Genomic DNA, 41,491 nt, shown 5'->3' with positions numbered 1-41,491 from the left:
GCTATATGGATCCGGTAATGATGGTGAGAGTGGTTATGAAGGAGTGGTTTATAAGAATGTGATTGGTACCTATCTGCACGGACCACTGCTTCCGAAGAATCCAGAAGTCTGCGATTGGCTGCTCGCAAGAGCTCTGGAACGGAAATATGGAAGTGCTGATCTGTCACCATTAGATGACAGTCAGGAAAAAGAAGCAAATGCTTATGTATATGAGCGCTTTTTGGGTAAGTAGAAGCACCGACAAGCTTATGAATATATAACTGTGAAGGGTTGTTTAATGTTTCTGCTCACGTTGTTTTAAGAAACACAGATACTCGTAAGCATCTTCTTTCTCAGCAAGAGAAAGCGTGCGGTACACTTGAAAAATCTGCCTGTCAAGCATTCTTTCGGCTTCAGGCATGGAATGGAGCACAATTGGTTCATCGGTGCTGTCTAATAGATAATCAACGGATACCTGGAATGTTTCGGCAATGGCTGTCAGCTTTTCATAAGAAGGCTGACGGTTTCTTGTTTCATATCCGGCGATCGTGGCTCTTGCAACATTAATCTGTCTGCCAAGTTCTGCCTGTGTCATATTGTGTTCTGCGCGAAGAGTCTTAAGTTTCTGTGGGAGAGACATGCGATTACCTCCTGTGATAGTGAGTCTTGATCATCAAGTAAATAATTTTTACATATTTTACCAGTTACTATGAGAAGAAAGTTGAAATGTGTCGAATAGCAACCATGTTGCGCAACAAAGTTGCGAAACAGCACATTTTGAGGCGGTAGAAATATACTGTAAACAAAGTAATCGGAAACGCCGTTGACACAAGATACAAAAAAAATTATAATTTATATACAGATTCTGTCCGAATGTGGATAGACTATAAGGAAAAGATACCGAGAGGATGGATATATATATGTTTACACAAGAACAAGAAGTAAAAAGAAGCAAAGAATGGAAAGTTGTGATGGCAATTTCTTCTATATTGATTATTGTAATTGCAGTATTTTTCCTGTTTCGGATGTTTCACTCGAACCCATTAGAAGGAACCTGGGTGAATGAAGAGAACGATATGACACTGAAGATTAAAGGTGGTACTACTATGGTTATGGAAGTGCCGGGAGCATTGGATGGTAATGATATGGAACTTCAGTTGAAGTACACCATTGATCGCAGTGAGAAGATGATTACGATTGAAGTAGATGATGCGGAGATTCAGAAGGCTTTAGATAATTCAGACGGTACCCTCACAGAGGAAACTGTGAAGAATGAAGCAGATCAGATTACATCCAGTTATGATTACAGTGTAGAGCAGGATGAGATGACACTGACAGAGCGGGAATATGGTGATCAGTTGACATTTGTAAGAAAATAAAGAGAATGTACCCCTCTACAGGAGCAGGTGGAGAACCAATGCCAGTAGAGGGGTCTTTATGTAAGAGGTTGGCCAGATGAGTAAGATATTTTTTGATGTATTTCCAACATTAAAAGTAAATGATGAGATCAGAATGTTGTTTGAGAGCGTACAGGTGGAGAAGGTTTCAACCAACAGACAGCGAGATTTTATTAATGTATTTTTGTTTTCAGATCATCTGATCCAGAAAAGACATATTTATTCGATGGAAGGTATGATCAAAGATCAGTTATTTGCCAGAGTGCCTGTGAGAGTGACGATTTTTGAGCATTTTCAGCTGTCAGAACAGTATACGCCAGAGAATCTGATGCGAGAATACTATGACAGCCTGATGTTGGAAGCTGCGCAACGCAGCGTGGTGGAGAGCAATATGCTGAAGACGGCAGAGTATACGGTGAAAAATGATAAGACCATCTGTCTGAAGCTAAAGGATACGGTAATTGCCCATGGCAAACAGGAAAGTATCGTCTCATTGATACGTAATGTCTTTGAAGAGCGCTTTCATGTTCCGGTGGAGATTCAGGTAGAATATGAGGAAGTGAAGGATAGCAAGCTGAAGTTCAATGAATCCAGACTGCAGCAGGAAGTGAATGCCATTATGGAGCGGAATCATGCACTGCATGAGGAGAGAGCAGAGCAGGAAAAGGAAAAAGAAGAGAAGGCAGAGAAGAAAGAAAAAACGACGATCGACAAGCCAAAAGAGAAAGAAGCAAAACAGCAGAAGCAATTTGCAGGAACTGGTAATAACAGTAGTGGCGGCAATAGTCAAAAATGGCGTGGTGGCGGCAGAAGTGGTAGTTTTTCTTATCGTAAGTCGGATGATCCGAATATGATTTTTGGACGTGATTTTGATGATGCGGCGCTTGAACTCAGCACGGTCGTTGGAGAAATGGGTGAGATTACCATCCGTGGAAAGGTGATCAGTTTCGAAGCCAGGGAAATCCGTAATGAGAAGACGATACTGATCTTTGCAGTAACGGATTTTACAGATACCATTATGGTAAAGATGTTTGTGCGGAATGAACAGCTTCCAGATCTTCTGGGAGATATTAAGAAAGGCGCATTCCTGAAAATCAAAGGTGTGACGACTATTGATAAATACGACGGCGAGCTGACTATCGGTTCGGTAATGGGCATTCGTAAGATTCCGGATTTTACAACCAGCAGGGAAGATACCTATCCGGAGAAGCGGGTAGAACTGCACTGCCATACGAAGATGAGTGATATGGATGGTGTGTCGGATGTGACGGACATTGTAGATCGGGCGCACCGATGGGGACACAAAGCGATTGCAATCACGGATCATGGTGTGGTACAGGGATTTACAGACGCTAATCATTACATAGAACGTCTGGATAAAGACGATCCGTTTAAGATTATTTACGGTGTGGAAGCATATCTGGTAGATGATCTGAAAGAAGTGGCGATCAATGAAAAAGGACAGGCATTAGATGATGTGTTTGTGGTGTTTGACCTGGAGACCACTGGATTTAGTCCAATCGCAGATAAGATTATCGAGATTGGTGCGGTAAAAGTGCAAAATGGTAAGATTACAGAGAAGTTCAGTACATTTGTCAATCCTAAGATCCCAATTCCATTCCGGATCACACAGTTAACCAGCATTACCGATCAGATGGTTATGGATGCACCGGATATTGAGACTATATTACCGCAGTTTCTGGAATTTGTAGGAGACGCGGTGCTGGTAGCACACAACGCCAGCTTTGATGTAGGATTCATTGAACAGAATATGCGTTATCAGGACATGACACCGGATCTGACATCTGTGGATACGGTAGCGATGGCGCGTATCTTGATGCCGACATTGTCGAAGTTTAAGTTAAATATTGTGGCGAAAGCGTTGAATATTTCGTTGGAGAATCATCACCGCGCGGTGGATGATGCGGGAGCGACAGCAGAGATTTTTGTAAAGTTTATTGATATGCTGAAAGAACGAGAAATCTATGATTTGAAAGGACTAAATCATTTCGGAGAGCATAATGCAGATTCTATCCGTAAGTTACCGTCTTATCATGCGATCATTCTGGCAAGAAATGATATCGGACGGACGAATCTGTATACATTGGTGTCCAAGTCGCATCTGGAGTATTTCGGAAGGCAGCCCCGTATTCCGAAGAGTGAATTTTCAAAATATCGGGAAGGGCTGATTTTAGGAAGTGCCTGCGAGGCGGGTGAATTGTATCAGGCAATTCTGAATGACAAGTCTGAAGAACGGATTGCAAGGATTGTAGATTACTATGATTACCTGGAAGTACAGCCTCTGGGCAATAATAAATTTATGATTGGCAGTGACCGTATTACCAAGGTCAACAGTGAGGAAGATCTGCGGGAGATCAACCGTAAAATCATTAAGCTTGGTGAGAAATTTAATAAGCCGGTTGTTGCTACCTGTGATGTGCATTTTCTGGATCCGGAGGATGAGGTCTACCGTCGGATTATCATGACAGGTAAAGGATTATCAGATGCAGATGATCAGGCACCACTGTATCTGCATACGACGGAAGAGATGCTGGAAGAATTTGAATATCTTGGTTCGGATAAAGCACATGAGATTGTCATTGATAACCCTAATATGATTGCTGACTGGGTAGAGAAGATTGCACCGGTTCGTCCGGATAAGTGTCCGCCGGTTATCCCGGATTCGGACAGAATGCTGCGGGAGATCTGCTATAACCGAGCCCATGAGATGTACGGGGAAGATTTGCCGGAAGTGGTAACGGAACGATTGGAACGAGAGTTAAATTCGATTATTTCCAACGGATTCGCCGTAATGTATATCATTGCACAGAAACTGGTATGGAAGTCTAATGAAGACGGCTATCTGGTAGGATCGCGAGGATCGGTAGGATCTTCATTCGTAGCGACTATGGCAGGTATCACGGAGGTTAATCCGCTGAGTCCGCATTATTATTGTGATCACTGCCACTTTAGTGATTTCGCTTCCGAAGAAGTGAAGAAGTACGCCGGAGGATGCGGCATGGATATGCCGGACCGGAATTGTCCGGTGTGCGGTAAGAAGCTGGTGAAAGCCGGATTTGATATTCCGTTTGAGACATTTCTTGGATTTAAAGGTAATAAAGAGCCTGATATTGACTTGAACTTTTCCGGTGACTACCAGAGTAATGCACATAAGTATACAGAGGTTATTTTCGGCGATGGACAGACTTATCGTGCCGGAACGATCGGTACCCTGGCAGAGAAAACAGCTTATGGATTCGTAAAGAATTATTACGAAGAGCGAAATTCCAGAAAACGAGTATGCGAGATTGACCGTATCGTACAGGGGTGTACCGGAATCCGACGAAGTACCGGTCAGCATCCGGGAGGTATTATCGTCCTTCCGCTGGGTGAGGATATTAATTCTTTCACGCCGGTACAGCATCCAGCTAATGATATGACAACGGATATCGTAACCACTCATTTCGATTACCATTCCATTGACCATAACCTGCTGAAACTGGATATCCTTGGACACGATGATCCGACCATGATCAAGACTCTGGAAGAATATATCAGTTCTCCGGCAATGGATAATGAATATAATGAAACAGATAACCGTTTTAATGCAACAGATATTCCACTGGATGATCAGGGCGTAATGTCCTTGTTCCTGAGTACGGAGGCACTTGGTATTAAGCCGTCAGATATTGGAGGATGCCCGGTTGGATGTCTTGGTATTCCTGAGTTCGGTACAGATTTCGTTATTCAGATGGTAGTGGATACCAAGCCAAAGACGCTGTCTGACCTGATCCGTATTTCCGGTCTGTCACATGGTACGGATGTATGGCTGAACAATGCGCAGGAACTGATCCGAAGCGGAAAGGCGACGATTTCTACCGCAATCTGTACCCGTGATGATATTATGACATATCTGATTAATAAAGGAATGGACAGTGAGGAATCATTTACCATTATGGAGCGCGTCCGTAAGGGTACTGTTGCCAAGGGCAAATGCAAGGAGTGGCCACAGTTTAAAGAAGACATGATTGAACATGGCATTCCGGAATGGTACATCTGGTCCTGTGAAAAGATCAAGTACATGTTTCCGAAAGCGCATGCAGCGGCGTATGTTATGATGGCGTACCGTATTGCATATTGCAAGATCAATTATCCGCTGGCGTATTATGCGGCATACTTTGGTATCCGAGCAGATGCATTTTCCTATGAACTGATGTGTCAGGGTAAAGAACGGCTGAATTTCTATATGAGTGATTACCAGAAACGGTCCGATTCACTGTCGAAAAAGGAACAGGATACGCTGAAGGATATGAAGATCGTGCAGGAAATGTATGCACGTGGATTTGAATTTCTGCCGATTGACTTGTACAAATCAAAGGCATCACGTTTTGAGATTGTGGATGGCAAACTGCTTCCGCCTTTTTCAAGTATTGACGGTATGGGTGAGATTGCGGCAGAAGCGGTAGAGGCAGCAGCGGTAGACGGACCGTATCTGTCGAGGGATGATTTCCGTCAGCGGACGAAGGTCAGCAAAACGGTCATCGATCTGATGAATGATCTGGGAATTTTCGGTGATCTGCCGGAGAGTAATCAGTTGAGTCTGTTCGATTTATAATGGTAAATATAAGAGGTGTTTAAACATGGAGAAACAACGTTATAAAGGCATTCTGTATATTATATGCTCGGCATTTTGCTTTGCCCTGATGAACATGTTCGTCCGGGCAGCAGGCGACCTGCCGTCTATACAGAAAAGCTTTTTTCGTAATCTGGTCGCATTTGTATTTGCAATGATCATATTAAAGAAGAACGATATACCGTTCCGGTGTAAAAGAGAGAATCTGAAGTATCTCTTAATCCGGTCGATCTGTGGTACACTGGGAATCTTGTGTAATTATTATGCAGTCGATCATCTGGTGCTTTCGGATGCATCCATGCTGAATAAGATGTCGCCGTTTTTCGCAGTGATCTTCAGCTGCCTGGTACTAAAAGAAAAGGTAAATGTGCCGCAGGCGCTGTTCGTGATCGGAGCATTTTTAGGGAGCTTGCTGGTAATTAAGCCGACATTTTCCAATATGGATCTGTTCCCATCGGTGATCGGTCTGCTGGGAGGTCTGGGGGCCGGTATTGCCTATACTTACGTAAGAAAAGCAACATTGCATGGCGAGAAAGGACCGTTTATCGTGTGCTTCTTCTCAGCATTTTCCTGTCTGGTGACCTTGCCGTTTCTAATCTTTGATTACCACTATATGAGTCTGACACAGATCGGGACTCTGCTGGCAGCAGGACTTGCGGCAGCAGGTGGTCAGTTTACCATTACGGCAGCATACAGCTGTGCTCCGGCAAAAGAAATCTCAGTTTACGATTATTCGCAGATCATATTCGCAGCAGGACTCGGATTCTTTGTATTCGGTCAGATTCCGGATCTGTTAAGCTGGATTGGCTACGCAGTCATCTGTGCAATGGCAGTAGGTATGTTTTTTTACAATAACCGCAGAATAGCGGCATAAATAATAGCAGGGTTGAGGCGCAAATAATTGTTGATCAGAGAAGTGGATTCAGTTGACGTGTCGTATATGTTGTGATAAGATAAATGCACTTCAAATACGATACGAAAAGAGAACGGTTTATGGGTGACATTATGGGTGTACTTTTTCTGGTTATCCTTGCGGTGATAAGTTATACAGATATTAGAAGACGGCAGATTCCGAACTGGTGCTGCGGGTGTATCGCAGCACTGGCAGTCATTTCGGATGCCGTCTTTTTTAGTGCGGAGATATTTGACTTCGAGATATGTCAGAAGCTGGCTTTTTCAGAAATATTTGCAATGAGTCTGACGGAACGGATGCTGGGAGCTTTGTGTGTTAGTGTGCCAATGCTTGGAATTACGGTGCTTGCGCCAGGCAGTTTTGGAGGGGGAGATGTGAAGTTTATGTGTGCAGCCGGGGCACTGCTTGGATGGAGGCATATCCTGTGGTCGGCGGCAGCGGGGATTTTTTCAGCAGGAGTGTACGTACTGTATCTTCTGATAATAAAAAACACAGGACGGAAAGCGGAATTTCCGCTCGGACCGTTCCTGTGTCTCGGTATTGCTGTCAATATTTTGACTGAAATCTACTGACAGGCAGTCATCTTGTCCAAAATCTGGAGAAACTGGCTGATCTGTCCCTGTATTTTTTTCTTTTCTATGGCAGATTTATTCTGCTCCAGATAGTTATCGTACATGGCACAGAGCATGCCATAGGCGAATTCCCGGTTCTGTGTCCACTGAAAGAGCATCCAGTTCATGGCGTGTGAGTGCCAGTATTGCTTCGGAATTCCACTGGATTCCAGAACTTCGATATGAGATCTGGCTTTTTTGGCAAGTTCGGCAAATTCTGCAAGCCGTTCCGGTTCCGTCTCCTTGCGTCCTGCAAGCTTGCGTATATCGAGCTTGTGCGCTGACTTTGGATAGAGCACTTCTGCACCCATGACAGTCAGTTCGTTTAACTTATTAGCTGCTTCCCAGAATGGCGCAAAGTTCGGCGATAATGGTCCGGATTGGCGTGAACGGTTGCTTTCGCCAGGCGTTCGTCTGCGGATCGGATTACGGATACGGCGATCGTATACACGGCGTTTGTCCGGATTACTCAGTATCCTGTAAGCATACAGAATATTCTGAATGTAAGTTGTTGTATCGAACTTGCTGTCTATATTGGCGTCAGGGTGCAACTTCTTCACCAGGAAATTCTTTGCGTTGGTGATTTCTTCATCCGTTGCATCCATGGGAACGCCCAAAAGATCATAATATGTACATTCTTTCATGTATGAAACTCCCTCTGATTGTTATTTATACCCATCTAATATCATACGTCAGATTCCGACCGAAATCAATACCGGAAACCGTTGCCTGATAGGAAAAGATAGAGGTATAATATATAACAATGTCAGGATCGAATTGTGAGAGTGCATAGCACGGAGCAATCTGCAAGTATTATAGATAATACAGTGGAAGGATAAATATGGTGAGGATATGAAGTATTCACAGATTACAGAATGGTGTCATGAGATTATTCGTACACAGGCGAAACGGGAAGGATTATATATTGATGCTACTATGGGAAAGGGCGCAGATACGGCATTTTTGTGTGAACTTGCAGGAGAACAGGGGCATGTGATTGCGTTTGACATTCAGGAAGTTGCATTGGATTATACAAAGAAAAGACTGGAAAATGAGAACCTCATCGGTCGTGCAGAACTGATCCTTGATGGGCATGAGCATATGGCGCGATATGCCGGCGAAAAGACGGTTGATCTGATCTGCTTTAACTTTGGTTATCTTCCAGGAGGAAATCATGAGATTGCTACCAGAGCGGAGACCAGTGTGCAGGCGGTGGAAGCGGGACTGAGTCTCCTGAAGTCAGGCGGAATGATGTGTTTGTGCATTTACAGTGGTGGAGACACTGGATTTGAAGAGAAAAATCGGTTGATGGAATATCTGAAAAATCTTCCGGCAAAAACATATACAGTGATTGTGAATCAGTATTTCAACAGAGTAAATCAGCCTCCGATTCCGGTCTTTGTGTGGAAATCGTAAAAACACTCGTTTCGCAAATTAATGCTTTAACTTATAAAAGTGTTGTGATATACTAAATTAAGTATTATCCGTAATATTACGGAATAGAAAGGATGAATGAGATGGCAGAATCTAAAAAAGTGATCATGCTTGGTAATGAAGCAATCGCCAGAGGTGCTTATGAGGCTGGAGTCAAAGTGTCAGCAGCATATCCTGGTACACCAAGTACTGAGATTAGCGAATATTTGGTACAATATAAAGAAGACTTATATTGTGAGTGGTCTCCGAATGAGAAAGTAGCTACTGAAGTAGCAGTAGGAGCATCTATTGCAGGAACAAGAGCTATGTCCTGTATGAAACATGTGGGATTTAATGTAGCTGCAGACCCTGCATACAGCGTGTCTTATATGGGAGTAAATGGAGGCTTGGTTATTATCGTGGCAGATGATCCGGGACTTTACAGTTCGCAGAATGAGCAGGATACCCGGATGGTTGCCCGCGCAGCACAGCTTCCGGTAATCGAACCTTCTGACAGTTCAGAAGCAAAAGAATATATTAAGATGGCATTTGAACTGAGTGAGCAGTTTGACAGACCAATCGTATATCGTACGACTACAAGACTGGCACATTCTCAGGGACTGGTTACCCTGGAGGATCGTAAGGTGCCGGAAGATAAACCATATGTAAAGGATATCCGCAAGACGGTTATGATGCCGGGTAATGCAAAACTTCGCCATATAGAGATTGAGAAGCGTAATAAAGAACTGGCTGAGGCAGCTAACACACTGCCGATCAACCGTGTAGAGATGAATGATACGAAGATTGGAGTTATCACCAGTGGTATTCCGTATCAATATGTAAAGGAAGCACTTCCGAATGCATCTGTCTGTAAGCTGGGTCTCGTGAACCCGCTTCCGAGAAAGATGATCGAAGATTTTGCTTCAAAAGTTGATAAGCTTTATATTGTCGAAGAATTGGATCCGGTTATTGAGGAGCAGGTGAAGTCATGGGGCATTGAGTGCGTCGGTAAAGATATCTTTACTGTACAGGGCGAATACAGTGCAAATATGATCCGAGAGAGAATTCTTGGAGAAACGTTGGAGATCGATCAGCCGGCAGCAGTACCGGGAAGACCTCCGATCCTCTGTCCTGGATGCCCGCACAGAAGTGTATATTACACATTAAAGAAGCTGAAGATGCATGCAGCAGGTGATATTGGCTGCTACACACTGGGCGCGGTTGCACCGCTTAGCGTAGTAGATACGACCATGTGTATGGGTTCCAGTATTTCAACTTTGCATGGTATGGAAAAGGCAAAAGGCAAGGAATATATTAAGAATTGGGTAGCTGTGATCGGCGATTCTACATTCTTACATACTGGTGTGAATTCTTTGATGAATATGGTCTATAATCAGGCAACCGGAACGGTTATGATCCTTGACAATTCAACGACAGGTATGACCGGGCATCAGGATCATGCAGCTACAGGTAAGACTCTGATGGGAGATCCGACTTACGCAATTGATATTCCGGGACTCTGTCGTGCAATGGGCATTAAGAATGTCGTTGAGGTAAATGCATTTGACATTGAAACACTGGAGAAGACCATCAGGGAAGAAGTAGCAAAGGACGAAGTATCTGTGATTATCACGAAGTCACCATGTGTGCTTCTCAGTAAGGAAAAGAAACCGTTATATACTGCTCACTCTGACAAATGTAAGAAATGCGGTATGTGCATGAAACCGGGATGCCCGGCAATGACAAAGAATGCAGATGGTACTGTTTATATCGATGATACAATGTGTACAGGATGCGGACTCTGTGAGAAATTGTGTAAATTTAATGCGATAGAACTGGTAAAGGCAGGTGAAGAATAATGGCAACAAAGAATATTATGATCGTAGGTGTAGGCGGTCAGGGAACTCTGCTTACCAGCCGTATTCTCGGAGGACTTGCCATTGCATCCGGATATGATGTGAAACTTTCTGAGGTACATGGCATGGCGCAGAGAGGTGGAAGTGTAGTTACATTTGTACGCTATGGAGAAAAGGTAGCTGAGCCGATCGTAGAGGAAGGACAGGCAGATGTGATTATCGCATTTGAGAGACTGGAAGCCAAACGCTACGCACATTTTCTTAAAAAAGATGGTGTGCTGATCATCAATGACTGGCGTATCGATCCGATGCCGGTAGTGATCGGGGCTGCTGAATATCCGGAGAATATTATTGACGATCTGAAAAAAGATCACAAGGTCTACACAGTCAATGCGACAGAAGAAGCTAAGAAACTGGAGAATTCACGCGTATTTAACCTGGTTGTACTGGGAATTGCAGCACAGCATATGGACTTTACAAAAGAACAGTGGTATCAGGTAATTGAGAATACTGTTCCTCCGAAGACAATTGACATTAATAAAAAAGCATTTGATGTGGGATATAATTTATAGATGTCAGCATCATTGATAGGCAAAGGAGAGAAAAGATGGCAAAGGTATTATTAGAAGACTGGAAAGAACAGTACAGAGATGAACGGATTGAGCGTATGAGCCGGGATGAGATGTCCGCACTCCAGAGTGAACGACTGGTAAAACAGGTAAAGAATGTATATGAGCATGTATCATTTTACAAGAAGAAAATGGATGATCTGGGAGTGGAGCCTGGAGATATCAAGGGTATTGAAGATATTACGAAACTTCCTTTTACAACCAAAGAAGATCTGAGAAATAATTATCCATTTGGACTGTTGGCCGTTCCGAAGGAGAAGATCACCCGTGTACAAGGAACTTCCGGTACAACCGGTAAGCTGACACTTGCTTCTTATACAAACAAGGACGTAGAAGTATGGGGAGAATGTGTGGCAAGAGGACTTACCATGGCAGGACTTACAGCAGAAGACAGATTGCATATCTGCTATGGGTATGGACTTTTTACAGGAGGTCTCGGTCTGGACTTTGGAGCACGTGCTCTCGGAGCAATGGCAATTCCGATGTCTTCCGGTAATACCAAGCGACAGCTGATGTGTATGGAAGACTTTGGCGCAACTGCATTTGCATGTACACCGTCTTATGCGATGTATCTGGCAGAGGCTGCCCAGGAAATGGGAGTCATTGACCGTCTGCAGGTGAAGACAAGTATTAATGGCGCAGAGCCATGGACAGATGAGATGCGTAAGCAGATCGAAGACATCTTTAATATTAATACCTTTGATATCTATGGATTATGTGAGATTACAGGTCCCGGAGTGGCTATGGATTGTATTCATCACAAGGGACTGCATGTATACGAAGATCATTTCTATCCGGAAGTACTGAATCCGGCAGACCATACACCATGTGCAGATGGGGAGACAGGAGAACTGGTATTTACCACGTTGTCAAAAGAAGGTATGCCATTACTTCGTTACAGAACTAAAGATCTGACAAGTATCGATCACAGCACCTGCGAATGTGGAAGAACGCTTCCAAGAATCCAGAAGTTCACCGGACGTACCGATGATATGAAGGTTATCCGTGGAGTCAATGTATTCCCGACACAGGTTGAGACAGCGTTGTTGTCTATGGGTGGACAGGTTGCACCTCACTACATGTTGATCGTAGACCGTGAGAATAATCTGGATGTTCTGACTGTTATGGTAGAGGTTACAGAAGAGTACTTCTCTGATGAGATCCGTAAGATGGAAGCTCTGAGAGAAAGAGTCGGAGCTGTGCTGAAACAGGCACTTGGAGTAGCAGTAAAAGTGAAACTGGTTGAGCCTAAGACAATCGAGAGAAGCGAAGGTAAGGCAAAACGTGTCATTGATAACAGAAATCTGTAATAGGAGGAAATGAGATTATGAGTATAAGTTATACAGTACAGCAGTTGTCTGTATTTTTGGAAAACAGAGCAGGACGTCTGGACGATGTGCTGAAAGTATTATCCGAAGGTGGAGTTAATATTGTAGCACTGAGTCTTGCAGATACTGCTGATTATGGTATGCTGCGTATGATTGTGTCCGATCCTCACAAGGGACGTGTGGTACTAAAAGAAGCAGGAATTACTGCAATGCTGACAGATGTGATTGCATTTCGTGTTGCACATGCCACAGGATCATTGTCCAAGGCAATGCATCAGTTGGTAGAAGGTGAGATCAATATTGAGTATATGTATGCGTTTGCTAATGGTATTGATGCGGCAGCAGTACTTAAGAGTGATGAGCCAGGCAGAGTAGTAGATATTCTAACAGGATGCGGATTCACTGTATATAGCGCAGACGAGGCATATAGCGCAAACGTATAAGCTAAGGAAGAGTTTGATATCATGGATTGTGATGGTCTACTGGATTTATCGGTTCTACTTAGATAGATGAAAACAAAAAAAAGAGGTGTCGCAGAATCATCTGAAAAATGATTAAGCGATGCCTCTTTTGCGCATTCGCATGTATGCTTTTACATATTAATTTAATCTTTACCTAAAAAGTCAATAAATTTATATAAATAAAAGGTACATTACCGATCTGAATGCGGTGCTGATTAACATTTAACAACGTTAACAGCCTGTGGTCCTTTAGCGCCATCTGTTACATCAAATTCAACAGCCTGACCTTCTTCTAATGATTTAAATCCATCCATAGCGATGCCTGAATAGTGTACAAACACATCGTTGCCGGATTCATCAGAAATGAAGCCGTAGCCTTTCTGATTATTAAACCACTTTACTGTACCCTTGCTCATTGCAATACCTCCATAATCCATAATATGATTTGAAAAACACCTATAGATATATTAAAAACAATCTATAGAAGATTCCAATTAACATTATCATGTATTACTAAAAAAGTCAACGAAAACACGTTGGAAAATGTGACAAATTAACAAGGTGATACAATAAGGAAATATTGTTTTGCTTGACGCATTTTGCAACAGCGTGTAAAGTAAAGAGAGACACGAAAAAGGACGGTAGAATATGATTACATTGACTGGGAAAAAGGTAGCCGAAGGTATTGCAGTCGGAAGGCTTACCTTTTATAAAAGGGGAAAAAAAGAGATTCGCCGGATCTATGTAGAGGATGCAAAGAAGGAAGTTCTTCGATTTAAAAAAGCATGTGAGAAGGCAGTTCAGGAAATTAAAGAATTATACGCGGAAATGACCAGAGAGATTGGCGAGGCGAATGCGGCAATGTTTGAGATGCAGCTGATGGTTCTGGAAGATGTGGAGTATATTGACAGTGTCAATAATATTATTATGAACCAGAAGTTTAATGCAGAGTATGCAGTAAAAGAAGCAACGAACCGCTTCATCGAAAAATATGCACCGCGTGAGGCAAGTTATGTCAGAGGACATGAAGCAGATGTGCATGATGTGGCGACACGTATTTTGCGTATTCTGTCACGTGTCCGCAGGGAGAAACTTCTGACAGATGATACTTTTATCATGGCGTCCAGGGATCTGTATCCGAGTGAAGCAGCACAGCTTGATCGTAACAAAGTACTTGGTATTGTGACTATGTATGGTACGATTAATTCTCATACAGCTATGCTTGCGCGGACGAAGGAGATTCCGTCAGTTATCGGTATCGGTGAGGCATTAAAAAAAGAATACGAGGGTAAGATGGTCATTATTGATGGGTTTGAAGGCAAGGTATATATTGAGCCGGATCAGACTACAATGACTAAAATGCAGGAAAAGCAGAAGATGAATCAGCGTAAGGCTGAGACATTGGAGCGCCTAAAAGGCAAGGAGAATGTAACACAGAGCGGACAGAAGATTGATGTCAGCGCTAATATTACCAGCAAAGAAGATATTGAGAATGTGATTCGTAACGATGCCAATGGTGTTGGAATGTTTCGAAGCGAATTTATTTACATGGAATCCGGAAGTAGATTTCCGACGGAGGATCAGCAGTTCCAAATCTATAAGCTTGCTGCAGAATCTATGGGAACCAAACGTGTAGTAATCCGCACGGCAGATATCGGCGGTGAAAAGGCAGTAGACTGTATGGAGATTCTGGGAGAGAATAATCCGGTAATGGGGTATCGTGGTATCCGGGTGTCATTAGACAAGGAAGAGATGTTTAAGACACAGCTTCGAGCAATCCTTCGAGCATCGGTCTATGGCAATCTGGCAATTATGTTTCCGATGATCAGTTCAATTGAAGAAGCGATTGCTGCAAAGAATGTGCTTGAAAAGGTAAAGCGTGAACTTTACGAAGAGAAGATTGCTTATGATGAGAATATCCAGGTGGGTGTAATGATTGAGACACCTGCAGCAGTTATGATCAGTGGAGAACTGGCAAGAGAGATGGATTTCTTCAGTCTGGGGACGAATGATCTGACACAGTATACACTGGCAATGGATCGTACTAATCGGAGAATTGCAGGATATTATAATCCAAAGCATCCGGCCCTGATTAAGATGATTCGTATCGTGGCGAATAATGTACATCTGGAAGGCAAGCGGATTAGTATCTGTGGTGATTTGGCAGCAGATTTGTCCATGACAGAGCAGTTTATTAATATGGGTATTGATGAATTGTCAGTAGCACCCTCTCAGATCCTTGCACTTCGTAAACATATCCGTGAATTGAAATAGTACTTATAAATGGCAATAAGGATAACTAATAAACAGGTTCATTTACTTTATGGACCTGTTTTGTTATGCTAAATATATCTTATTTTTTGAACATGAGTGAGAGAAAAAGGAGGAGACACATGTTAGAAAAATTTTTCAAACTAAGTGAGAACGGTACGGATGTCAGAACTGAGATCGTTGCCGGTATTACAACATTCATGACAATGGCGTATATCCTTGCTGTCAATCCAAATGTCCTGTCGGCTACAGGTATGGATCACGGTGCTGTATTTACTGCGACTGCACTGGCATCTCTGATCGGTACACTGTTGATGGCACTGCTTGCAAATTATCCGTTTGCACTGGCTCCTGGTATGGGACTGAATGCATATTTTGCATACACAGTTGTACTGGGAATGGGCTATACATGGCAAGTAGCTCTGACAGCTGTATTCGTAGAGGGTATTGTGTTTATTGTCTTATCCCTTACCAATGTGCGTGAGCAGATTTTTAATGCGATTCCAATGAATCTGAAGTCAGCCGTAAGTGTGGGTATTGGTTTGTTTATTGCATTTATCGGACTTCAGAATGCACACATTGTAATCGGTGGAGCAACTTTGGTAGAGCTGTTTTCACTGGATGGGTATAACTCATCAACAGGTCTGGAGGCAACTGCCTCTGATGTTGGTATCACGGTACTTCTTGCAATTATCGGTGTTGTGATCACTGGTATTCTGGTAATCAAGAATGTAAAGGGTAATATCCTGTGGGGTATCTTGATCACATGGCTGCTTGGCATTATCTGCCAGTTTACAGGTCTATATGTACCGAACCCGGATGTTAGCTGTTACAGCTTACTGCCAGATTTCAGCAACGGACTTTCTATCCCAAGTCTTGCACCAATTTTTGGCAAACTCCAGTTTGACGGTATATTTACATTAGACTTTGCAGTGGTTGTCTTTGCATTCCTGTTTGTAGATATGTTTGATACGATTGGAACGCTTATTGGGGTATCTTCTAAAGCTAATATGCTGGATGAAGAAGGTAAGCTTCCACAGATCAAGGGAGCACTCCTTGCAGATGCAATCGCAACAACTGCAGGAGCTGTACTTGGTACATCTACAACTACAACATTTGTGGAGAGTGCTTCTGGTGTAACAGAAGGTGGTAGAACAGGACTTACTGCAGTTACAACAGCAATCCTTTTCGGACTGTCACTGTTCCTGTCACCAATTTTCCTTGCAATTCCATCATTTGCAACAGCACCGGCTCTGATCATCGTAGGATTCTACATGCTGACCAATGTTGTTAATATTGATTTTAATGATATTGCAGAAGCAATTCCTTGCTATATCTGTATTCTGGCAATGCCGTTCTTCTACAGCATTTCAGAAGGTATCTCTATGGGAGTTATCTCATATGTAGCATTGAATCTGATTACCGGAAAGGTAAAAGATAAAAAGATCAGCGGTCTGATGTATGTACTGGCTGTACTGTTTATTCTGAAATATATCTTCCTGTAAGAAGTAAAGAAAGCGAAGATAATTATAAGAGCATCCTGAATCGTGTTTGTGCGATAAAGGATGCTCTTTAATTTTTAGTATTACGGAGGGGGAGCCCGCGTAGGATCAGAAGTTTGATAACCGTTTTAGCGATAGATGGTATTTTCCGTAATCAGGATAGACACGGATTGATCATGTTCTTCACAGCTGACTTCGTCAAGCAGTAGCTGTTCTCTACAGAGTGCCGCAGATGGAGCAGTAAGCTTAGCAAGTGTCCGGTCGTAATACCCGCCACCATGTCCAAGCCGTCGCCTTTTGCGGTCGCATGAGAGGCATGGAACGATAGCGAAGTCAATGTCTGCCAGATTTACCGGCGGACAGTGTTTGGCTGGTTCTGGAATGTTATAGAGTCCGGGAATCAGATCGTTAAATGATGTGATTTCGTAAGGTTCCATGATGCCTTTGTCAATGCAGCGCGGAACAGCAGTGCGTTTGCCGTCAGCCCATGCTTGTTTAAGTAGTCTGCGTGTGTCCACTTCTTTTTTGACACTGACATAACAGAAAATCATGGATGCATTCTGGTATTCTGGAAGAGTAATGATGGATTGGAAAATGAGCTGATCGGAGGAGTAACAATAAGTGGGTGATGATTGTTGGAGGCGACTGCGTATCTCATTGCGCTGCGTTTTTTTATCGGTAATACAGTTATTCATATTCATTTCCATTTCCTGCCTTTCTGCTAATAGTATCTGGAGAAATATAAAAAATGTCAAGAGAATTTGCCAGTTGAGGGGTGTAAGTTGACAGATTCTTCCAGATAGAGTACAGTTCAAAGTGGAACAAATAATACAGATGAGGTGACAGACTATGTTAAAAGTAGACAACCTTACATTTGAAGTAAATGAAGAGGGTAGAAAACGCTGTCTGGTGGATCATATCAGTTTTCAAGTAGAAGACGGAGAGATGCTTGTTATAACTGGACCTAATGGCGGCGGCAAGTCAACGCTGGCTAAAGTGCTGGCAGGAATTGAAAAGGAAGATAGCGGAGAGATTTTTCTGGATCAGGAGAATATAACAGAGTATGATATTGATCATCGTGCAAATGCAGGAATTGGTTATGCATTCCAGCAGCCGCCGAGATTTAAGGGTATGACTGTGAAGCGTATGCTGTCTCTTGCGGCAGGGAAGGAACTGACAGAAGAAGAAAGCTGCAGACTTCTGTCTTCTGTAGGCCTATGCTCGGCAGACTACATGAACCGTCAGATGGATGGTACATTGTCCGGTGGAGAAATGAAACGCCTGGAGATTGCAACTGTGCTTGCTAAGGAACATAAGGTCAGCATTTTTGATGAACCGGAAGCAGGAATTGATTTGTGGAGTTTTTCGATGTTGATCAAACGTTTTGAAGAGATCCATCAGGAAAAGAAAGAATGTCTGATTCTGATTTCGCACCAGGAGAGAATTATTCGAATGGCAGATAAGATTATGGTGATTGAAGATGGAAAAGTAAAGCAGTACGGTAAGAGCGAAGATGTTCTTCCAAGCCTGTTTCAGCAGGAAAAATGTCAGAAATGCGTAACAGGTATGGAAGGAGGTGTCTGCTAATGGTACAGTTAGATGCAACGACACAGGAAGTATTGAATCGGATCAGTGAAGAATTTGCACAGAAAGGTGCTTATAATCTCCGACAGAATGGAGTCGCATTGTGTCATGGAGACAGTGAGCATATCAAGATCCGTAAGAAAGAGGACAAACCGGGGATTGATATTCTGATCGATGGAGATACCAAAGGAGAAAGGGTATTTATTCCTGTTGTGGTCAGTGTATCGGGAATGACAGACCTGGTCTACAATGATTTCTATGTGGCAGATGGTGCAGATGTAACGATTGTGGCGGGCTGTGGTATTCATAACAGTGGCTGCAATGAAAGCCGTCATGATGGCATTCATACCTTTCATGTTGGAGAAAATGCAAACGTAAAATATGAGGAGAAGCATTATGGAGAAGGTAATGGTACTGGAAGTCGTGTGCTGAATCCTGTGACAAATATTGAGGTTGGCCGGAATTCGGTGTTTACTATGGACACTGCACAGATTAAAGGTGTGGACTCTACTGTGCGTGAGACGAATGTTGAACTGGCGGAGGGTGCAAAACTCTATGTATTGGAGAAGCTGATGACAGACGGAGAACAGAAGGCAGAATCTAATATTGAGGTATGTCTGGAGGGTAGCGGCTCATCAGCACAGATTGTATCACGCTCCGTCTGTAAGGGGCATTCTTTACAGACATTCCATCCAAAAGCTGTGGGAAGAAATAAATGCCATGCACATATTCAGTGTGATTCCATCATTATGGATCAGGCGCATGTAGGATCTATTCCTGAGATTCAGGCAGAGCATGTGGATGCGGCAATCATACATGAGGCTGCGATTGGCAGAATTAATGATGAACAGCTTTTGAAGCTTCGTACATTAGGAATGACAGAAGCGGAAGCGGAAAATGTAATTATCGAGAATTTCCTGAGTTAGGTATATGCAGAAAAGCTTTGTCTTAAAAGGGCAGAGCTTTTGTGTTATATAAGGGTTCGTCATGCAGAAAAGCACAAATGATAAGAATCAGCATATGGTAAACGAGAAGTTTATTTTATGGGAGGTTCTTATGAAAAAGAAATTGCTTTCTTTGTTGTTGGCATCAGTGATGGTGGTCGGCATGGTATGTGCCTGTGGTTCTGATAAATCTTCGGAGACCAGTCAGACAGTAAAAGATACAAAAGAAACAGAAGAGAAGAAACTAGTGTCTGTAACGTTGAATGAGGTGGCACATTCTATCTTTTATGCTCCGATGTATGTGGCGATTGAAGAAGGATATTTTGAGGATGAAGGCATTGAGCTGACGCTGGTTACCGGTTTTGGAGCGCGCCTCCCAGACAGAGACGCACTACAAAAAATCAACAAACTTGATCGTAGAGTCTTCATTCAGGTGGATCTGCTTGATCGTGGATCGCCAGAAGGCTCTGCGGTTCTCAGGAGACAGAGAAACATATAATGTCTTAAAATCAGACTGCAGCAGATCTTCCAGGAATGACAGGTCACGTTTGACTTCCGGTTTGATCCTGCTCAGATCCTTTAATTCCTGTTCGATCCGGTCATATTCGGAAGAGTAGTAATCCCATTCAACCCTGCCTTTTTGGAACAGCAGATTCAGACGTTCCAGTTCTGCATTCAGCTTTTCCGGCGTTTTCGTCTGCGCTATTTTCTTTTTCTCTTCCTCTATTTTCTTCACACGTATCTGGTATTTCCTATATTCCGTATCCAGATTATCCAGCAGATATTGTTCAATCAGATTCTGGCTCAGTCTGTGTCTGTATGTACAGATTCGATCATTATGCGCTCGGCTGCAACGATAATAGCAGTAATCGCGTTTTTCTCTGGTCTTTCTATTGATGATGGACTTGCATCCGGTTCCACAGAGAAGCTGACCGCATACCGGACAGCGGATCAGGCTGGTGAACAGATAGATCCGGCCGGATTTGGCACGTTTGATATTTTTATGGGCGATCTTCTGAAGTTCATTCCATTGTTCTTCTGTAAGGTATGGTGGACAGTACGGAAAGCCACGATATGTACCTTTGTAGAATTCACTGGACAGAAGAGTACGCATGATAGCCCAGCTGAAGTTAGGATCATAATTATCCTGAATATATCGGAGTGTTGCACATTTGTTTTGATGCTTGAAGAAGTATTTGTAAAAGGCGTTTACTGTTTCTTCGCGCTCCGGATCTTTTACCATGCACTTCCGATCGTCAACAATTCCAGACTTATATCCGTATCCCATGTTGGCATCACCGAAGATCAGTTTGCCTTGCCGGATAGAAGCCTCATTCACGAACTTGATACGTTCGCTGGTGGTGTCCACTTCATTCTGACCGATGGACAGGACGACATTCAGCTGCAGTCTGCCGTCACGCGTCTCCATGTTGATGCCCGGTTCACTGGCAGACATCCAGCGCACCCCATATTCATCCAGGATATCCTGCACTTTGTAAAAATCAGAAAGATTACGGAACCATCTATCAAGCCGCCAGAACAGGATAACATCAATTTTCCCGGCTTTTACATCCTCAAGCAGAGAATGTATAGCCTTACGTTTTTTGAGCTCTTTACGAGCCGTTTTGCCCTCGTCAGCGTAGACTCCGACCACGATCATGTTGTGATCAGAAGCATACTGCTGCAGGTAGGACTCCTGCGCTTCCAGTGACTTGCCGTGCATACACTGCTCAGCGGTGCTGACACGGATATAGAGAGCGCAGCGGATAATTTTGTTCGTCATCATATCACCTTCCTAAGTATATGTGCGATGTCGCACAAAAATGGGTATAAAAAATACAGCCAGCGAGGAACGAGTGTTCCGCTTGCAGTGGCTGTCCGAAGATGATACAATATTCGTGAGTTGGTAGCTCGTTTGTATATCTTCGGATATGCATCAACCGTTCCTGTTGGCGCAGGGGCGGTTTTCTTTTTTATTATTTCAGTGCGTACATTCCAATAACTTGTCCAATTTGAACGATGTTACTTGATCCTGAAAATTCAAATCTGACTTTGCCGAGTCCACTGAAATACATCTCAAGTTCACTATCTAAATCAAAAACTCCAGCTGTTTCAACAGAGAATGCTGAAATTTTAGCATAAGGCAATGAAGTGAAGTCTTTCTTTGCCCCGGTTAATCCCTGGACGTTACATGAGATCACTCGCTTGTTCGTAAATACAACAAAATCACGAATGCTTTTGTATGCACCAATAACAAGTTCGTCATTGATAAGAAGTGGTTCTATATCTTTCATTACTGCCTCAGGTTTAGTCTGTTTCAACTTTACGAATGAACTGTTTTTAAAATCGATCATAATAAATCCCTCTCTTTCTTTAGTTAAATAATACACACAACATATATATAATCGCAAATGCGGTTATATCATTTAATCTTTCCAGGTTGCAACCTGGAGCATCATTTTTTAATCACATACATTAAAAGCTATGCAGTTAATAAATCTAAATTATCTGATCGCTTACTCCAACGAATTGGATTTACATCATAACTCTGAAATCCATCTTCTATTCCTCTTCCAATTCCGTTTGCATCATTGAGAAATACAATAAGTTTACTGTCCGCTCTTCTAGATGGTTTGGTATCTTCCCAAGCAAAGAGAGCATTGCTCATTGTAGTTTTTGAAGGATTATTTATTGCAAGGCATAGCCTTTCTGGTTTATATTTCGAACGCTGTATGGCAAAATCGTAATTATGATAAAATCCAGATTTCCCCGTGAACTGTACATTTTCCATACAGAAAATATCGTTCTCTTTGAAAAATGCTTGGATGTCATCAAGGAAGTATGAACCAACTTTGGTTCTTGATGTCATATACATATCCGAAACGCGCATTAAGCACTGAGTAAAGGCGTGCTTTTTTTGAGCAAATTGGCTTGCGGGAGCTTTTAAAATAAGTTCTTTGTTTTGGAGTTGAACGCCATATTGATTTAAAATGAGTGTTAACTGTTTTTTTCTATTTGAAGTAAATGAAAAACCTGTCATTTCAAGAGAATTGATAGTAAATCCATCGTCCGTAAAATACAATTCATCACCATCTTGCTTAACGTAAAATTGAAGATAATCATTATCATTATCTAAAAAAGGTGTATTTATTTCATAGTATTCTCCTACTTTAGTAAAAGAAATTTCACTTTTTAACCATTCTGCATAGGAATTTATATATTCTTGAATGTTCATTTCTACACCTCCTTATTGAAATATTATAGCAATTCAAGTTGATAATTAATAGATGGCTTTTCAATGATGTTGAATCTTTCCATGAATAGAAGAGTATTTTCCACAAAATGATCTGACTGAATGTCCTCAGCAGGAAAAGCTTGCTTTCTACCGTATTCTTCGGTATAGATATGCCAATGAGATCCGGTGAGTTTTTCTCCATCTGGATTGACATGAGTTTTATTGGGATTGACATGTAATTCTAGGAGCATAATACCATCTTTTTTAATCCGTGCACCAATTTCGTATTTAGTAGAATTGATTCTTCCTCGATAAATTCTTGTGGCAAATAAATCTTTCTTTTCAGATCCAACAACGTCAAATTCTATTGAAGCTCCCTTCTCTGGAAAAGCTATTTCATCGGCAAGAGATTTCTTAAGCATAGAAAGTAGATGCTCGGCCTCCTCTTGAGTAAGTCTTTTGTTTTCGCTCATATGTATGTATACCTCCAAAAACAAAACATCAGTTCGGTGATGTGCCGTTTTTTTTAATATACTTTATAAGTTATCACCATATAAATAGTGATGTTCTGCACGTTTATACATATCGCAGTTCTCCATAATAAACTGCACACGCTTTTTGTCTCTTTCTATCTGACGTTTTATCGCCTTACGCTCACGCTGGAGTCGTTTGATGCGTTCCAGATATTTAGCAGCTGGTTCAGCAATTTTCTGACGGTGAGCATAGTATTCGATTTCTTGTACATTTTCTTTCTGGAAGTCATTATTTTTAATATGATGCATTGCATGCTCAAATGCCCTTTGCTGGGACTCATAGTTAAGTCCGGCATTTATGAGAATAGTATAACTTCCGTCTTCGTTGGGAACTACCATTTCATTTCCTTTTTTCGAGGGAAAATCCATGAGTACAACATTAACATCCGGTGTCGTCAATATCACCACGTTCCTTTCGCTTCAATGCGAGCGCCATGCTATGTAAAGCTTTCAGATCAGCTGGATCCATGTCCTTCTGGACATCAAATAGCGCTCTAAGTTCTTTGTTTTCAAATATTTCTTGTGCTACCTGAGCAGTTTCGTCATTCAGATAGTATTTCTCAGTGTTGGATGCATCATCATTATCTCCAATTATATCTGAAACGGACACATCAAGAAAATCAGCTATCTGTTTGATTTTTTCCATACTAGGTACATTTTTATTGAATTTGCTAATTGAGCTTCGAGCAAATCCTAATTCTTTTTCTAATCGATTAATAGAATATCCTTTGCTTTTCGCAACTTCTTTTACCTGTTCATACAGTCCCATAATCAATACCTCAAAATTTTGCGCAAAAGAGTATTGACATACGTAAAATATTGTGTATAATAATAATCAAGAGTTACGCAAGATTTTACGAAAGTCAAATGATTTAAAATTTAAAAAATTAGTAGTTGGCACTTCTAATAGTAGAATATTTTACGCATTTTGTCAATATATAAACGTAAAATCTTGCGCAAAAGAAAGGAGGGTAAAAATGTCTATATATGAAAATATAAAGACAGCATGTAAGAAATCCGAGATTTCTATTTCGGCGTTGGAGAACAGATTAGGATTTTCCCGTAGTAGCATTTGCAAGTGGGATACAAACACACCTGGCGTTGATAAAGTTAAAGCAGTAGCAGACATCCTTGGAGTTACGGTGGATGATCTGCTGGCAGACACACAAGACGATGGTTAGGAGGTGAGCGGGGTGACAATTTCAGAATGCAATTCTCCAGTGGCTGAGAATATCCAGCAGATTATACGCGAAAATGGGTTGAAGCAAATATACATTGCGGAAAAAGCCGGATACACAGCACAGATGTTAAATAACATGCTTGTTGGTAGGAAAGTCATCAAAGTATGTGATGTGATCAGGATATGTATGGCACTGGGAGTTGATGCCAATACACTTTATAAGATCGAGAAAGGAGAGGCCTGAGATGAAAGAACAGAAAGAAAAGCCATTGTACGATGAAATGGTAGAGGGATTATCTGTTTTTGTGATCCGCACAGCGGACAAAGATAACCCAACGCCAGCGGAATTGAATGCGATGGTTGAGATTACAAAAATTTTATTCAGAACAATTTAAAAGGCTCAGTGAGAGTACTGAGCCTGACCAATTAATGATTGGCGTGTTTATGATTCGCTAAAGTAGTTCCAGCTTTAGATTTAGCAGACGGAGATTTACTTGTGGAGAGTGTATGTCCAGCTTTACTAACTTTAGCGGAAGGTTTACAAGAACGACCTTTTGCCATGCAATCACTCCTTTCTATTAGAATTTTGAAGCTTCTAATAAAAGGCTACTACTAAAATCGTAATGTGTCAATATAAAACACAATATAATGTACGAAAATATGTTCTGGAACACAAAATGATGTATGACAGACTGTATAGTATACAGCTAAACAAATATGATGGCAATAAAAAACTAGGGAGTTAAGAGAAAATTAAGAAGAGGAGCAACAAGTACAAACAGTATCACATAAACATACAGAGAGGTGGTGTGAGTGAATCCGGATATGACAAAGATTATACAGGAGCTGATCTCTTTGCTGGAAGAACAGGAGAAAGTGAAGATAGATTACGAGCTGGATAAGACCGCCTGAGGCGGTAGAAAGGAGAGACAAGCATGAAAGCAGAAACATTGAAGTGGATCGGCACGGCGCTGATCGTGATCGGACTGGCTGGGGCGTACTATACCATAGCGACCATGAACAACCGTGGAGGAGTGATGCTGATCGATTTCGTAAGAGAAGCAATCTGGTGTGTGGTGATGACCGCCGGAGCACATTTAAGAGGAAGGGGTGAGATAGATGGAGAATAAGCAGAAGATATTGGACTTGCTGTTACCAGCATTACAGGAGACACGCAACTTGCATGATCTGGTGGAGTTAGAGTACCGATCAGACCGGGGACTGGTGTATGCGAAGTTCGCAAGTGGAAATTACAAGATTGCAAATGTTGCGCTGGATTCCGGGACAGCAATGATTACGGATGTGATCAAACAGATCGTATAAGAAAAGAGTGCTCTCATAAGCCCGGCAAGGCGAGAAGCACTCAGAAAATTAATCAACTTTATTATAGGGAAAAAGAAAGGATTAGTCAAATGATTAAATATTCAGTAGTAGATATGGGGGATGAAACAGTAAGAAGTGAAGTGCAGATAGAGGGAAATGTCAAGCTTCTTATCGTTGAATTTGGACAGATAGCAGGTCATTTATATAAGGCGTTTAAGTCTGGTACGAACGCAAGCATGGCGAAGGGCTTGCTTGTAACTGCAGTAGAAACCGGTATTAAAGAAGCTGAGAAGGAGCAGGAATAATGGACCGATACGATTGGGCTGATCAGGAGCGCTTAGTCCAACAGGACATTGAAGAGTTGGACAGGCTGGATCGGATGCGTAAGCACAGGAAACGTCTGGCAGAAGAATATAGGGAAAGGGAATTTAAGGATGAGGACGAAAACGCTTAAGATTACCACGGATGACAAGATTTCTGTCATCGAAGTGGACGTAAATAATATCAAAGATCTCCAGAATGCTATTGGCGGAGGTCTGGTAGAACCGGTTAAAACACAGAAGCTGTGGGATTACTTCAAGGCTCCAGTACTCATGCTAGTGGATGAGGAAGGACTACTTAAGGATTTGCCATTGAATTTCTTCGGCAGCATAATGTATGGAACATTGGTACATGGATGCCCGATTGTAGGTGATCTGATCTTGGTATTGGAAGTCGGTGAGCAGTGGACAGGACTTGGAGATGTAGATTCTGAACAGTGGAAGCAGAAGATTCTGAGAGATTACTCCACGACAATGAAGGATGGAGATAAGGAGGAATAGGGAATGAACGAACTGACATTAGCTATTAAACAGAATCCAGGAACGATAGAAATGAATTTCGATGCCCTGGAAGAACAATTAGATAAGAAATTGGATGAATACAGAGGCGCTGTATTTACCGAGGATACAAAGACTATTGCCAAGGCAGAGATTGCAAGTCTCAGAAGATTGAAGAAAGACATTGAGGACGGTCGGAAGACAGTTAAGAAGAAATGGATGGAGCCTTACGATGCATTTGATAAGAGGATGAAGTCATTGTCTGCTAAGGTCGATGAACCGATTAATGCGATTAATGAGCAGGTTCAGGCATTTGAAGAAAAGCGCCGGAAGGAAAAGCGGGAAGAAATCCAGCGGATGTATGAAGATTGCACTTCAGAATACGAAGACTGCAGAGAGTTTATCAATCTGGACAAGCTGTATGATTCGAAATGGGAGAATGTATCTGTATCCATGAAATCGATCAAAAAGGATATGACAGAAAAGATGTCCACAATCCAAACTGCAGTCTCCAGCATCAAGGCAATGAGATCAGACAAAGAACCGGATGCATTGGCTTTATATAAGAGAACGCTGAATCTGAATGATGCGATCCAGATGATAACGACTTATGAGCAGAATAAGGCTGATGCATTGAAACGCGAGGAAGAATGCCGGCAGCGAGAAGAAGAACGTAGAAGACAGACAGAGATTGAACGTGCAAGAGTTGCGGAACGAGAAGCGATTCGCAGGGAAGAGCAGATCCGCAAAGAAGAACAGGAAAAGGCGCAGCAGACAGTAGAACAGACTCCTGTGATTGCGGATGATGAACTGCCGTTTGAGCAACCATCCACAGTGACTGCGTTTTACAGAGTAATAGCTACTCCGGCGGAGTTGGAAGAAGTGGAAATGGCATTTAACAGCATTGGTATTTATTTTGAGCGGAGGACAGTTTAATGCAGGAAGATGGAAAGATACATATTCCGGCCAGAAGTAAGCAGCCGGTTGATCAACAGACCGTAGTAAAGCTGAGTCCGGAGGCATATAACGTGTTGGTGGATATTTATAATGAATCGGCATTATCTCTGAAACAGATTGCAAGCATTTTGATTGTGGAGTCTGCCAAGAGAGTCGTTTATGACAAGGAGAGTTAGATGAAAGAGGAAAGGATAATAGAAAATCCAAAGATTTATGCTGCTATTGCCGGAGTTATTGCAGATTGTGGAATCGTAGGAAAAGATAAGGTGAATAAGCAGCAGGGATTTAAGTATCGCAGTGTGGATGATGTGTTTAATGCACTTCATCCTGCACTGGCGAAGAATAAGGTTGTAATTATTCCGACAGTTGTAGAACGTCAGTGTGAAGAAGTCGGAAAAACGAAAAATGGTACAGCTATACTTAAAGTCATCTGTAAAGTGAAATATGACATTTGCGCTGAAGACGGATCGCGTGTTACGTCCATCATTTATGGAGAAGGCATGGATATGGGGGATAAAGCAACTAATAAGGCAATGGCTATTGCTTATAAGTATTTATGCTTTCAGGTATTTTGTATTCCGACAGAGGAAATGTCTGATCCAGATGGAGAGAGCCTGGAAGAAAAGATTAGAACTCCTAAGAAGCAATTAGAAAAGAAGCAGGAGAAGCCAAAAGAGCAGCCGGCAACGACAGAGTCGTCCAATGATGAAGCGGAAGATGTGAAGATCAGCCAGCCGATGCTTGCTACAATTCAGAACGAGCAGAAGAGAACCGGTGTGACTGATAAGCAGATTCTGGCAATGCGTGATGTAAAAGCGAAGAAGATTGAGGATATGACAGTTCTGGAGTACAAAAAAGTTATGAGTAAATTCCAGAAGACGCCAGATCTTCAGAGGGAGGCAGAGCAGGATGAATAGTGTGCAGCTTGTAGGAAGATTGACCAGAGATCCGGAAGTCAGATATACAGAGGGCGGTTCATCTATTGCGAGATTTGCACTTGCAGTAGATCGCCGGTTCAAAGGTGAGAACGGACCAACAGCAGATTTCCCAAATTGTGTTGCTTTTGGAAAGACTGCGGAGTTTATTGAAAAGTATTTTCATAAAGGTATGCGGATGGGATGCCAGGGACGGATCCAGACAGGATCATATACCAACAACGATGGTCAGAAAGTGTATACAACAGATGTGGTTGTGGAAAATTGTGAGTTTGTTGAGTCAAAAGGATCACAACAGCAGGCACAGGATAACAGTGGATTCGGACCAGTGGGTGATGATGGATTCCAGAATATTCCGGATGATATCGATGAAGAACTGCCGTTTAACTAGGTGGTGATCAGATGGTAATACAGATAGACAGCCGGGAGAAAGCCAGGGCAATTACTAAGATTGTGGAGACATTTGACCAGCATGGAATCAGGCATCCGGTGTCTAAACTTATGGTCGGGGATTACATGAACTACGATAATCCCCGGCTGATTATTGACAGGAAACAGAACTTGTCAGAATTATGCAGTAATGTGTGTCAGGATCACGAACGGTTCCGGAGAGAGCTGATCCGGGCGAATGAGAATGATATCCAGATGGTGTTTTTAGTGGAGCATGGAAAAGATATTAAGCGTCTGGAGGATGTGATCTGGTGGGAGAACCCCAGACGATGGAAACGCAGGAAGAATCCAGAGACTGGAAAATGGGAAGATGTTGAAACTAAGGCAATGACCGGCGAGACACTGTATAAGGTGCTCTGTACGCAAGAACGAAAGTACGGATGCAAGTTTCTGTTCTGTGATAAAAAAGACACCGGAGAAGAGATTATCCGGATTTTATCGGGGGGGGTGACCTCCTGTGACCAGTGATGAGATCCGACAGGAATACAGTATGAGAGACATTCTGACCAGATGCGGTCTGCCCCAACCTAATAGGGCGGGATTCATTCAGTGTCCATTCCATAAGGGCGACCGGGAGGCATCGATGAAGATATACGACAGGGATTACAATTGCTTCGGCTGTGGAGCTAATGGAGATATATTTAGCTTCATAGAGCAATTCTATGGTATTGGATTTAAAGATGCGTTCCTGATGCTTGGCGGAACTTACGAAAAGAAATCGTCCTACGCTTCTAAGCTCGCTATTTACCGGGCAAAGAAAGCGCAGGAAATGAAGCGAAAAACGGCGCAGAGAGAGCAGAGCAGGCGCAAACTGAACAATGCTCTGATCACAATTTACAGAAGTTATATGGAACGATCTGAGCCATTATCAGAGGTCTGGTGTGATTGCTATAACGCCCTGCAGTATCAACTGTATGTGGGCGGATATTTGGAGAAGTGAGGTGATAGAATGTGGAGCCGTTGATAAAACTGGATAAGAACAGCATCCTGGGGGAAGAAATTTTTGTAGAGATATTTGACCAGGAAGACGAGATAGCAAAGGCGCGCATGATTCTGTCACTTACAGATCGCGCATCAGAACTGGGCGTTAAAGGGAAATTTGAGGAGCTACTAAAAGCATACAAGAAAGTTGATCGGGAGAATAAGCGGAAAGAGCGCGAGAAACCAATCACGATGCTGGAGAGATGGACTAATTTTGATGGACCTTATGACAATATGTTCTGTGGTGCGTGGCTAGCCGGGGAAGATGGGATATATGCGCAGAATGACAGCCAGATTGACTCTGTAGCTTGTTATCATCCTATTCTCCCAGTAGAGCGGATGAAGAACATGGAAACAGGTGAGGAGCAGATTAAGATCGCATATAAGCGTAATCGGATCTGGAATGAGATCATCGTGCCAAAGACAATGGTGACATCTGCCAGCAAGATTGTTGCTCTTTCCGGAAGAGGAATATCGGTGACATCTGAAAATGCAAAACTTCTGGTCAGATATCTGTCTGATGTAGAGAATATGAACGACAGTCATATCAAGGTGCAGTATTCTACCAGCAAGCTCGGATGGATTGGAGAGCAGTTTATCCCCTATGATACGGATATTGTATTTGATGGAGACCAGAGATTCCGACAGGCTTATGACAGCGTGTCAGCGCATGGGAACTGGAAGTTGTGGCAATCGCATATTTTGAAACTGCGCAAGTCTGGCCGGGTAGAAATTAAATTCATGATGGCAGCATCATTTGCGAGTGTGCTGGTTAGCCTTCTGGGAGGACTGCCATTTATCGTAGATCTTTGGGGAGAAACCGAAGGCGGTAAAACAGTATCTCTTATGGTTGCGACATCGATTTGGGCGAATCCGGATGAATCTGCGTACATAGGAGATTTTAAGACTACAGAGGTAGCGTTGGAAGCAAAAGCAGATATGTTGAATCATTTACCGATGGTACTGGACGATACCAGCAAGACCAGTAGCCGGATCCGGGATAATTTTGAAGGCATTGTATACGACCTGTGTTCCGGAAAAGGCAAAAGCAGATCCAATAAAGATCTTGGCATTAACCGAGAGAACCGCTGGAAGAATTGCATTCTGACAAATGGGGAACGTCCATTGAATTCTTATGTATCGCAGGGCGGAGCCATTAACCGTATTCTGGAAGTGGAATGTGGGGAGCATGTCTTTAAGGATCCGCAGGAGACTGCAGAGACTGTAAAGAAGAACTATGGTCTGGCCGGGAAACGATATATAGAAGCATTGAAGTCTCTGGGGGTGGAGGAAATACGCCGGATCCAGAAAGATTTTCAGACAAAACTGTACGATGATGAAGCCATGCAGAAACAGAGTATATCTCTGGCTATATTGTTGACCGCAGATAAGATCGCAACAGATTGTCTGTTCAAAGACGGACAGTATATCACCTTGGAAGAAGCGAAGAGCGTTCTGATCAACAAAAATGATTTGAGTGATAACGAACGCTGCTATCACTATCTGCAGGACAAGATCGCCATGAATGGCCAGAGATTTGATATAAGCACCAATGCTGAACAGTGGGGAACCTTAGAGGACGGGTATGCAATCATTTACAACCAGGCATTCAAGGAGTTATGCAAGAATGGTGGATTTTCCGACAAAGCCTTTTTGTCATGGGCAGACCGCAAGAATCTGATTATGACACAGGGAGGCAGGTTGACGAAAGTAACGAGAGTGAACGGAGATCCGAAGAGATGCGTGGTTTTGAAGCTAAATGAAAATGTTGATCAGGATGGCTTTAGGAAGCTAGAAGAGTATGAACAAGAAGAGTTGCCATTCAAATAATGTTACCAAGTGTTGGTAACAGAAGAAAGCTGTCAACCATGGGCTTTAGAAGCATTTTTTTGTGAGTGTTACCAAAATTACCAATCAAAAATCAACCCTTATAGAGAAAAGTAAATGTATGAATGTTGTACATATATTTTTCTCCTATATGGGGAAAGTTGTGGTAACACGGTAACAAAATTGAGAAAAGTGCTGTAAACGCAGTAAATACAAGGGTTAGAGACGTTTCCCGTTTTTGGTAACATACATTGAAAAACGGTAACAAGAGGTAACAGAGATTATGGAAGAGCGAGTAACAAAGATATATAACGCCTGCTGGAAGAATTACAAAGAGTATCTGGCTAATCATGATATGGATGCATATAATAAACGATCGCTTGAACTATGCAGGCAATACGGTGCAAAATCAGATATAAAAAATCTATTATTTTGGTTTTCGCCAATCGTGAATAAAATACACGATGAATATTTGGGGAGGACGAACTGATGACAGAAAAAAAGAAGAAAGAGAAGAAAGCAGAAACGCATATCTGTCATGCCTGCGAAGAGGTTATCTATCCAGAGGACGAACAGGAATACGTGAAAACTAAGCGTAATACGAAGATGTGGTTTCATAGAAATTGCATAAGGAGACAGATGTATGGCAGTAATAAGAAGCATTAGAGGTGGAACAGCTGGTCTAAATGAAGAGGATCGGCTGCAGATAGCCAGGTTATTAATCAAGGCAGGATATTCGGTCAGAATTGGATATCAGGTCATTCCTGGCAATGCAAAAGGGAAGAAAGAATATGTTATAGAGTACTGGGAGGAAGAGTAAGTGGCAAAGATGAATGATTATATGGCAGGTCGTCAAGATGGCTTACAGCTTGCGCTTACCATTGTGGAGAAGAATGGAGTCGATGGGCTGAGAGATGAGATCGAGTTCCGGAATGCTACAAAGATCCATACCCTGCTTGACAGAAAGAGCCTAGAGATTGCCACGAGAAAGATCAAGGAAATGACGATGGATACATTCACTATCTTGTGCGTGGCAACTCTCAGAGATGAATTTGATTTTGGGACAAAGCGGTGTCAGAGGTTTATTGACAGAATGAATTTAAAGGCTGAGTGTCTGATGGATGATATCGTTGGATGGCAGGACTTCATAGACAATATCGATGAAGAGATGGGGATTAAACTTAGAATCAGGAGGAATGATTGATGTACATAGAAAAATCCTTAAAAGAAGCATTAGAAGATTATATGTTAGGCAGACCGGTCACAGTTTTGTGGACAGGTAATGATGGTGGCATGAATGCAATGAGATTGTCCGATCTGTTGGAACAGGAAGAGAACCACTATCTGGTGAATGTGCCGGCGGTAGCGAATCCAGAATTTGAACAGGCGGTACGGGAGATGGAAGAATCTGCTCAGCCAGAACCGGAAGAGATCATCCAGGCAGTGCATGACACCCAGGAAGAGCCGGAGGACTGCCCCCCAACGCGCCACAGAGAGAGGAGAAGCCAATGATGAGTAAGCGAGAAGAAGCAGTTGAGCTGAGTCAGAATGGCATGTCAATGCGGGAGATATCGAACGAGCTTGGCATATCATACAACACAGTATACGGGTGGCTTAGAAAGCCGAAGTCCGGAAAGACAGGCGATAATGCGGACAGACATCTGTGCAGGACATGTCAGTACAGCATGGGCAGCTATAGGAAAAGCAATGCCGGTATGAATTGTAATTACATTGGCATTACCGGAAAAAAGCGACCATGCAAGCCGGAGAGCTGCACGGTGTATGTTAAGGGCGAGAGGTTGAAGGATAAGGAGGATGAATAGATGCGATATACAGAATATCATGCTGGGAAAGCAGTAGTTAGGGACAAGAGCTTGTTGGCTGAAGCTATGGAGAAGTTAGCAAAATTTGAGGACGAGGAAGAAAGTGGTGGTTGGATTCCATGCAGTGAGAGACTGCCGGAAGATGAAAGCTACATACTGGTATCATTTCAAAATTTCACAATGCCAGATATCGCAAGATACGAAGAAAATGACGAGGGCGGTACATTCTATCCTGGAGACGATGAAAAATCTTATTTAAGCTACGGATTATTTGTTAATGCCTGGATGCTACTTCCAGAGCCATATAGGGAGAAAGAATAAATCAAGGCTTGGACGATAGAACTTTGACAATTGAATATTGATGGTTGGAATGATATAATTTCCGTATCAAATAGGCGGGAGGAAAATCAATGAGAGAAGTATGCGGAACTAATAAATGTTTTTGGTGTGAAGAAGTTTTAGATTGGAAATATATACCAAGACCGCGAAATGGGCAAATCGTTACTTATATGATGCCTGATGTTAGTGCAGACATAACTGCAATCGGAAGAGATGAAGACGGCAAAATAAAAATAGAAGTTTTGTGCACTTGTCCTGGATGCGGAATAAAAAACAAATACATCAAATTAGTATAGTTTCTTACCAACCATCAATATTCGGTGGTTGGTATTTTTGTACATAAAATTAGGAGAAAGGACGAATTATGAGAAGTTACAACATTAGATTACCAAGAGAAATTGAAGTGGATATCTTCAATCTTCCGAAAGATTTTGAGGAAAAAGTAAAACAGGCATTTCGGGAATATACGGATGGGACAGCGAAAGATTATAGAGACTGCGACAGATTAGGATTTGTTGACTGTTGCGTAAGACATATTAACGGAGGCAAGTATTCGTACGATGTAGTTGACGAAAAAGTTAAAAGTTTTATCTCTTCACAGTGGGAAGAATACGGACAGCTTGACAACAAAGATGATGTATACAGTGTTGACTTTATGGCTGATTGTTACGCAGAAGGTGTACGAAACGCAGTGTTGTGCTCTCATTTCGGAAGTGATGATCACCACATCTACGACCAGATTCAGAGAGTTCTTGTGCAGGTGATTACAATTGTGATGAATTATGAGGAGTGAGACGATGAATAGAATCAAAAGCACATTACTGATCATCCTGTGCTCTGTAGCATTATGTGGATGTGCCAAGGAACAGGAACGGAAAGAACCTACTCCAATCACAGTGCGGAATCCGGATATCACGGACACTGTGGAGTTTCAGAGAGCTGTAGCGGCTAGGATGGATGAGCTATTAGGCGGAGAGGTGTCGCTGACGGTGTACATGGATACGGCAGAGGATTTTAACTACATCGGAGAACTGGAGATCATCAACGATGGTTCGGACGGAACCAGACCGGTGATATTCATCCATGCCGATCACAAGACCGAAGAAAGCGGGTGGTGGTAGATGCGGAAGAAGAGAGATAAAAAAGAACAGAAGATAGCTCAGAAGAAGCATTATGATGGTCTGGAAGCCAAGACAGATGAGAAAGCTCTGGCGGACTTCCGGAAACCGGCATATCAGAGCGTGAGCGTGTCAGAGTATATCAGGAAGAAGTACGGCAAGGGGAGTGATGCGGATGGACAAGGAATGTCTGAAAAGGTACCGAGCGAATAGAAGAGAGCTGCTAAGTTTGGAACGGACATTGGAAAGATTGTATGCGCAGCTGGAGGATGTGCCGGAGGTATCTGGTAAGGTGAGTAAGTCGTCTGATAATTTTCCGTACATAGAGCAGCATGTGACGGTGCAGATGCAGGAGCCGAAGAAAGCTTCTGAGATTAAAGACCGGATCCGGAAGAAAGAGAAGCGGCATAAAGCTTTGTTAGCTGATATGGCAGAAGCAGAACGGATCATCATGAAGATGCCGGAAGGACTCAGCAGACAGATACTGGAGTCGGTGTACCTGGAAGGAATGAGCCAGCAGGAAGTCGGAGAGGTTGTCGGATATACGCAGGCGCGGGTATCTCAGATCATAAGAATAGCCATGAAAGATTTATAACATTTATAATTTAGGTGTGGTATTATTATACTAGACAAAGAAGAAAACTTCTTCGATGGCATGATGAATTGACTTCCTTGTAACTAAAACCTGAGAGGACAGCCTGATGCAAACTGGGCTGTCTTTTCTATTGTACAATGTTTATAAATGGGATATTATGGAAGTAGGTTTTAGGTATGGGAGGAAATGTGAGATGGTAAGTAAAACAGAAGAAAAAGAAAGATGCTTTGTTATAATGCCAATTAGTGATCCAGAGGAATACGAGGATGGTCATTTTAAAAATGTATATGAAGATATTTTCAAACCTGCGATAGAAGCGGCTGGATATGAGGCTTTTAGAGTAGATGAATGTGCATCAAGTAATTTGATTCAAGTTAGCATTATAGATGAAATTATCAGTGCCCCAATGGCTTTGTGTGATTTGAGCACTAGAAATCCCAATGTATTATTTGAACTCGGAATAAGACAAGCATTTGATTTACCAGTTGTTCTGGTTCAAGAAGAGGGAACTAAAAGAATATTCGATATTTCAAACATCAATACCATAGATTATAGAAGCAAATTAATATATCGTGAAGTGATAGAAGATAGAGAAACAATATCTAAAGGGATTAAAAGTACAAAAGACGATAAAGATGGTATTAATTCTATTGTTAAGTTATTAGAAATAGGAAAAAAAGCAGAGCTACAAGATGATAAAATGTCTGAAAACCAAGAATTGAAATTTATGATAAAATCATTGGCTAATGAAGTAAATCAAATTAATAATTCATTAATGAGGTTGAAGTTAGAGAGTTCTGTATTGAATAGTGTTAACAATAGAATTATAGAGCCAATTGATGAAGTGGATAAAATAGATAAATTAATGACAATGCGAAGACGAACTTTAAAGAATAAAAAATATAAAGTATATGAAGTCGCAAAAGCATTGGAGGTAGAGAGCTCTTGGCTGATAAATATATTGCAAATCCTTAGACCAGAGCAAATGACACATATGTCAAATATGTCGGTTGATGATTTTGATTTTTTGATAGAATATTATAAGAAAAATTATTTTTAAAAGAGCGCAGAATAAATAATTTTTGGTAAGGGCACCCTCCGGGGTGTCTTTTCTAATGCAAAAATAGACCAGAATTGAAGGTGGTGAAGTGGCTGGATATGAAAACATAAGAGATGCAAATGACAATCGAACTCCGGAAGAGCGCCGTGAGTTAGCAAGAAAAGCAGGTCAGGCAAGCGGCAGGGCGAGACGTCGGAAGGCGAACTTCCAGAAGACGCTGAACATGCTGCTCACTGCTGAAATAGACAGTAAAGAATGGTCGCCGGTTTTAGAGTCGCTTGGAGTAGAGTGTACCTTGGAATCGGCTTTATTAATGGCACAGATTAAGCAGGCACTGACAGGAGATACGCAGGCTGCCAAGTTTGTAGCGCAGTATTCCGGACAGAGTAACAGAGCTGAGGAAGATTTAGAGAACAAGAAGGCTGAGACGGAACTGATCAAAGCCAGGAAAGAAGCTATCACAGGTGAAAATGAGACTGATGAAGCTCTTGATCGGCTGGATCAGATACTGAAAGAGGTGCGGGACAATGCAATTAAGCAAGAAACAGAATGAATACATTGTGAACGCAACTCATAGATGGAATATTAAATCAGGAGCAGTGCGTTCCGGGAAGTCTTTTGTGGATACAGCTTTTGTGATTCCATTCCGGATCAGGGAGAGGGCAGGCAAGCCGGGACTCAATGTTATCCTGGGAGTATCCAAGAGTTCCATTGAGCGAAATGTGCTGCAGCCGATGCGCGAGATCTATACCGATAAGCTGATCGGACAGATTAACAGTCAGAATATCGCACGGATCTGTGGAGAGGAAGTGTATTGTCTGGGGGCTGAAAAGGTCAGTCAGGTGGCGAAGATACAGGGAGCCAGCATCAAATATTGCTACGGTGATGAGATTGCCAAGTGGAACAAAGAAGTGTTTCAGATGCTGAAATCAAGATTGGATAAACCGTATTCGTGCTTTGATGGATCATGTAACCCAGAACATCCGACGCACTGGCTGAAGGAGTTCCTGGACAATGATGAGTTGGATATCTACCTGCAGAGGTACACGATATTCGATAATCCATTCCTGCCAGCAGAGTTTGTGGAACAGCTCTGCAAGGAATATGAGGGTACGATTTATTATGATCGTCTGATTCTTGGACTATGGAAGAGAGCAGAAGGAGCGATTTATAAACGATTTGCAGACAATCCGGAGAAGTTCCGGTGTGAAGTTTTGGATGAGCTTGAGGAAAAGCCACAGTATAAGCAGTTCAAGAAAAACGATATTGTATCGATAGAGATCGGACTTGACTTCGGAGGAAATCAGTCCGGTCATTCTTTTGTGGCCAGAGGATATACAGACGATTACCGGGACGTGATTGGTCTGATGTCAAGACGAATCATGGCAAAGGACACGGATGCTGATATCGACAGCAATATGCTGGATCAGCTGTTCTGTGATTTTCTCCAGGATGTCATTGATCAGTATGGTGTGATTGTAAAACATGGGGATTACGTAGAATACTGCAATGTAGAATCCGTGTACTACGATAATGCAGAGACAGTGCTCGGTAATTCAATCCGGAATGCAGTAGAGAAGAGATTTCCGTGGATGATCGTGAGAAAAGCAAAGAAAGCATCTATCATTGATCGAATCCGTTGCACAGTCCGGCTCATGGGTGCCGGCAGATTCTGGATCACGGAGGACTGCAAGTCTCTGCAGACAGCGTTTTCAGATGCAGTCTGGAACAAGGACGTGAAGGACAAGGATGAACGTCTGGATGATGGCAGCACCGATATTGATAGCCTGGATGCTTTTGAATATACGATCGAGCGAGAGATGCGCGACCTGATAGAAGAGGTGTGAGATGTTTGATGGATTAAAAAGACTATGGGGAAGGATAGTGAATATGTTTAATTACACGACATTAAAGAGTATAGTTGGCAAAGACGTGGCACTGTCACAGACCATGATTGATGCCATCAACAAATGGAAGAATATGCTGGCCGGTAAGGCGGACTGGTGTGATGATACCGTAGAGTCCTTGAAGCTGGAGGAAGGCATCTGCCGTGAGTTTGCAGATTCGGTACTGGTGGAGATGGAAGCCAAGATACTGAACAACGACAGCATGGACAAGGTTCTGCAGAAGAGTCTGTCTGACATAAATGAGAAACTGCAAACAGGTCTCGCGCTTGGAGCAATGGTTCTTAGACCGTTGGGACCAGACAAGGCAGAGTATGTTGCTGCTGATAAATTTATCCCGATCAGTTTTGATGATTCTGGTTCTCCGAATGACATTGCATTCCTGGTTGTGAAATGTATTGGGGAGAATAGTTATTTCACCAGAGTGGAAAGACATTATTTCACGAACGGAAATTTGACCATCGAAAACAAATGCTATCACTCAGAGAGCTTAAATGATATCGGGCAGAGCTGCAGCCTGGATGAGGTACCAGAGTGGGCAAACATTCTACCTGGTCCGATCATCTATCGAGGTATGACGGAAATGGATTTCGGGTATTACCGGAATCCAGTCGATAACAAGGTGGACGGTTCTTCGTGCGGCGTATCGGTGTATGAATCAGCGGAAACATTGATCAGAAAAGCAGATAGACAGGGCGCGCGTTTGGATTGGGAGTATGATTCCGGAGAGCGTGCAATTCATGTAGATGAGAGAGCACTCAAGAGTAAAGGCGGGAAGACTTATCTTCCAAGATTAAAAAAGCGTCTGTACAAGGGACTGAATCTCGAAGATGGCAAGGATAAAGAACTGTATAAGGAGTATTCGCCAGCAATGCGGGATGAAGCGTTCCGCAGAGGCTTGGAGGAATACAAGCGGGAGATTGAGTTTAATGTTGGACTTGCCTATGGAGATCTGTCAGATGCACAAGAAGTGGATAAGACAGCTACAGAGGTGATTGCTTCCAAGAAGAGAAAATACAACCGAGTTACGGCAATCCAGGAAAAATTGGAAGCATGCTTGAATGGATTTGTGAATGCGCTTGCATTTTACAACGGTTCTTATATGTCTGGTGTAGAGTTTATCTGTGATTTCAACGATTCTATTTTGACGGACGAAGAATCGGAGAGACAGCAGGACAGACAGGATGTCAGCATGGGAGTAATGAGCGCGCTGGAGTACCGGATGAAGTGGTACAACGAGGACGAGGAGACGGCAAGGTCTAAGCTGCCAGAGCAGAATCAGGTGATGGAGTAGTATGCGAGATGATTACAAGAACAAGATTGTCAGCAAGATTGCCGGCAGGTATCAGGATCTGGAAGAGCGTATCATGCAGGATATTGTCCGGAGGATTGTGAAAGCCGGTGAGATCACCAGTACAGCTGACTGGCAGATTAACAGATTGCAGATTCTGGGGTATTCTTCCGAAGATATTGAAAAAAGTATTAAGGATGCACTGAATGCATCATATCCGGAGATGTTTGAGTTGTATGACAAGGTGATCAACTGGGAATATGTCCGAAATAAGGATGTATACGAGCAGATCAATGTCAAGTACATACCGTTTGAACAGAACAAGCAGCTGCAACAGATCACGGACGCCATTATAGAACAGAGCCTGTCTGATATGGAGAATATCACCAGATCGATGGGATTCTATCTGGATTATGGTGGAAAGAAGGTGCTCACTCCATTATCACAGGTCTATGCCGATTACCTGGACAGTGCTTGTATGGATATTGTATCTGGGGCATTTGATTACAACAGCGTCCTGAGACGGACTGTTACGCAGCTCACGAACAGCGGACTTCGGCAGATTGATTATTCTTCCGGGAGAGCTAACCGGGTTGATGTGGCTGCAAGAAGAGCGGTCATGACTGCAGTCAGTCAAATTACCGGAAAGATATCTGAGTACAACGCACAGAAGCTTGGAACAGAGTATTTTGAAGTGGAGTGGCATGCGGGAGCACGTCCGACTCATGCAGTGTGGCAGGGACGTGTCTGGTCGAAAGAGCAGTTGTATTCAGTCTGTGGGCTAGGTACCGTGACCGGACTTCTGGGAGCTAACTGCTACCATACTTATCATTTGTTCTTTCCAGGATTATCCGAACGTAACTGGACAGATGATTGGTTGGAAGAGCAGAACCGAAAAGAAAATGAACCAAGAGAGTTCCTAGGTAAAGAATATACTTTGTATGAAGCCAAGCAGAGACAGCGTCAGATGGAAGTGGCTATGCGTGCTCAGCGCGAGAAGGTGCGGTTGTTGCAAGCCGGTAAAGCTGATCGGGATGAGATCATCCTCCATAAGGCGAAGTATCAGGGGCAGCTGAATGAGTATTCCAGATTCTGCCGGAAGATGGGACTTACAGAAGAGCGTGAACGAATCTATCTGGATATGCGTGGTCATGTGGCAACAAACAGCAAGCGACAGAATGCATTGTTCCCGTCAGAAATGATTGAGAATGCATCCAAAGATGTGGCTCAATATAAACGGTATAAAGAAGTTCTAGGAGATTCCGTTGGTTCGCTTGCTAAGTTTGGACAAGTGAAATATAATGATAGTGAGAAATGGGAATATCTGAATGGATTAAAAGAGTACCTGGAAAAATATCCAAATAGTAGTAAAAAATATTACGATGTTCAAGTAGCCTTGCGGTCAGAAAAACTGACAAAAGGTATTGTGCTGCCGCCGATTCAGAAACAGGCATTTATCCTGCCAGAAGGTAAGCATGAGCCATATCATATTATGCAACGAATGTTAGAATGATATTGTCAATATTGGTTTACACTTTATTCTCAAGAATGTTCGACCTTATGCAGCCCCCTGCAGTGAAGCATAGTATTGCTGTCGTTTA

56 protein-coding genes and 1 pseudogene are annotated in these 41,491 nt (G+C 42.6%); 46 read left to right on the top strand and 11 right to left on the bottom strand.

Going from position 1 to position 41,491, the window contains the following annotated elements:
• Nucleotides 1-232: pseudogene (locus tag OCV65_RS10810) on the top strand (glutamine amidotransferase); the annotation flags it as partial.
• Nucleotides 233-274: 42 nt separating this feature from the next.
• Here the strand turns inward: OCV65_RS10810 and OCV65_RS10805 are convergent.
• Entirely contained in the window at nucleotides 275-619 is a 345-nt protein-coding gene (locus tag OCV65_RS10805) for a helix-turn-helix domain-containing protein (RefSeq protein ID WP_118382191.1), read from the bottom strand.
• A gap of 280 nt (nucleotides 620-899) precedes the next feature.
• On the opposite strand from OCV65_RS10805, the gene OCV65_RS10800 reads away from it, so the two are divergent.
• The 4 genes from OCV65_RS10800 to OCV65_RS10785 all read left to right on the top strand — a co-directional run bounded on the left by OCV65_RS10800 (nucleotide 900) and on the right by OCV65_RS10785 (nucleotide 7,494).
• Nucleotides 900-1,358 (top strand): hypothetical protein, encoded by a 459-nt coding sequence (locus tag OCV65_RS10800; protein ID WP_262582064.1) that lies wholly within the window; start codon nucleotides 900-902, stop codon nucleotides 1,356-1,358.
• A 76-nt stretch (nucleotides 1,359-1,434) separates the two neighbouring features.
• The gene (locus OCV65_RS10795; protein ID WP_262582063.1) at nucleotides 1,435-5,991 is read left to right on the top strand and encodes a PolC-type DNA polymerase III; all 4,557 of its coding nucleotides are present in this window, start codon (nucleotides 1,435-1,437) and stop codon (nucleotides 5,989-5,991) included.
• 25 nt (nucleotides 5,992-6,016) lie between these two features.
• The gene (locus OCV65_RS10790; RefSeq protein ID WP_262582061.1) at nucleotides 6,017-6,883 is read left to right on the top strand and encodes a DMT family transporter; all 867 of its coding nucleotides are present in this window, start codon (nucleotides 6,017-6,019) and stop codon (nucleotides 6,881-6,883) included.
• Nucleotides 6,884-7,002: 119 nt separating this feature from the next.
• Nucleotides 7,003-7,494 carry a prepilin peptidase gene (locus OCV65_RS10785; RefSeq protein ID WP_262582059.1) on the top strand — a complete coding sequence of 164 codons (492 nt, stop codon included), beginning with the start codon at nucleotides 7,003-7,005 and terminating at the stop codon, nucleotides 7,492-7,494.
• On the opposite strand, the gene OCV65_RS10780 is transcribed toward OCV65_RS10785, so the two are convergent.
• Nucleotides 7,488-8,177, bottom strand: coding sequence for a J domain-containing protein (locus tag OCV65_RS10780; protein WP_118452645.1), 690 nt, complete (start codon nucleotides 8,175-8,177; stop codon nucleotides 7,488-7,490). The two genes, OCV65_RS10785 and OCV65_RS10780, sit on opposite strands and share 7 nt — an antisense overlap.
• Before the next feature lie 208 nt (nucleotides 8,178-8,385).
• Between OCV65_RS10780 and mnmM the strand changes: the two genes are divergently transcribed.
• From mnmM to OCV65_RS10755, 5 genes are all read left to right on the top strand, one after another.
• Complete coding sequence (mnmM, locus tag OCV65_RS10775; protein ID WP_118452646.1) at nucleotides 8,386-8,949, top strand: tRNA 5-(aminomethyl)-2-thiouridylate-methyltransferase MnmM; 564 nt, start codon at nucleotides 8,386-8,388, stop codon at nucleotides 8,947-8,949.
• Between the two features lie 101 nt (nucleotides 8,950-9,050).
• Nucleotides 9,051-10,805 carry an indolepyruvate ferredoxin oxidoreductase subunit alpha gene (gene iorA / locus OCV65_RS10770; RefSeq protein ID WP_118382196.1) on the top strand — a complete coding sequence of 585 codons (1,755 nt, stop codon included), beginning with the start codon at nucleotides 9,051-9,053 and terminating at the stop codon, nucleotides 10,803-10,805.
• A complete protein-coding gene (locus OCV65_RS10765) occupies nucleotides 10,805-11,374 on the top strand; it encodes an indolepyruvate oxidoreductase subunit beta (RefSeq protein ID WP_262582057.1) in 570 nt (189 codons plus the stop codon). The genes iorA and OCV65_RS10765 overlap by 1 nt, the downstream gene beginning before the upstream one ends.
• A 35-nt stretch (nucleotides 11,375-11,409) precedes the next feature.
• A complete protein-coding gene (locus OCV65_RS10760; RefSeq protein WP_262582055.1) occupies nucleotides 11,410-12,741 on the top strand; it encodes a phenylacetate--CoA ligase family protein in 1,332 nt (443 codons plus the stop codon).
• A gap of 17 nt (nucleotides 12,742-12,758) precedes the next feature.
• Nucleotides 12,759-13,202 carry an amino acid-binding protein gene (locus tag OCV65_RS10755; RefSeq protein ID WP_118382199.1) on the top strand — a complete coding sequence of 148 codons (444 nt, stop codon included), beginning with the start codon at nucleotides 12,759-12,761 and terminating at the stop codon, nucleotides 13,200-13,202.
• 233 nt (nucleotides 13,203-13,435) lie between these two features.
• Here OCV65_RS10755 and OCV65_RS10750 read toward each other — a convergent pair whose 3' ends face one another.
• Nucleotides 13,436-13,636 (bottom strand): cold-shock protein, encoded by a 201-nt coding sequence (locus OCV65_RS10750; protein WP_118382200.1) that lies wholly within the window; start codon nucleotides 13,634-13,636, stop codon nucleotides 13,436-13,438.
• 232 nt (nucleotides 13,637-13,868) lie between these two features.
• Here OCV65_RS10750 and ptsP point away from each other — a divergent pair, with 232 nt between their 5' ends.
• Together ptsP and OCV65_RS10740 are read left to right on the top strand one after the other, a co-directional pair.
• Nucleotides 13,869-15,494: a phosphoenolpyruvate--protein phosphotransferase gene (ptsP, locus tag OCV65_RS10745; protein WP_262582054.1), complete on the top strand. Its 1,626-nt coding sequence runs from the start codon at nucleotides 13,869-13,871 to the stop codon at nucleotides 15,492-15,494.
• Between the two features lie 119 nt (nucleotides 15,495-15,613).
• Nucleotides 15,614-16,996, top strand: a complete 1,383-nt coding sequence (locus OCV65_RS10740) for an NCS2 family permease (protein ID WP_118382202.1) — start codon at nucleotides 15,614-15,616, stop codon at nucleotides 16,994-16,996.
• Nucleotides 16,997-17,121: 125 nt separating this feature from the next.
• Here OCV65_RS10740 and OCV65_RS10735 read toward each other — a convergent pair whose 3' ends face one another.
• Entirely contained in the window at nucleotides 17,122-17,688 is a 567-nt protein-coding gene (locus OCV65_RS10735) for a 5-formyltetrahydrofolate cyclo-ligase (protein WP_262582085.1), read from the bottom strand.
• Between the two features lie 154 nt (nucleotides 17,689-17,842).
• Between OCV65_RS10735 and OCV65_RS10730 the strand changes: the two genes are divergently transcribed.
• The 3 genes from OCV65_RS10730 to OCV65_RS10720 all read left to right on the top strand — a co-directional run bounded on the left by OCV65_RS10730 (nucleotide 17,843) and on the right by OCV65_RS10720 (nucleotide 20,020).
• Complete coding sequence (locus tag OCV65_RS10730; protein ID WP_262582053.1) at nucleotides 17,843-18,580, top strand: ABC transporter ATP-binding protein; 738 nt, start codon at nucleotides 17,843-17,845, stop codon at nucleotides 18,578-18,580.
• Entirely contained in the window at nucleotides 18,580-19,503 is a 924-nt protein-coding gene (locus tag OCV65_RS10725) for a SufB/SufD family protein (protein WP_262582052.1), read from the top strand. The genes OCV65_RS10730 and OCV65_RS10725 overlap by 1 nt, the downstream gene beginning before the upstream one ends.
• Nucleotides 19,504-19,633: 130 nt before the next feature.
• A complete protein-coding gene (locus tag OCV65_RS10720) occupies nucleotides 19,634-20,020 on the top strand; it encodes an ABC transporter substrate-binding protein (RefSeq protein ID WP_262582050.1) in 387 nt (128 codons plus the stop codon).
• On the opposite strand, the gene OCV65_RS10715 is transcribed toward OCV65_RS10720, so the two are convergent.
• The 6 genes from OCV65_RS10715 to OCV65_RS10690 all read right to left on the bottom strand — a co-directional run bounded on the left by OCV65_RS10715 (nucleotide 19,913) and on the right by OCV65_RS10690 (nucleotide 24,058).
• On the bottom strand, nucleotides 19,913-21,304 hold the full coding sequence (locus OCV65_RS10715) for a recombinase family protein (protein WP_262582049.1): 1,392 nt from the start codon (nucleotides 21,302-21,304) through the stop codon (nucleotides 19,913-19,915). The genes OCV65_RS10720 and OCV65_RS10715 overlap by 108 nt on opposite strands.
• A gap of 193 nt (nucleotides 21,305-21,497) precedes the next feature.
• Nucleotides 21,498-21,875, bottom strand: a complete 378-nt coding sequence (locus OCV65_RS10710) for a PH domain-containing protein (RefSeq protein WP_118452840.1) — start codon at nucleotides 21,873-21,875, stop codon at nucleotides 21,498-21,500.
• Between the two features lie 128 nt (nucleotides 21,876-22,003).
• Nucleotides 22,004-22,756, bottom strand: a complete 753-nt coding sequence (locus OCV65_RS10705) for a DUF1829 domain-containing protein (protein ID WP_262582047.1) — start codon at nucleotides 22,754-22,756, stop codon at nucleotides 22,004-22,006.
• 23 nt (nucleotides 22,757-22,779) lie between these two features.
• The gene (locus tag OCV65_RS10700; protein ID WP_262582046.1) at nucleotides 22,780-23,229 is read right to left on the bottom strand and encodes a DUF6978 family protein; all 450 of its coding nucleotides are present in this window, start codon (nucleotides 23,227-23,229) and stop codon (nucleotides 22,780-22,782) included.
• Between the two features lie 63 nt (nucleotides 23,230-23,292).
• Entirely contained in the window at nucleotides 23,293-23,688 is a 396-nt protein-coding gene (locus OCV65_RS10695) for a hypothetical protein (protein WP_262582045.1), read from the bottom strand.
• Nucleotides 23,669-24,058 carry a helix-turn-helix domain-containing protein gene (locus tag OCV65_RS10690; RefSeq protein ID WP_262582043.1) on the bottom strand — a complete coding sequence of 130 codons (390 nt, stop codon included), beginning with the start codon at nucleotides 24,056-24,058 and terminating at the stop codon, nucleotides 23,669-23,671. Before OCV65_RS10690 ends, OCV65_RS10695 begins: the two co-directional genes overlap by 20 nt.
• Before the next feature lie 208 nt (nucleotides 24,059-24,266).
• Here OCV65_RS10690 and OCV65_RS10685 point away from each other — a divergent pair, with 208 nt between their 5' ends.
• From OCV65_RS10685 to OCV65_RS10675, 3 genes are read left to right on the top strand one after another with little or no spacing between them, the layout of a single operon-like run.
• Nucleotides 24,267-24,470 carry a helix-turn-helix domain-containing protein gene (locus tag OCV65_RS10685; protein ID WP_262582042.1) on the top strand — a complete coding sequence of 68 codons (204 nt, stop codon included), beginning with the start codon at nucleotides 24,267-24,269 and terminating at the stop codon, nucleotides 24,468-24,470.
• 12 nt (nucleotides 24,471-24,482) lie between these two features.
• On the top strand, nucleotides 24,483-24,713 hold the full coding sequence (locus OCV65_RS10680) for a helix-turn-helix domain-containing protein (RefSeq protein ID WP_262582041.1): 231 nt from the start codon (nucleotides 24,483-24,485) through the stop codon (nucleotides 24,711-24,713).
• Between the two features lies 1 nt (nucleotide 24,714).
• Nucleotides 24,715-24,864, top strand: coding sequence for a hypothetical protein (locus tag OCV65_RS10675; protein WP_262582040.1), 150 nt, complete (start codon nucleotides 24,715-24,717; stop codon nucleotides 24,862-24,864).
• A gap of 31 nt (nucleotides 24,865-24,895) precedes the next feature.
• Here the strand turns inward: OCV65_RS10675 and OCV65_RS10670 are convergent, their stop codons facing one another.
• A complete protein-coding gene (locus OCV65_RS10670) occupies nucleotides 24,896-25,030 on the bottom strand; it encodes a hypothetical protein (protein ID WP_262582039.1) in 135 nt (44 codons plus the stop codon).
• Between the two features lie 374 nt (nucleotides 25,031-25,404).
• Between OCV65_RS10670 and OCV65_RS10665 the strand changes: the two genes are divergently transcribed.
• From OCV65_RS10665 to OCV65_RS10530, 28 genes are all read left to right on the top strand, one after another.
• Nucleotides 25,405-25,599, top strand: coding sequence for a hypothetical protein (locus tag OCV65_RS10665; protein ID WP_262582037.1), 195 nt, complete (start codon nucleotides 25,405-25,407; stop codon nucleotides 25,597-25,599).
• Entirely contained in the window at nucleotides 25,589-25,792 is a 204-nt protein-coding gene (locus tag OCV65_RS10660; RefSeq protein WP_262582035.1) for a hypothetical protein, read from the top strand. The genes OCV65_RS10665 and OCV65_RS10660 overlap by 11 nt, the downstream gene beginning before the upstream one ends.
• Before the next feature lie 89 nt (nucleotides 25,793-25,881).
• Nucleotides 25,882-26,097 carry a hypothetical protein gene (locus OCV65_RS10655; protein ID WP_262582034.1) on the top strand — a complete coding sequence of 72 codons (216 nt, stop codon included), beginning with the start codon at nucleotides 25,882-25,884 and terminating at the stop codon, nucleotides 26,095-26,097.
• Nucleotides 26,097-26,246 (top strand): hypothetical protein, encoded by a 150-nt coding sequence (locus OCV65_RS10650; RefSeq protein ID WP_262582033.1) that lies wholly within the window; start codon nucleotides 26,097-26,099, stop codon nucleotides 26,244-26,246. The genes OCV65_RS10655 and OCV65_RS10650 overlap by 1 nt, the downstream gene beginning before the upstream one ends.
• Nucleotides 26,227-26,613 (top strand): DUF3846 domain-containing protein, encoded by a 387-nt coding sequence (locus tag OCV65_RS10645; RefSeq protein WP_262582032.1) that lies wholly within the window; start codon nucleotides 26,227-26,229, stop codon nucleotides 26,611-26,613. The genes OCV65_RS10650 and OCV65_RS10645 overlap by 20 nt, the downstream gene beginning before the upstream one ends.
• Before the next feature lie 3 nt (nucleotides 26,614-26,616).
• On the top strand, nucleotides 26,617-27,546 hold the full coding sequence (locus OCV65_RS10640; RefSeq protein WP_262582031.1) for a DUF1351 domain-containing protein: 930 nt from the start codon (nucleotides 26,617-26,619) through the stop codon (nucleotides 27,544-27,546).
• A complete protein-coding gene (locus OCV65_RS10635; protein WP_262582030.1) occupies nucleotides 27,546-27,743 on the top strand; it encodes a hypothetical protein in 198 nt (65 codons plus the stop codon). Before OCV65_RS10640 ends, OCV65_RS10635 begins: the two co-directional genes overlap by 1 nt.
• On the top strand, nucleotides 27,744-28,484 hold the full coding sequence (locus OCV65_RS10630) for an ERF family protein (RefSeq protein ID WP_262582028.1): 741 nt from the start codon (nucleotides 27,744-27,746) through the stop codon (nucleotides 28,482-28,484).
• Nucleotides 28,477-28,893 carry a single-stranded DNA-binding protein gene (locus OCV65_RS10625; protein WP_262582027.1) on the top strand — a complete coding sequence of 139 codons (417 nt, stop codon included), beginning with the start codon at nucleotides 28,477-28,479 and terminating at the stop codon, nucleotides 28,891-28,893. Before OCV65_RS10630 ends, OCV65_RS10625 begins: the two co-directional genes overlap by 8 nt.
• An 11-nt stretch (nucleotides 28,894-28,904) precedes the next feature.
• On the top strand, nucleotides 28,905-29,420 hold the full coding sequence (locus OCV65_RS10620; protein WP_262582026.1) for an ERCC4 domain-containing protein: 516 nt from the start codon (nucleotides 28,905-28,907) through the stop codon (nucleotides 29,418-29,420).
• On the top strand, nucleotides 29,410-29,892 hold the full coding sequence (locus tag OCV65_RS10615) for a CHC2 zinc finger domain-containing protein (RefSeq protein ID WP_262582025.1): 483 nt from the start codon (nucleotides 29,410-29,412) through the stop codon (nucleotides 29,890-29,892). The genes OCV65_RS10620 and OCV65_RS10615 overlap by 11 nt, the downstream gene beginning before the upstream one ends.
• An 11-nt stretch (nucleotides 29,893-29,903) precedes the next feature.
• Complete coding sequence (locus OCV65_RS10610) at nucleotides 29,904-31,763, top strand: DUF927 domain-containing protein (RefSeq protein WP_262582024.1); 1,860 nt, start codon at nucleotides 29,904-29,906, stop codon at nucleotides 31,761-31,763.
• A 486-nt stretch (nucleotides 31,764-32,249) separates the two neighbouring features.
• Nucleotides 32,250-32,426, top strand: coding sequence for a hypothetical protein (locus tag OCV65_RS10605; protein WP_262582023.1), 177 nt, complete (start codon nucleotides 32,250-32,252; stop codon nucleotides 32,424-32,426).
• Entirely contained in the window at nucleotides 32,404-32,580 is a 177-nt protein-coding gene (locus OCV65_RS10600) for a hypothetical protein (protein WP_262582022.1), read from the top strand. The genes OCV65_RS10605 and OCV65_RS10600 overlap by 23 nt, the downstream gene beginning before the upstream one ends.
• Complete coding sequence (locus OCV65_RS10595) at nucleotides 32,581-32,964, top strand: hypothetical protein (RefSeq protein ID WP_330666934.1); 384 nt, start codon at nucleotides 32,581-32,583, stop codon at nucleotides 32,962-32,964.
• On the top strand, nucleotides 32,964-33,272 hold the full coding sequence (locus OCV65_RS10590) for a hypothetical protein (protein ID WP_262582021.1): 309 nt from the start codon (nucleotides 32,964-32,966) through the stop codon (nucleotides 33,270-33,272). Before OCV65_RS10595 ends, OCV65_RS10590 begins: the two co-directional genes overlap by 1 nt.
• A complete protein-coding gene (locus OCV65_RS10585; protein ID WP_262582020.1) occupies nucleotides 33,269-33,583 on the top strand; it encodes a helix-turn-helix domain-containing protein in 315 nt (104 codons plus the stop codon). The genes OCV65_RS10590 and OCV65_RS10585 overlap by 4 nt, the downstream gene beginning before the upstream one ends.
• Nucleotides 33,584-33,904 (top strand): DUF551 domain-containing protein, encoded by a 321-nt coding sequence (locus tag OCV65_RS10580; protein WP_262582019.1) that lies wholly within the window; start codon nucleotides 33,584-33,586, stop codon nucleotides 33,902-33,904.
• An 89-nt stretch (nucleotides 33,905-33,993) separates the two neighbouring features.
• Nucleotides 33,994-34,218, top strand: a complete 225-nt coding sequence (locus OCV65_RS10575) for a hypothetical protein (protein ID WP_262582018.1) — start codon at nucleotides 33,994-33,996, stop codon at nucleotides 34,216-34,218.
• Nucleotides 34,219-34,286: 68 nt separating this feature from the next.
• A complete protein-coding gene (locus tag OCV65_RS10570; protein ID WP_262582017.1) occupies nucleotides 34,287-34,715 on the top strand; it encodes a hypothetical protein in 429 nt (142 codons plus the stop codon).
• Between the two features lie 4 nt (nucleotides 34,716-34,719).
• Nucleotides 34,720-35,043, top strand: a complete 324-nt coding sequence (locus OCV65_RS10565; protein WP_262582016.1) for a hypothetical protein — start codon at nucleotides 34,720-34,722, stop codon at nucleotides 35,041-35,043.
• On the top strand, nucleotides 35,044-35,253 hold the full coding sequence (locus OCV65_RS10560) for a hypothetical protein (RefSeq protein WP_262582015.1): 210 nt from the start codon (nucleotides 35,044-35,046) through the stop codon (nucleotides 35,251-35,253).
• On the top strand, nucleotides 35,216-35,635 hold the full coding sequence (locus OCV65_RS10555; RefSeq protein WP_262582014.1) for a sigma factor-like helix-turn-helix DNA-binding protein: 420 nt from the start codon (nucleotides 35,216-35,218) through the stop codon (nucleotides 35,633-35,635). The genes OCV65_RS10560 and OCV65_RS10555 overlap by 38 nt, the downstream gene beginning before the upstream one ends.
• A gap of 193 nt (nucleotides 35,636-35,828) precedes the next feature.
• Complete coding sequence (locus OCV65_RS10550) at nucleotides 35,829-36,695, top strand: hypothetical protein (protein WP_262582013.1); 867 nt, start codon at nucleotides 35,829-35,831, stop codon at nucleotides 36,693-36,695.
• Nucleotides 36,696-36,783: 88 nt separating this feature from the next.
• Nucleotides 36,784-37,248: a hypothetical protein gene (locus OCV65_RS10545; RefSeq protein ID WP_262582012.1), complete on the top strand. Its 465-nt coding sequence runs from the start codon at nucleotides 36,784-36,786 to the stop codon at nucleotides 37,246-37,248.
• On the top strand, nucleotides 37,223-38,542 hold the full coding sequence (locus OCV65_RS10540; RefSeq protein WP_262582011.1) for a phage terminase large subunit: 1,320 nt from the start codon (nucleotides 37,223-37,225) through the stop codon (nucleotides 38,540-38,542). The genes OCV65_RS10545 and OCV65_RS10540 overlap by 26 nt, the downstream gene beginning before the upstream one ends.
• 1 nt (nucleotide 38,543) lies before the next feature.
• Nucleotides 38,544-39,893, top strand: a complete 1,350-nt coding sequence (locus OCV65_RS10535) for a phage capsid protein (RefSeq protein WP_262582010.1) — start codon at nucleotides 38,544-38,546, stop codon at nucleotides 39,891-39,893.
• A gap of 1 nt (nucleotide 39,894) precedes the next feature.
• Nucleotides 39,895-41,403: a phage minor capsid protein gene (locus OCV65_RS10530; RefSeq protein WP_262582009.1), complete on the top strand. Its 1,509-nt coding sequence runs from the start codon at nucleotides 39,895-39,897 to the stop codon at nucleotides 41,401-41,403.
• Nucleotides 41,404-41,491 lie beyond the last annotated feature (88 nt).

The sequence above is a fragment of the Dorea ammoniilytica genome (genome assembly GCF_025567415.1).
Taxonomy (GTDB): Bacteria; Bacillota; Clostridia; order Lachnospirales; family Lachnospiraceae; genus Claveliimonas; species Claveliimonas ammoniilytica.
This window is presented reverse-complemented; position numbering and strand designations above follow the sequence as displayed.

Excerpts from the sequence above, each read along its gene's own strand:
- OCV65_RS10805 (WP_118382191.1), bottom strand. The coding sequence starts at position 619 with ATGTCTCTCCCACAGAAACTTAAGACTCTTCGCGCAGAACACAATATG.
- OCV65_RS10800 (WP_262582064.1), top strand. The coding sequence starts at position 900 with ATGTTTACACAAGAACAAGAAGTAAAAAGAAGCAAAGAATGGAAAGTT.
- OCV65_RS10795 (WP_262582063.1), top strand. The coding sequence starts at position 1,435 with ATGAGTAAGATATTTTTTGATGTATTTCCAACATTAAAAGTAAATGAT.
- OCV65_RS10790 (WP_262582061.1), top strand. The coding sequence starts at position 6,017 with ATGGAGAAACAACGTTATAAAGGCATTCTGTATATTATATGCTCGGCA.
- OCV65_RS10785 (WP_262582059.1), top strand. The coding sequence starts at position 7,003 with ATGGGTGACATTATGGGTGTACTTTTTCTGGTTATCCTTGCGGTGATA.
- OCV65_RS10780 (WP_118452645.1), bottom strand. The coding sequence starts at position 8,177 with ATGAAAGAATGTACATATTATGATCTTTTGGGCGTTCCCATGGATGCA.
- mnmM (WP_118452646.1), top strand. The coding sequence starts at position 8,386 with ATGAAGTATTCACAGATTACAGAATGGTGTCATGAGATTATTCGTACA.
- iorA (WP_118382196.1), top strand. The coding sequence starts at position 9,051 with ATGGCAGAATCTAAAAAAGTGATCATGCTTGGTAATGAAGCAATCGCC.
- OCV65_RS10765 (WP_262582057.1), top strand. The coding sequence starts at position 10,805 with ATGGCAACAAAGAATATTATGATCGTAGGTGTAGGCGGTCAGGGAACT.
- OCV65_RS10760 (WP_262582055.1), top strand. The coding sequence starts at position 11,410 with ATGGCAAAGGTATTATTAGAAGACTGGAAAGAACAGTACAGAGATGAA.
- OCV65_RS10755 (WP_118382199.1), top strand. The coding sequence starts at position 12,759 with ATGAGTATAAGTTATACAGTACAGCAGTTGTCTGTATTTTTGGAAAAC.
- OCV65_RS10750 (WP_118382200.1), bottom strand. The coding sequence starts at position 13,636 with ATGAGCAAGGGTACAGTAAAGTGGTTTAATAATCAGAAAGGCTACGGC.
- ptsP (WP_262582054.1), top strand. The coding sequence starts at position 13,869 with ATGATTACATTGACTGGGAAAAAGGTAGCCGAAGGTATTGCAGTCGGA.
- OCV65_RS10740 (WP_118382202.1), top strand. The coding sequence starts at position 15,614 with ATGTTAGAAAAATTTTTCAAACTAAGTGAGAACGGTACGGATGTCAGA.
- OCV65_RS10735 (WP_262582085.1), bottom strand. The coding sequence starts at position 17,688 with ATGAATAACTGTATTACCGATAAAAAAACGCAGCGCAATGAGATACGC.
- OCV65_RS10730 (WP_262582053.1), top strand. The coding sequence starts at position 17,843 with ATGTTAAAAGTAGACAACCTTACATTTGAAGTAAATGAAGAGGGTAGA.
- OCV65_RS10725 (WP_262582052.1), top strand. The coding sequence starts at position 18,580 with ATGGTACAGTTAGATGCAACGACACAGGAAGTATTGAATCGGATCAGT.
- OCV65_RS10720 (WP_262582050.1), top strand. The coding sequence starts at position 19,634 with ATGAAAAAGAAATTGCTTTCTTTGTTGTTGGCATCAGTGATGGTGGTC.
- OCV65_RS10715 (WP_262582049.1), bottom strand. The coding sequence starts at position 21,304 with ATGACGAACAAAATTATCCGCTGCGCTCTCTATATCCGTGTCAGCACC.
- OCV65_RS10710 (WP_118452840.1), bottom strand. The coding sequence starts at position 21,875 with ATGATCGATTTTAAAAACAGTTCATTCGTAAAGTTGAAACAGACTAAA.
- OCV65_RS10705 (WP_262582047.1), bottom strand. The coding sequence starts at position 22,756 with ATGAACATTCAAGAATATATAAATTCCTATGCAGAATGGTTAAAAAGT.
- OCV65_RS10700 (WP_262582046.1), bottom strand. The coding sequence starts at position 23,229 with ATGAGCGAAAACAAAAGACTTACTCAAGAGGAGGCCGAGCATCTACTT.
- OCV65_RS10690 (WP_262582043.1), bottom strand. The coding sequence starts at position 24,058 with ATGGGACTGTATGAACAGGTAAAAGAAGTTGCGAAAAGCAAAGGATAT.
- OCV65_RS10685 (WP_262582042.1), top strand. The coding sequence starts at position 24,267 with ATGTCTATATATGAAAATATAAAGACAGCATGTAAGAAATCCGAGATT.
- OCV65_RS10675 (WP_262582040.1), top strand. The coding sequence starts at position 24,715 with ATGAAAGAACAGAAAGAAAAGCCATTGTACGATGAAATGGTAGAGGGA.
- OCV65_RS10670 (WP_262582039.1), bottom strand. The coding sequence starts at position 25,030 with ATGGCAAAAGGTCGTTCTTGTAAACCTTCCGCTAAAGTTAGTAAAGCT.
- OCV65_RS10665 (WP_262582037.1), top strand. The coding sequence starts at position 25,405 with ATGAAAGCAGAAACATTGAAGTGGATCGGCACGGCGCTGATCGTGATC.
- OCV65_RS10660 (WP_262582035.1), top strand. The coding sequence starts at position 25,589 with ATGGAGAATAAGCAGAAGATATTGGACTTGCTGTTACCAGCATTACAG.
- OCV65_RS10655 (WP_262582034.1), top strand. The coding sequence starts at position 25,882 with ATGATTAAATATTCAGTAGTAGATATGGGGGATGAAACAGTAAGAAGT.
- OCV65_RS10650 (WP_262582033.1), top strand. The coding sequence starts at position 26,097 with ATGGACCGATACGATTGGGCTGATCAGGAGCGCTTAGTCCAACAGGAC.
- OCV65_RS10645 (WP_262582032.1), top strand. The coding sequence starts at position 26,227 with ATGAGGACGAAAACGCTTAAGATTACCACGGATGACAAGATTTCTGTC.
- OCV65_RS10640 (WP_262582031.1), top strand. The coding sequence starts at position 26,617 with ATGAACGAACTGACATTAGCTATTAAACAGAATCCAGGAACGATAGAA.
- OCV65_RS10635 (WP_262582030.1), top strand. The coding sequence starts at position 27,546 with ATGCAGGAAGATGGAAAGATACATATTCCGGCCAGAAGTAAGCAGCCG.
- OCV65_RS10630 (WP_262582028.1), top strand. The coding sequence starts at position 27,744 with ATGAAAGAGGAAAGGATAATAGAAAATCCAAAGATTTATGCTGCTATT.
- OCV65_RS10625 (WP_262582027.1), top strand. The coding sequence starts at position 28,477 with ATGAATAGTGTGCAGCTTGTAGGAAGATTGACCAGAGATCCGGAAGTC.
- OCV65_RS10620 (WP_262582026.1), top strand. The coding sequence starts at position 28,905 with ATGGTAATACAGATAGACAGCCGGGAGAAAGCCAGGGCAATTACTAAG.
- OCV65_RS10605 (WP_262582023.1), top strand. The coding sequence starts at position 32,250 with ATGACAGAAAAAAAGAAGAAAGAGAAGAAAGCAGAAACGCATATCTGT.
- OCV65_RS10600 (WP_262582022.1), top strand. The coding sequence starts at position 32,404 with ATGGCAGTAATAAGAAGCATTAGAGGTGGAACAGCTGGTCTAAATGAA.
- OCV65_RS10590 (WP_262582021.1), top strand. The coding sequence starts at position 32,964 with ATGTACATAGAAAAATCCTTAAAAGAAGCATTAGAAGATTATATGTTA.
- OCV65_RS10585 (WP_262582020.1), top strand. The coding sequence starts at position 33,269 with ATGATGAGTAAGCGAGAAGAAGCAGTTGAGCTGAGTCAGAATGGCATG.
- OCV65_RS10580 (WP_262582019.1), top strand. The coding sequence starts at position 33,584 with ATGCGATATACAGAATATCATGCTGGGAAAGCAGTAGTTAGGGACAAG.
- OCV65_RS10575 (WP_262582018.1), top strand. The coding sequence starts at position 33,994 with ATGAGAGAAGTATGCGGAACTAATAAATGTTTTTGGTGTGAAGAAGTT.
- OCV65_RS10570 (WP_262582017.1), top strand. The coding sequence starts at position 34,287 with ATGAGAAGTTACAACATTAGATTACCAAGAGAAATTGAAGTGGATATC.
- OCV65_RS10565 (WP_262582016.1), top strand. The coding sequence starts at position 34,720 with ATGAATAGAATCAAAAGCACATTACTGATCATCCTGTGCTCTGTAGCA.
- OCV65_RS10560 (WP_262582015.1), top strand. The coding sequence starts at position 35,044 with ATGCGGAAGAAGAGAGATAAAAAAGAACAGAAGATAGCTCAGAAGAAG.
- OCV65_RS10555 (WP_262582014.1), top strand. The coding sequence starts at position 35,216 with ATGGACAAGGAATGTCTGAAAAGGTACCGAGCGAATAGAAGAGAGCTG.
- OCV65_RS10550 (WP_262582013.1), top strand. The coding sequence starts at position 35,829 with ATGGTAAGTAAAACAGAAGAAAAAGAAAGATGCTTTGTTATAATGCCA.
- OCV65_RS10540 (WP_262582011.1), top strand. The coding sequence starts at position 37,223 with ATGCAATTAAGCAAGAAACAGAATGAATACATTGTGAACGCAACTCAT.
- OCV65_RS10535 (WP_262582010.1), top strand. The coding sequence starts at position 38,544 with ATGTTTGATGGATTAAAAAGACTATGGGGAAGGATAGTGAATATGTTT.
- OCV65_RS10530 (WP_262582009.1), top strand. The coding sequence starts at position 39,895 with ATGCGAGATGATTACAAGAACAAGATTGTCAGCAAGATTGCCGGCAGG.